Here is a 57671-nt window from a genome sequence, read left to right as displayed (position 1 = left end):
GGAAATCAGATGATTGAAGCTTTAACTGGCGTTCCGGTAATTGGTGTGATACCAATGACGACTGTTGATTTAGATGAAGAAGACAGTGTTGTTCTTTCTCAGAAGTCACAAGTGAAAAAGGGGACTTGTCCAATTGACATTGCAGTGATTTCTCTGCCAAAGATTTCCAATTTTACTGACTTTCATGCTTTGGAAATCCAACCGGATGTTTCTGTTCGATATATTCTCAACCCTGAAGAAATTGGATTACCGGATATTCTAATTATTCCTGGTAGTAAAAATACTAATGAGGATATGGCATATTTACGGCGTTACCATTTTGTTCAGCCAATTAAAGCTGTTTACAGTAAAGGTTCAATGGTTGTTGGGATTTGTGGTGGTTATCAAATGTTAGGAACCAAGTTAGTTGACGAAGATCATGTTGAGTCAGATATAAACGATCAAGAAGGTTTAGGCTTGCTTAATATTGAAACAAGCTTCACAAAAGAAAAGAAGACCACTCAAGTGACTGCAAAGCATGGTGTATATTATTTAAACGGCTATGAAATTCATATGGGTGAAACCTCTTTAGGCAAAGGAGTGACACCATTTTCGGTTATTGTGAAGAGTAATGGCAAGTCAACTCGGCGAAGTGATGGGGCGACTAATGCTGATGGCCGAATTTGGGGAACTTATCTCCATGGCATCTTTGATAATGAACGTTGGACACGTCATTTGTTAAATCAGCTTCGAGTTCAGAAAGGCTTACCAGCGCTCCACCATGTTCAAGCGTCAATGTCGGCATACCGCGAAGCACAGTATGAAAAACTCGCCAAAGTATTTGAAGAAAATGTTGATATGAAAAAAATAGATGAAATATTATCTTCTTCCGACGTGAAGAAATGAGGTGGAGTCCATGCAAAATCCATATCCGGTGAATTTGAACTTAGTTAATAAGTCGGTTGTAGTAGTTGGTGGTGGAAAAGTAGCGGCTCGAAAAATTAACTCCTTGTTAGCGTCTAACGCTCGAGTGACGGTGGTCAGTCCACAACTAGATCCAAAAATTGATTGCTTATCAGTTTATTGGATTCGAAGAAAATATAGAGTTGGTGATCTTAAAAATGCAACCTTAATCATTGCTTGCACAGATGATCGTCAAGTTAATCAGCAAGTTGTTAAAGATGCTGATCAGTTTCAGTGGGTGAATAATGTTAGTGATAAATTACAGTCGGATTTTTATAACGTTGCCAAACTTGAAAATAAAGAATTGCTAATAACGGTTTCTACCAAAGGGCGTTCACCGGCGACTTCTAAGAAAATTAAGCAATATCTTTTAGAGTGGTTAACGCAGAACCATTATTTTAGAGAGGATCGACAATAGCATGTATATTATTTATGTTAGTTTGAATTATCGACAAGTTCCAATTGCCATTCGGGAAAAGTTCGTTGTCTCAAAAGAACAGCTTTCGCGAGTTAATCAATTACTAAACAGCGAAAAAAGTATTTTGGAAAATGTGATTTTGTCAACATGTAATCGGACAGAAATCTATGCAGTGGTTGATCAAATTCATACGGGACGTTACTACATTAAACGATTCCTTGCTAATTGGTTCCACGTGACATTAAATGAATTAAATAAATGGGTGGTTGTTGGGACAAAAGAATTAGCTGTTGGCCATTTAATGAAAGTTGCAACTGGATTAGACTCTCTATTGGTTGGTGAGCCTCAAATACTTGGTCAGGTAAAAGATGCTTTTTTCAATGCGCGTTTGTGTGGCAGTACAGGCATTATTTTAAATCATTTATTTAAGGAAGCAATTACTTTTTCAAAGAAAATGCATACTAATTATCGAATGAGCGAATTATCTCAAACTTCCGGGCAGGCAGGATTACACCAAATTAAATTGACATTAAAAGATGTTAGAGGCACGGATTTGGTGATTGTTGGTATAGGAGAAGTTGGAACCCATGTATTGAAAAATGCTGTTGATATGGGCTTTGGTACTATTCACCTCTTTAACCATCACAGTGATCAGGCAAAGCTGGTTGCAGAAAGTTATCCTGCTTGGGTAAAGGCCGAAAAGTGGCAGGACCTTTTACCAACCGTATTGAATGCTGATGCTGTTGTGATGGCTGCATCTGTTAAACGTCCTCTTTTATCTGGACAATCTTTTCAAATATCCAGAGTAAAAACTCGAATTATAGTTGATCTTGGGGTTCCTAAAAACCTTGATGAACGTTATTTGCCTGAACAAATTATCTATCATGACATTGACCATATTACCGAAATCTTGACCCAAAATCAGCTGCTTAAAAAGAAAATGGTTGCCGAAATTACTAAAGTAATCCCAGATGCTGTTCATGATTTTTACGTTTGGCAAAAGCAACTTCACGTTGTTCCTATAATTAAAAAATTACGTGAATCATCTTTAGATGTTGAGAAAACAGTTTATGACAGTTTACTAAGAAAGCTTCCTGAATTGAATGCTCATGAGCGCAAGGTCATTAGTAAACATATGAAAAGTATCATTAATCAGATGATTAAGGGGCCAATTAAAGAGGTTAAAGAACTTTCAATTGAAGACAATGCTAATGTTGATCTGGCATTTTTTTGCCAAATCTTTGGCTTACCGGTTGATGACGAAATTCAGAGTATCCAACGTGGTGGACTAAAACAAACTTCTGGAATGGTTGATTTTAAGCAGGAGAAACTTTATGAAAAATAGATGGATTGTTGGCACTAGGAAAAGTGACCTTGCATTAAAACAAACTCAACAAGTAATTGAAGCATTAAAAGAATATACACCCCATATAGAAATTATTGTTCATGAAATAACAACCGAAGGGGATCAAAATTTAAAAGACAGCTTACAAGACATTGGTGGAAAAGGCGTCTTTGTGAAAGAAATTGAAAAACAGTTACTGGTCAAAAAAATTGATTTTGCCGTTCATAGTTTAAAAGATGTAATGCCGTCATTGCCGAAAAATTTGACTATTGGGTGCATTCCAAAGCGCGCGTCGCCCTTTGATTGCCTTGTTACTTCCAAACCGTTTCGCCGATTAGCTGATCTTCCAAGAGGAGCCAGGATTGGAACAAATAGTGTGCGTCGCCAAGGACAATTATTGCATCTACGACCAGATTTAAAAATAATTCCAATTCGTGGCAATATTGATACAAGAATCAAAAAGATCTCATCAGATCATTTGACAGGAATCATTCTTGCGGAGGCTGGTATTAGTCGATCGAAGATTGATTTATCCAATCTATACCAGTTAACATTAAAGGGTGATCTTTTACCGGCAGCAGGTCAGGGGGCAATTGCAATTGAATGTCGTTCAAGTGACCAGGACACACTTCAATTGATTCGTAAGATTGAAGATCCCGGAACAAGGCAAGCTGTAACAATTGAACGTCAATTTTTAAAAGCGTTAGGTGGCAGTTGTAATTATCCAATTGGTGCATATGCTGATTGCAAGGAAAATGAAATGATATTTTCCGGGATGGTTGCTTCAGAGGATGGAAAAAAATTGTTTTTAAGAAAACAGGTTGGAACTGTTGAAGACGGCTTAGGCATAGCAACGGCCGAGAAATTGATCAGTATGGGTGCGTTAAACCTGATTAATAATTAAGAAAGAAGTCAATAAAAATGTTGAATTTTGATCGTCATCGTCGATTACGCAGTAGCTCAGAAATGAGAGATTTGGTTCGTGAGACCCATTTAAATAAAGAGGATTTAATTATGCCTGTTTTTGTTGATGCAACGATTAAGGGTAAGGAAGAAATTAAATCTATGCCTGGAATCTACCGATTTGGTTTAAATGCAATTTTGGACGAAATTAAGGATATTGTGGATTTGGGGATTAAGTCAATTATCATTTTTGGCATTCCCGATCATAAAGATGATGTTGGGTCTGGCGCTTGGGAAGACAATGGAATTGTTCAGCAAGCTATCCGTAAAATAAAAGCTGCTTATCCTCAGCTAATCGTTATTGCGGACACTTGTATGTGTGAATATACCTCAACCGGGCATTGTGGAATCGTTAAGGATCACCATGTCGTAAATGATGATTCGTTGGTTTACAATACAAAGGTCGCAGTTAGTCAAGCTAAAGCTGGCGCAGACATGGTAGCACCCTCAAATGCAATGGATGGGTTTGTCGCCGCTATCCGGAAAGGATTGGACGAAGCAGGGTTTAAGATGATCCCAATTATGGCCTATTCAGTTAAATATGCATCAAGTTTTTATGGCCCATTTAGAGATGCCGCAGATGGTGCTCCTAAATTTGGTGATCGTAAGAGCTACCAAATGGATCCAGCTAACCGTTTAGAGGCTCTGAGGGAAGCTGCAAGTGATGAAGAGGAAGGCGCAGATTTTGTGATGGTTAAACCAGCAATGGCATTTCTTGATATTGTGCGGGATATTCGCAATCATACTAATTTGCCGCTAGTTACTTATAACGTTTCTGGCGAGTATGCAATGATTAAAGCTGCCGCCCAAAACGGCTGGATTAATGAGGATCAGATCGTTAAAGAAACGTTAGTTGGAATGAAGCGAGCCGGGGCAGACTTAATCATTTCGTATTTTTCTAAAGAAGTAGCAACCCGAATGAATGAACAAAGGTGGTAAAACGTTATGCTAAGTTTTGAAAAATCTAAGAAAGCTTTTAAAGAATCAAGTAAGTATCTGCCTGGAGGCGTTAACAGTCCTGTCAGAGCGTTTAAAAATGTTGGTGGGGACCCACTGTTTATTAAGAAAGGAGTTGGGTCACATATTTTTGATATCGACGATAATGAATATATCGATTATGTGCTTTCGTGGGGCCCATTAATCTTGGGGCATGCGGATCAAAAAGTTGTTGCCGATCTTCAGGCAGCTGTTGCCAAGGGGACAAGTTACGGTGCACCAACCTTATTAGAAACGGAATTGGCAAAGAAAATTCAAAAAATCGTTCCCTCTTTACAGATGATGCGAATGGTTTCTTCCGGTACCGAAGCAACAATGAGTGCCATTCGATTAGCAAGAGGATATACGCACCGTGATAAAATTGTTAAATTTATTGGGAATTATCATGGTCATAGTGACTCGCTATTGGTGGACGCTGGATCTGGTGTCGCAACCTTTAATGATATTCATGAAGCACCTGGTGTTCCTAAAAATTTGGCTTACGATACGTTAACAGTTGACTACAATGATATTAATGGAATTAAAAAGGTCTTTAAAACACATGGAAATGAGATTGCGTGTGTCATTGTAGAACCGATTGCTGGTAATATGGGAGTTATTCCAGGTACAAGGGAATTTCTACAAACACTTAGAGAATTGACCACAGAATCAGGCTCATTATTAATTTTCGATGAAGTAATGTCAGGCTTTCGGGCTGCTTTTCATGGTGCTCAAAGTCTCTACCAAATTGTTCCGGATCTGACAACATTGGGAAAAGTCGTTGGTGGTGGCCTTCCTGTTGGTGTATTTGGCGGGAGAAAAGACATTATGCAATGGATTACGCCCGAAGGTCCTGTCTATCATGCTGGAACGTTATCCGGAAATCCACTCGCAATGACTGGTGGCATCAGTACACTTGATCAGTTAAATGAGGACTTATATAAGGAAATGGTTGCCCGAACAGATTATTTGGCAGCGGGAATTAAACAGGCTGCAGTCTCACATCATGTTGCATTAACAGTACATCATGTCGGAACAATGTGGAGTTACTTTTTTAACGCGGGTCCTGTTAATAATTTTGAGGATGTTCAAAAAAGCAACGTTGATTATTTTGCAAAGTTCTTTAATTTACTGTTGCAACACGGTATTTACACGGCACCTTCACAATTTGAAACTAATTTTATGTCCAGTAAACATACTAAAGAAGACATTGAACGGACTATTTTGGCGTTCAATACGGCATTTGATGAAATGGGTGAGCGTTAAAGATAATGAAAAGCAAACAATATCGAGACCTATCGTTGATTGATTTACCTGACGGTGAACAATTGGTAATTGCCTGCGATAGTAGTGCGGGGATAGGTGACAAAAAGAATGATATGATTCAGATTGATCCAGCAATTATGGCGGGTTATTCGTTAAGGGTACCGTTAATGGAATTGATTTGTTTTAATGCTGATCCAATTGTGGTCATCGATACAGTCGGAAACGAAATGACACCAACGGGTGAAAGAATAATTAAAGGAATTAAAAATGAATTAGTTAAAGCCGGGTTGGAGCATATTCCGTTAAATGGCAGTACAGAAGATAATATGATCACCAAGACAACTTCTTTGGGAGTGACTATCGTTGGAATGAGGCCACAAGGAACTATTCGGGCCATCACTAATCCGACACTTAGTGTTTTTCAATTAGGAACCCCCTATGTGGGCGAATCAGTTAAGCAACATTTATCGGATATTTTCTCGTATGATTTAGTTAGAAAGATCCGTTCAGATTCGGCCGTCTATGATATGTTACCGGTTGGTTCAAAGGGAATCGGTTTTGAAATTAAACAAATGGCCGCAACCCATCAACTACAAGTAACCCCTGTTATTAGTTGGACCCGCCCAGAAATTAAACAATCTGCTGGGCCGGCAACTGTCATTTTAATTGGCGTAGATGAGAAACTAGCAGAGAGTTTTCATGAACGTTATCCCGAGCTGAGATTGGTTGCCAAGCTCAAAAGAGGTGTTATTAAATGAAAGCGCACCTAACTTTTGTTACAGGAGGCTCTAAAAGTGGCAAATCAGCCTTCGCGGAAAGTCTTTTTAAGAGAACTGACCCGATTTGTTATATTGCTACCGGAATCGCATTGCGGGGAGATTCAGAGATTCAATTGCGGATCAAGAAGCATCAAAAAAGACGCTCTCGGAATTGGGTAACCGAAGAACGATATAAAGATTTTGCCTCATTTATTGCGACACATCAATACGCTGGATACTTATTAGATGATGCGACAATGAGTGTTACTAACCTTTTTTATGATCTGATAACTAATCATAAGAAAGAAAACTCATTGTCTTTCGATTCAATCGTTGAACAACTTTCAACGGAGTCGCTTCAATCATTCGAAAATGTGATTCTTGGTGAATGGAATCGACTATTTGAAATGGCTGAGAACAATCACCAACGATTAGTGATTGTTTCCGATGAAGTTGGCTTAGGAATTGTTCCAGCAACAAAGCAATCTCGCGTTTTAAGAGATTTATACGGAGAAGTTAACCAATTGATTGCTCGAAAAGCGGACGATGTTTATTTTGTTATTAGCGGGTTGCCGCAAAAAATAAAGTAAGGAAACGATTATGTCATGTTAAAGGCAATGATTTTATTTACACAATTTTTTACGAGAATTTCCATCCCTATTGAAATTCCAGATGTTACAAATAAATTTAAAACTAATATCCAATACTTTACTTTCTTTGGATTGTTACTTGGAACACTTGAGGCATTATTATTTTGGGGAGCAACGTTTATTTTTCCGGTTTGGTTTTCTTGGATAGTTTATTTAATATTTGATGGCCTTATTACTGGTGGCTTTCACTTAGATGCTTTGGCTGACACGGCTGATGGGCTCTTTTCTTCCAGGACAACTGATCGTATAAGAGAAATTATGAAAGATAGTCGACTTGGTACAATGGGAAGTTTGGCACTTCTTTATTTTTATATGGTGATGGTTGGATTAGGGAGTATTTTAGGTCAAAGTTTACCCATCTGGCAAATGGTAGGGTTAGCCGCTATTACGACAATGATGACAAAAACAGGAATCAGTCTTTTATTTTATAAGATGGTTTATGCCGGAAACGGATTAGCCAGCATATGGACAGGTGTGGCAACTTGGCGAATTATTGTTGCTCAACTTTTTTCAATTTTAATTATTGGCAGTATTTTGAAAATTAGTGGTTTAATCAGTTATATCGTTGTTTTGATCACTGTTTACTGGTATCGACATCACATTATTCACCTATTGGGTGGGTTAAGTGGTGATACAATTGGTGCTTCAGGAGTGATATCTCAAGTTGCCTTTTTGTTTATCTATACAATTTTAATTAGGGTGGTAGGATGAAACTTTTTGTACTGCGTCATGGAGAGACTTTATTAAACAGACAAAGGAAATTTTATGGTTCCTTAAATGTGTCTCTAGATAAAAAAGGGTTTCAGCAGGCAGATGAGGTGGCTAAGAAGTTAACCCCCTATACATTTAGCAGAATCATTATCAGTGATATGTTAAGAACAAAACAAACGGCCGTTCCGATTTTAAATCAAAATCCTACAATCCACCCAATTATTGATGCCAGATTCAATGAAATGGGTTTTGGAGATTGGGAGGGACTTAATGCTAACGAAATTCAAGCATTAGATCCGATTGGCTGGCAAAAATGGTTAAATGAACCATTTAAAGTGGCCCCTGGGAACGGCGAAGGTTATATTTGTTTTAAGCATAGGGTGCTGGAGGCATTTCAAGATTATTATCAAGATGATCGTACAGGGTGTCAGACGCTGTTGATTGCTCATTTGGGTGTCTTGAGAGCATTACATCATGTTTGGTTTCCAAATTTAAACTACTGGAATACCAATTTTTTAGCTGGTGACTATTCAGTCTATACAATTAACAATGAAGGCGTGCAACTAACTAGTTACAATGTGTGAGGCAGTGAAAGAAAATGACATTTTTAATAACGTATCCAGAGGGAAAAATCAGTAATGAACTAAGGAAAAAATTATTGATAGCTGATAAAGTACTATATTGTCCCCTCAGACAGTTACTTCCGTGTAGCTTAAAAAGTGAGGATAAACAGCTGATTAAGACTAGCTCAGCCATTGGTATAACCAGTCAATTTGGGCTTAGTGTTTATACAAATCAATTACTCTCATTAAATACCCAAGCGATGTTCTTGCTTTTAAGTGATAAAATGCGCAAAAAGTTAATAAAAAAAGCCTCTAATCATTTAAAAATCGTAGTTGCAAGATCTGAAAATCAGCAGGGCTTTATGGAATTAATCGCGAATCTACACTTAAAATCATTGACTTTGTTGACGGGGAATATTGGTGCTGGGAATCAACTTCCGAAGTTTGTTAGGAAAGTTCAAATTTATGAAAATAAGTGGTCTAAAGCATCCGAAAGGGTGGTGATCGAAAAATTACGTTCAGAAAAAATTCACCGAATTCTGGTAACAAGTCCTTCGGCTTACCAGAGATTGAAAAAGATAGAAGTGCAAATCCCAGATAGTTTTGATTCGCCTATTTATTACACGCTAGGACCAACTACAGCTAAATTAATAAACGGTGATCATCAAACAGCTGTAACGCCAATCCAAACGGATCAGGTTTTAAAACGGAGCTTGTTGAAAATGATTCAAGACCAAATGGGGTAAGCAGTTATTTAAAGTTAAAGAATTGTCTATTCAGTTTATTTTGCAATTGGCTGTACTGTTGGCTATCAGAATTTTAATTAGTGACGGAAAGCTTTAAAAAATCTCTTAATTGGTCGACATCTTTGCCCGTTAAAGCTGAAAGTTCAAAAATCCTAGAAACGCCAGCGTCTATCAAACGATCTTTAGCATATTTAAGCTGTGATTCATTAGCAGCATCTATCTTTGTGATCACACCGATAGTTTTAGATGGAAACATCGTTGTAAAACCGGCTGGGAAAATTGCCCGGCTATCAGTGGCACTTTGAAGGATCACTACTAAATCTGCTTCTACGGAAGTCGTCATTAAAGAAGGATATAAATAACGATGCTCAACAAACTCACCAGGAGTGTCGATAATATCATCTGAAAATTCAACAGCCTGAGTTTTATCATAATTTATTTTTTGATTATGGAGTCGTTGGATAAGGGTTGTCTTACCGCAACCGACGGCGCCAACAAACATTGCTTTTCTCACTAGAAAACCTCCTCGCAATCAATAAATGGTGATTACAGTTATAAGTGAAATTATTTTTAAATGACACTTTTGGATGGCTTTTATAACATGGCTAATTTTAATATTAAGTGAACAATAATTGACTAAAACTATGGACTATACTTTACATAGTGGTCAATTTATCATTTAGTAAATGAATTTAGCATGCTTTGAAAGCCCTTACATATAATTATAACACCTCTCATTAATGGAGGAAGTGAAGAACTATGGTAACTTTGTTCATTATAATTGGATTAGCAAGCTTGGACTCCCTAAACCCATCGGCAATTTTAATGACTTATGCAATTTTGGGATTTTCAAAAAACTATAAAAAGTTAAGAAATTTATTTTCTTATGCGTTTGGAATGATGTTAACAGAATTTTTGATTGGAAGCATTGCTGTTTTTGGAATGTTATCAATTATTAACCATTTTTTAGCTAATGACGTTCAAACGATCGACAAAAAACTAGGTCAGTTATGGCATTCATCAATATCTTGGTGGTTACTCTTAGGTTTATCTACTATAATTTTTATTATTTTGCTAAAACATTCTGATAATAGAAACAAAGTCGCTTTAATTGATAAATTTTCAAAGAATATTACTGATAAGGGATATTACTTTGTTTTACTTGGAATAATGATAACGTTTGTCGAATTTTCGACTGCAATGCCATATTTAGGCGCAATCTCATTATTGATTGCGTTAAAACAAAACTTTTTGTTAAAAACAGGATATTTGGGATTATATGCTTTTATTTATGTTCTACCAGAAATTCTTATAATAGGACTTTATTTTTTTAAAAGGGAAATGATCAATAACTTATCGCAAAAGTATTTCATGCAGTTTCTTAACACCGTTACAACGAATGCTGGCACAATTTTCAAAATTCTTTTAAGTGTGCTTGCAGCTTTGGGCTTTATCATCGCTACTTGGCATCTTGTTTAACAAAAATTGAGTGCAAATGTTAACTAAAAATTTAAAATAAGGGATGACGTTATTATGTCAAATTGGTCAAAGACTTTGCCGACAGTTTCAAAGGTGGACCGTCATAAAATGCAAGTCCGATTAAATCATTTATGTAAACCAATTGGTGGTTTGGGGAAACTGGAAGAACTAGCAATAAAATTGGCTGGAATTGAGCACACTCAACAGTTAAAGACCAGTAAGCGGTGTTGCTTAGTTTTCGCAGCTGATCATGGGATCGTTTCTTTGGGCGTTTCAGCAACCCCAAGAAAAGTAACTGCGATTCAAGCTGTTAACACGGTTAATGGACATACAACAATTGCATCCCTTGCAAAACAATTTAATTGTGATGTTAAGGTGATCGATGTTGGAGTAGCTGAAGATCTGGAAAATTCAAAAATTATTCATCGAAAAATTAGGTACGGAACGGCTAACATGATGACCCAACCAGCAATGTCGTATCAAGAAGCACTTCGCTCGATTAACATAGGCAGGGAACAAGCAGATTTGGCTATTCGAAACGGTAACGATCTTTTACTGATAGGCGAGCTGGGAATGGCAAATACAACGGCTTCCTCTGCAATTCTCGCGGCTGCATATGGTCTTTCGGTTCAAGAAATTGTCGGCTTTGGTTCCGCCATCTCTGAGAAGCGGTATCAACATAAAAAAAGGGTCATTCAAGAAGTCCTTAATAGACGTCAACCCGATTCTAATGATCCAATTGATATTTTAAGCAAAGTTGGTGGATTTGAGATTGGTGCAAATGCGGGCGTGATTTTAGAAAGCGCGCGTCAAGGCATTCCTGTGGTATTAGATGGATTTATTTCGATTGCAGCATTATCAATCGCTCAAAAAATTTATCCCAATATTACAGATTATGTTATTCCATCACATTTATCACACGAAAAGGGTATGAAAATTGTATTAGAAAAAGTTGGTCTACATCCTATTCTTGATCTTCATTTAGCTGTTGGTGAGGGAAGTGGTGCAGCGCTTTTATTGCCAATGATTGACGCCATTCAAGCACTATTAGCTAACATGAACACACTTGAAGATCTTCACGTTGGGTTTGTAAAATAAAAGAATCTGCGCTACGACATTTTAAAAATTATATGTTATCATCAATTGGTATGATTAGTCTAATTTAGGTATGGAAGTGATGACCGTTTGAAAAAAACACTAACAGTAACGTCAGCTGATCAAACAATTGAACTTGGTGAAAAACTGGCGAACTTCCTGCAGCCAAGGGATTTAATTTTGTTAGATGGTGACCTTGGTGCAGGTAAAACCACCTTTACTAAAGGTTTAGGAAAGGGATTGGGTATTAAACGACCAATCAAGAGTCCTACCTTTACAATTATTCGCGAATATCAAAGTGGGCGAATCCCGCTTTATCATATGGATGTTTATCGCCTTGAGCAGGGTGGCGGTGACGAACTGGGATTAGATGAATATTTCAATGGCGATGGTGTCAACGTCGTGGAATGGTCGAAATTTGTCACTGACGAGTTGCCTGATGATTATCTGAGAATTGTTTTTCGACGAGACGATTCTAAAGGAGACAATGTCAGACAGATCACGTTTGAGCCGAAAGGAAAGCGTTTTGAAACGTTAACAGCTGACGTATTGGCGGCAAAAAATGGCTAAGGAGATCATCTTCCGGTTAGCTGAACCAACGGATGCCGCAAATATTTTACAATTGCTGAGACAATTACAAACAGAATCTGATACTTTCCTCGTTGATTCAGATTTGACAAGTTTGACACCAGCCGTTGAAGCCCAGCAGATTAAGCTGATTAATCAGTCGCTAACTAATTTAATGGCGCTGGCCGTTTTGAATGATCAGCTCATTGGCATTGTGACGGTCGATGGCTTAACCAGAGAGGTCGGCGAAGTTGGGATAGCGGTGTTGAAGGCCTATCAAGGTTTCACGATTGGAACCAATCTAATGGCTTTGGCAATTGATTGGGCAACCGATTACAGCCAGCTCTCAACGTTAACGCTTGAAGTGTTTAAAGATAATCAAGTTGCGATTCATCTTTATCAAAAGATGGGCTTCAAATTGGTGAAAACTAAAGTCGATCATGATCGAACGGTTCTTGAAATGTCATTGACGGTTACAGATAAATCAACAAAAAAAGATTGACTAGGTAAAATAATCGGGTCAATCTTTTTTGCTGGTTAAATTGCTTTAACAAAATTTCTAAGGGCACTGCTGCCAAATTGTTGTTGCTGAGTTAATAAAATGTTTGCACAAGCAACACTGTCGTCTAATGCGTTGTGATGATGTTCCAGACTGATATGCAATTCATCACAAACCGTATTTAGTTTGTGGTTAATCATTTGCGGATAGAATTGCTTAGACGTTTTCAACGTATCGAGTGTGAGGTAGTGTGGCGGCATTAATTGATATCGTTCAAGCGTCCGCTTTAAAACGCTGTTATCAAATGACGCGTTATGGGCAACTACCAGTTTATTAGCAGTAAACAAGGGCGAAATATGAGCCCATACTTCGGGAAAAGTCGGTGCATCGACCACATCCCGTTGGTGGATTCCATGAACGTTGATATTACGCCAACTAAAATCTGTTTCCGGATTAATTAAAGAATAAAATTCATGGGCAACCTGATTGTTTCTAACGATGGCCAAAGCAATGGAGCAGGCACTAGCCCGTTTACCGTTCGCAGTTTCAAAATCCATTGCGACGAAATTCATTTTTTTCACCTCATTCTATTGTTCTTATTCTACAAACATTTGTGTGTGGATGCAACAGAAGTGGACAGAGAAGGGGGAATTGAAAGTCAAGTGTCCTTCTTTGACAACACTGGGATGTGGAATCGTGGTAAAATAAAATTATACGTTTTAAAAGTATCATCGTATTTTGGAATACTTTGAAGGCAAGGAATTTAACTATGAATGATTACAAATCAATCGCTAATATTGATCCAAACATTGAAATCTTATTTAATGAACCACTTTCAAAATATACGCATACCTTAACTGGTGGGCCAGCCGATATCTTGGCGTTTCCCCAGTCGGTCAAGCAGACTCAGGCACTACTGGATTATGCTAATCAGCAGGAGATTCCGGTGACGGTTATTGGTAATGCCAGTAATCTGATTGTCAGGGATGGTGGTATTCATGGATTAACAATGATTTTGACTAAAATGAACAAAATTACGGTCCATGATAACCACACAATCACTGCAGATGCCGGTGCAGCCTTAATTGACGTGACCAAGGCGGCTCAGGCTCATTCGCTGACCGGCATCGAGTTTGCGGCCGGTATCCCAGGAAGCGTTGGCGGAGCAATTTTTATGAACGCTGGTGCTTATGGTGGCGACATCGACGACGTTGTGACCGGTGCTGAAGTATTAAGTCCTAATGATCAGGTTGATCATCTTAACTTTAAACAACTCGACTTTGGTTACCGTCACTGCAGCGTCCAAGAAAATCATCAAATTGTGTTATCGGCTACTTTTTCGTTAAATTCGGGAATCGCTGAAAAAATTCAAAAACGAATGACCCATTTAAATAACTTAAGAGCTAGTAAACAGCCTTTAGAACTACCGTCCTGTGGCAGTGTTTTTAAACGGCCAAAAGGGCATTTTGCCGGTAAATTGATCCACGATGCCGGCCTACAAGGATTTCAAATTGGTGGTGCCCAAGTTTCGTTAAAACACGCCGGCTTCATTGTGAATGTGGATCACGCAACGGCAACGGACTATTTAAATGTGATTGCGCACGTTCAAAAAACCGTGTTTGCCAAGTTTGGGGTTCATTTGGAAACTGAAGTTCGAATTATCGGTGAAGAACCGGTTAAGAGTCTGTAAAAGTGATGATCTATTTGATGTGTCCTGGAGCGCGATTGACTGCTAATAATCAAACGAATCCGCTTGTCAGGGCATTTTTTAGTCTATTTATAAGGAAGGTGACTGTTTGTGCACATACTTGAAGCCGTCATATTACTGATGGCCTTGGTTGTAATCTCCAACGTCATTGATCATTTTATTCCGGCAATTCCGGTCAGCTTGATTCAAGTTGCTTTGGGACTTGGACTTGCACTAATCTTACGAATCTCAATTCCGTTAGAGACGGACTGGTTTTTGCTTCTTTTTGTCGCACCATTACTTTTTAATGATGGTCGTCGGTTCCCGAAACGTGAATTATGGAAACTTCGAGGGCCAATTTTGGCAAATGCCATTGTGCTGGTCTTTTTAACAACGTTGCTTGGTGGCTTATTATTTCACGTCCTAATTCCGGCAATGCCGTTTTCGGTGAGCTTTGCATTGGCCGCAATTCTATCACCGACTGATCCAGTGGCCGTTCAGTCAATTTCTCAGCGGGCCAACCTCCCTGAATCCGTTTTACATATTGTGAGTGGGGAGAGCTTAATTAACGATGCCAGTGGTCTGATTGCCTTTAAGTATGCGATCGCGGCGACGGTTACCGGTATTTTTTCCATTAAAGCAGCTACCATTGACTTTTTTTATATTAGTTTGATGGGCTTCGTTAGTGGGATTGTGATTATTGCCGTTATTTTAATTTTGGAAAATTGGTTATATCGGCAGGGTATTAATGATGTGATTTTTAGTACTGTTTTACGAGTAACAACGCCCTTTGTTGTCTATCTGTTAACTGAAGAATTATTTCATGCTTCAGGCGTGATTGCAGTTGTCGCAGCAGGCATTGTCTTTCATTTTTATGGGACGGCACCTGATCGTAGCCAACCGGAACTGACGTTAGTAAGCGAAAAAACCTGGGATATCATTATTTATACCCTCAATGGGATTGTTTTCCTGATTTTAGGGATTGAATTGCCGATCGCAACCACAAACGTGATTGAAAATGATCGAATTAACACCTTTGCTGCTTTTGGGATTTCGTTTGTCGCCTGGCTAATTCTATTAGCAATCCGGGTGACTTGGATCTACGGTTACCAGTTCGTCAGTGATTGGCGAGCCCGTAAGGCGAACCAATCTAAAAAGCAGACTGGGTCTTTTAAAGCAGCATTATTGGCTGGACTATCCGGTGTCAGAGGAGCTGTCACCATGGCTGGTGTGTTATCCATTCCAGCTGTGATTTCGTCAGGACGGCCTTTTCCGTCGCGTTCGCTGGCCCTATTTGTAGCTGCCAGTGTGATTATTATTAGTTTGGTTGTGGCAACTGTCATGTTGCCATTGATTTCTGAAAATAAGGCGCCCTTACTGACCCGGGCCAATTTTTCAGGTGAGGATGAACTTGATGCGACTGTCAAGGAACCAGAGGATCCCAAGTATATCTCTGCTGATGAAGCCCGCTTATACATTATGAAATTAGCCGTTCAACGAATCGAAGAAGAACGACGGCCGACCAACCAAAAAGAAGCTTATGATTTAATTTTGGATTATCAGTTCTTAATTCGAAGATTGGAACTAAAAATTCAAGACAAAAAGGAAATGGATTCAATTATTTCTGACGAATTAGCCTTGAGACGAGTAGCACTACGTGGAGAGCGGGCAGCTATTCAACGGTTATTTAACGAAAAACAAATTTCCAGGGAAACCTTTCTGGTAGCGACTGAACGACTACAGCGACTGGAACGTCAAATGATTCATTCAATTGGCCGTAAGCGTCACATGGGCCGAGGATCGATCCAGCAATTAGTTCGAGTAAAAAACAAATTTTCACTATGGCTGATTCAGCGAAAAAGTAAAACTGATATTACAGATCAATTAGCTTTGGTTCAACGTGAACAGGCTAAAGGCGCAATTAAAGAGTTATCCCGTTATTTTGCGCGAGATGACATTGATAATCAGCGTTTTGATAGCCAATCAGTTTATCATTTGATTATCCACTATCGAAACCAAATTGAATTAGCCAAGGAACACAGTAAGCAGCAAATTAAAGACCATACGATGCAATATCAGCACCTGCGGATTAAAGCTTTGGCAGCCGAGCGTGAAGGTGTGCAAATTCTTTTGGAACAAGGCCACATTGATTGGTCAATGGCGGCACATCTTCGTCAGTATATTAATTATTCGGAGACAGTGTTGATTATGGATTATCAAAATACCGACTAGTTGAGGGGGGGCACTTAACAAAAGGTTTTGAATGAAAAAACCTGTGATTAAGCAGTTAAAGCTTCCCACAGGTTTTATTTTTTCGGTGGTAATTGGCGAGTAGAATTTGAAATAGTGACTAATTTTAATGTGTAGAACAGCACTAATTGGACAATGGTCAGCAACACGATAAAGATGATGGCATCTTCACTCCACATGTGCAGTAGCGGTCGAATAAACATTTCCGGGGTAAGAATTAAATAAATCGTGTGAATCCTCAGGAAGCGACCAATAAAGATGCCAATCGATGTAATGAATGTAAGACCAACAATCAGCAGCTGCGTAAAAATGGTATGATTGAGTCGAAGGCGGGCCGATATCGCTTCAGCCACTCTTTCCAGTCCCCATAGCCCAAGTAATGTTGAGAAGGTTGTTGAGACCAGTAGCAATGAAAATTTTAGCCACATAACGGCGTTAAGTCGCAACAGTCCGTTCGCACCATAAGGTTCCAGTAATGAAAGATGGAATAAATCGGTTAAGAGGTAGGGTGTATTGGGATAAAACAATAGCCAAACAATCACAATTAACCAAAAAAGTAGGGCGTTTCGGGGCTTGGCAATTCCAATGTGAAAGCTTAACTCAATCGGAATGTAAGCCAAAAAAGTGTTTAATACTAAAAAATTAAACGGAGGCGTTTTTAAATACCAATATAGTAATGCCATCCAGACGATAAAAGTTGTCCGGACCACCCATTTATTTAACTGACTCAACTAAACAACCTCCTATCACAATCCTTATTAAACTATTTTTTGTCGGCAAAAGCTATCAGAATTTTGCTAAAAGCTGACTTTTTATAATTTATTTAAACATCTGACAGAATTTGGTATGATTAGTTGTTCAGCTAATTTGAATGATATAATATCTTTGAAAAAAACTTGAGGGGAGACCGCCATGAACTGGTCAGATTTTTTTACGCTTCATAACTTGACAAACTTGATTGATATCCTGGTCGTTTGGTTTATTATTTATAACTTAATTTTGATGGTTCGAGGTACCAAGGCGGTCCAACTACTTCGAGGCATTGTCATTATTGCATTGATTAAAATTGTCAGCGTTTATGTGGGCCTCTCGACAGTATCGTGGATTATGGATCAAGTGATTAATTGGGGAGTTATTGCCATGGTGATTATCTTCCAACCTGAAATTCGTCGGGGACTTGAGCATTTGGGCCGTGGCTCCTTATTTGTGAAGGGTAAAAAGGAAAATGAGGCGGCTAAGAAGTTGATCCATGCGCTTGATCGGGCCATTCAATACATGTCAAAGCGTCGGATTGGTGCGTTAATCACCATCCAAATGAACACAGGCTTGGAAGAATATATTGAGACTGGTATTGACGTTGATGCCGACGTTAGTGGTGAATTATTGATTAATATTTTTATCCCCAATACGCCGTTGCATGATGGGGCTGTCATTATTAAAAACAATCGGATAGCCGTTGCTGCTGCCTACTTACCACTTTCGCAAAGTAATTTGATTCCAAAAGAATTGGGAACTCGGCACCGTGCGGCTGTTGGTATTTCAGAATTGACAGATGCACTAACAATTGTCATTTCCGAAGAGACTGGTGAAGTTTCCATTACGCAAAATAATGAATTGTTGCGTGGAATGACTCAGGATGACTATCTAAAATATCTTCAAAATCAATTATTAACCGATACGGATGAGCAGGATCACCGCACATTCATTAATACCGTTGCCAACTTCATTGAAAATCATTTCCGAGGAGGCCAATCATGAAAAAGTTCTTGTTAAATAATTGGGCCTATCGGCTGCTGGCGTTGGCGTTTGCGATTTTACTTTTTCTATATGTTGGTAGTAGTCAGCCGGGAACCACTTCGTCTGTCAAAAATAACAGTAATTCGCCGACGTTAACGTCCAATCGCTCAACCACGATTTCGGCGCAGCTCTCGCTTACGGTGAATAGTAATAAATATTTTGTAACGGGTTACCCAGAAAAAGTTCAGTTGCATTTAACCGGCCCTTCGGCATTAGTGACGACCACGGCCAATACTCAAAACTTTAAAGTGTATGCAGACTTGTCAAAATTGGGGGTTGGCACGCACCGGGTCCGAATTCAGCAAGATGGACTCAACAATGATTTGAGATATCGGTTTGAACCGGCTACAATAAAAGTTGACATTCAACCACGCAAAACGGTCACTTATCCACTTCAGGTTAAGTACAATAAGGAAAACATTGCGTCCGGATATCAGCCTGGGAATGCCTCCGCAGATGTTAAAAACGTTAAAATCACGGGTGCCTCCGATCAAATTAATAGGATTAAAACGGTTGTGGCCCAACTTAACGTCCCACAAAATGCCAAATCATCCGTTGATAGTCAGGCAATTATTGAAGCCCTCGACAGTAAGCAGAATACGGTTAATGTGGTTATTACACCGGCAACCGCGGATGTCACGTTGCCGATTACGCCTGGAAACAGTAAGGAATTACCAATTAAGTTGGAACCAAAGGGCATTACTGATGATAATGAGAGCTTCACACTGACATCGGCGACTAAACGTGTCCGGGTATTTGGTACAAAGGCGCAACTTAAAAAATTGGATTCGGTTAAGGCTGAGGTTGATACCAGCGATGTTCGGACAACTAAGACCAAGGAGGTTGAATTGGATCCAAAGCTTAATAATGTCAAGGGCTTTGATCCAGATCGAATTTCTGTCAAAGTTAACAGAAACAATTAATAATTTATTTGAAATGAGGAAATTTTCATGAAGTATTTTGGTACTGATGGTGTACGTGGCGTTGCCAATAAGGAACTGACTCCGGAATTGGCCTTTCAATGTGGTCGAGCCGGTGGATATGTTTTAACGCATCATTCCGAGAGAAAACAGCCACAGGTATTGGTGGCGCGTGATACCCGAATTTCCGGGCAAATGCTCCAAGAAGCTTTGATTGCCGGTTTGTTATCTGTAGGAATTGAAGTATTAAACTTAGGAATCATTACGACGCCAGGTGTGGCGTATCTGGTTCGCAATCAAGGTGCGGATGCCGGTGTCATGATTACAGCATCACATAATCCTGTTGAATATAATGGCATCAAATTCTTTGGTGCCGACGGCTATAAGCTTTCCGATGAAATGGAAGAAGAAATTGAAGCCATTCTTGAACGGGATAAAGATATTTTACCGCGACCGGCAGCCGAAGGGCTCGGGGTTGTTGGCGACTACTTCGAAGGTAGTCAAAAATACATTCATTTTTTGGAACAAACCATTTCAGAAGATTTGTCCGGAATGAAAGTTTGTGTGGATTCAGCAAATGGGTCAACCAGCAAGCTGGTAACAACCCTATATGCTGATTTAGGAATCGATTTTGAAACACTGGCCACCACCCCTAACGGTCTTAATATCAATGACCATGTTGGGTCAACACATCCCGAAAATTTACAAAAGATGGTTGTTGAAAAGGATGTTCAGGCCGGGGTTGCTTTCGATGGTGATGGTGATCGTTGCATTGCCGTTGATGAGAATGGCCAATTGGTCGATGGTGATGCCATTATGTACATTTGTGGTAAATACATGTCTGAACGTGGTCGGTTGAAGAAAAATACAATTGTCACAACGGTAATGAGTAATCTGGGAATGTATAAAGCCATGGAACGTGCTGGCATGGTCAGTGTTAAGACTCAAGTGGGTGATCGTTATGTGGTTGAAAAGATGAACGAGGGCGGCTATAACCTTGGCGGTGAGCAGTCCGGCCACATTGTTTTTCTTGATTTTAATACCACTGGTGATGGCATGTTGACCAGTCTGCAGCTTTTATCCGTCATGAAATCTACTGGTAAGAAGCTTTCCGAATTAGCCAGTGAAATTAAGAAGTATCCGCAGCGCTTGATTAACGTTAAGGTTCATGATAAAAAAGATGCCCTTAAAAACGAAAAAATTCAAGCGGCAATTCAAGAAGTTGAAGAAGAAATGCACGGTGATGGCCGGGTATTGGTTCGACCTAGTGGGACTGAACCGTTATTACGAGTGATGACAGAAGCCCCAACGCAAGATTTGGTTGATGACTATACGCAAAAGATTGCTGATGTTGTTCGCCAAGAAGTTGGGATTGATTAATTAAACAGATAGTGAAAAAGCTATTGGAAAATTCCGATGGCTTTTTCATTTTGCTCAATAAATCGCGGCAAACTTAGGGTTTGAAATAAAACGGATGGCTCCTATACCATTTGCAACAATCAGTTGACTTTTTCTTTAGAATTGTGTAGATTATACGTGTTATAGAAATTTAATAACTGCTAATGATGTATATACCAATTTTAATTGTTGAGGAGAAGACAAAATGTGTGGAATTGTTGGAGTAACCGGAAATGATAATGCGGTTTCAATTTTATTGGAAGGCCTTGAAAAGTTGGAGTATCGGGGCTATGATTCTGCCGGGATTTATGTAAATGATTTAAATGGCAAAGATTATTTAATCAAGCGTAAAGGCCGGATTTCTGAATTGGAAGCAGCCGTTGGTTCTGAAGTTCACGGTTCTGTCGGAATCGGCCATACTCGCTGGGCAACTCACGGTGTTGTCAGCGAAGCAAATGCGCATCCTCAATTTTCTGAAGACCATCGTTTTTACTTGGTTCATAACGGGGTTATCGAAAACTATAAAGAATTAAAATCAGAATATTTGAGTAATACAACCTTTACCAGCCAAACAGATACGGAAGTCGTGGTTCAACTGGTTGACCATTTTGTTCAAACTGAAGGATTATCGACTAAACAGGCCTTTTTAAAGACGTTGAGCTTGTTAAAGGGATCGTCTTATGCTTTCTTGTTGATTGACAGTACCGACCCAGAAACACTTTATGTTGCAAAGAATAAGAGCCCACTCTTAATTGGTTTGGGCGATGGCTGCAATGTTGTCTGCTCTGATGCACCAGCCATGCTGAACGTCACACATGACTTTTTGGAACTTCACGATGGCGAGGTTGTAACGGTTAAACCTAATGCGGTTGAAATTGAAGATGCCAATCATCACCAAGTTGAACGTCAACCCTTTCATGTTGATATGGACGCCAGTGAAACCGATAAGGGACCTTATCCATATTACATGTTAAAAGAAATTGACGAGCAGCCAAACGTCATGCGCAAGTTGGCAGCACTATATACGCAAGAATCCGGTAAACCAAATATTGATACCAATCTGATCAATGCTTTGAGTGAAGCCGATCGAATTTATATTGTGGGCGCCGGAACCAGTTACCATGCCGGTTTAGTTGGAAAGAAATTATTTGAAAAATTGGCCCATGTGCCGACGGAAGTCCATATTGCGTCTGAATTTGCCTATGATGATCCATTGCTTTCAGAGAAACCGTTTTTCATCTTTCTTTCTCAAAGCGGTGAAACGGCGGACAGCCGAGAAGTTTTGGTTAACGTCAATGCCAATGACTACAAGAGTCTCACAATTACCAATGTCGAGAATTCGACCCTTTTCCGTGAAGCAACTTATACCATGTTACTTCATGCCGGCCCGGAAATTTCAGTGGCGTCAACGAAGGCTTACACGGCTCAAATTGCGGTTGAAGCAATTCTGGCCAAAGCACTTGGTGAAGCTAAAGAACAGACCATTGCCGAGGACTTTGATATTCGACAACAATTAGGATTGGTTGCAACTGGTATGCAAGCCATTATCGATGAAAAAGACATGATTGAAGGCTTGGCCAAAAAGTACTTTGTACCAGCTCCTCGTGCATTTTATATCGGTCGAGGCATTGATCAAACGGTCTCGCTTGAATCGGCTTTAAAATTAAAAGAAATTTCCTATGTCCAGGCTGAGGGGTTTGCTTCTGGCGAACTAAAACATGGGACAATTGCGTTGATTGAAGAGGGGACGCCGGTTATTGGCATTATTACACAGCGTAAAACGGCTAATTTAACTCGAAGCAACCTTCAAGAAACAATGTCTCGTGGTGCATCAACCTTTACAATTGTTCGTCGTGAATTAGCACTGGACGGGGATACAATTGTGATTCCAGACGTTGATGAAATGATTACCCCACTGCTAAGTGTTGTGCCGGCTCAATTAATTGCCTACTTCACTAGTTTGAATAAGGGATTGGATGTTGATCGCCCACGTAACTTGGCAAAGAGTGTCACTGTTGAATAAAAATTGAGATGTTTTAATTGACTAAAAAGCCAATTCAAAGCCAAAACGGTTTTGAGTTGGTTTTTTGGTTCGGATATTTCTTAAAACTTTTGTGCTAAAATAACAATTAATAGGAAGCTGAAGATTCGGATGATTGTTAGTAACTACATCAGTAACGTCGATTAAGAGTTAATTGTTTGAAATACTTCATTTTTTCCGGCTTTTCTAATATGATAGGTGTGAAGCGTCAATCGAGGGGTGGAAATGTTGAAAAAAATAGTTAAACTTGCAATGGCCACTGTTGCAGTTCTTGTAACCGCGCTATTTTTGTTATTGGTTAAAAATCAGAACACGGGCTTTTTGACGGCACGGGCTTCATCAGCTGCTAGTTTTATCAGTGACTATCAAAGTGATGTTAAAAGGGCAGCCAATAAATATAACCTTTATGGCTCTGTGATGATGTCACAAGCGGCATTGGAAAGTGGTTGGGGTCAGAGCGAATTAACTCAACAAGCAAATAACTTTTTTGGTATTAAAGGAGCTTATAATGGCCAATCGATGACAATGCCAACGGTTGAATATGATAGTAATGGCCAATTAAAAAACACAACGGCTAGTTTTAAAAAGTATCCTACCGCCTATGCCTCCTTTGCGGACAATGGGGCAACACTTCGAAACGGCACTAGTTGGGATCCCGACTATTATTCAGGAACTTGGAAGGAAAATGCGGCTACCTATGAAGATGCAGCCAATGCATTGACGGGTAAGTACGCAACGGCGCCCAATTATGGTAGTTCCCTCATTAAAATTATTCAGCAATACGGATTAGACAAAACCTTTGGGGAAACCAACAGCCAGTCTTCTTCATCAAGTTCGGCTAGTGTTTCATCAGCCAGTTCAAGTACGACTACCAGTACTCAGGCGGCAACACCGACCTTGGCAACGGTTAAATATTATAAAGGAGACGCTTCCCAAGCGGTTCAACTATCCAAGCACTATAGTAAATACTACGTTTATAACCATGTAAAAGGAACCAGTCCAAATGAAAAGCGATACCGTTGGAAATCTTTAGGGATTCGAAAAGCTGTGACGGTTTACCTTGACATGCGGGGCGTCAAAAAGGGGACGTCAGGTAATTGGTATCGATTCAGGCTTTATCCAAACAGCAAATCCAAGCGGTTTTGGGTTTATGCGCCGGCTCTTCAATTTTCGACAATCTATAGTGGTGCCACCAGTGGGCATTTAAAGGCGAATAACGCTTCAGGTGGCGAACTGTACACGCATGTATATGGATCACCGTTACTCGCCTCAAAAGTCGCTAGAGTGAGCACCTTAAAGGCCAAGACTAGTTATCCGGTAGATCAAACTGCGTTGGCTAAAACCAGCAAGGGGTTTAAAGTCTGGTACCGGATTAAAGTTGGCAAGCACAAGGGATGGCTTAGCAGTTCACATGTCACCACTTTTCCTGCCAAAGTGGCTAAAGTAGATTTTAAGACAGCTAAAGTCGTCTCATCGTCAGCCAAAGCGGATTACTTATATACTGATCTTCAAGCTTCAGGTCAATTTCAGAAACATTATAAATTAGCCCAAGTAGATTTAAATATTGGTAATAAAGTCAAGGTGGATAAACTTGGCTATCGGTTAAGCGATCAGTCACTGTGGTATCGGATTGTCTGTCCTACGACCAGCTCAAAGTATTGGGTCTCTTCAAAGTTTTTGTCATAATTGGCGATTATCCATTGATTCCATGCCGGTTTAAGGTATAATTATTTTTTGGCATGTAATGCGCAACTATGTTTTAGGGGAGGTTTTTTGAATCAAATCTCATGTAACAACGCTAATCGCCAGGGGCTTTTTTTGCTTACTTGCTGCGGTCAGTTTCTGGATAATTGGCTTTCATTCAGTGTCGGCCAGTGTTTCAAGTGACTTTATTAACCGAATGAAGGCGCCAATTGAAAAAATCAGTCGGCAAAATCACCTTTATCCGTCTGTGATGATGGCGCAGGCCATTGTTGAAAGTGACTTTGGGCGATCAACATTATCCACTGAAGCTAATAATTATTTTGGTATTAAAGGAACGTATAATGGTCAATCTGTCACGATGAGTACGGGCGAGTATACATCTAAGGGGAAGCATTATATGACTGCGGCCCAGTTTAAAAAATATCCGGATGTTGAAGCATCAATTCGGGATAATGCCAGTCTTTTACGACATGGCACGCTGACTGATCCGACTTATTACTCCGGAACTTGGACAACTAACGCATTGACAGCAAGTGACGCAGCAATGGCGCTGGCAACGACTTATGCAACCGATATGAATTATGGCAATAAGCTTAACGCGGTGATTGTCAGATATAATTTGGATCGACTGGATGCAACCGATGGTGATACCAATATTCAAACGGCTGGCAACATTAATGAACAAATTGAGCAGTCTTTAAAAAAGGAGTTGGGAACTTCTTCGGCTGCTCAGACTAAAAAAGTCACCCAGCCTACAGTACTTCGCTCAAAGATTACCCGAATTCCAGAAAAAATTATTCCTCGATCGGTTTTTGAGCCACAGCGATCACAAACTTCAACTGACAATGAGTATACGTTGCCATTGAATTTGTCATTAGAAAAGCTAATTAAAAGCAAATCACAGACAATAAGTCATTAATAGTTTGTTAAGAGTCGGGGGAAAAGATTAAGCTTTTCTCTCGGCCTCTTATTTTGTTCTGGATATCTGTTATAATATTGCAGGAAAAGTCTAACCTCTAAATTTAGGAGCGTTTAATGGTCATGGAAGAAAATTATAAAGTAAAGGTTCAAAATGTTACCAAAGAATACGACCTTTTTAAGACACAGTCAGAAAAACTGCGATCCTTTTTTTCGATTTCCAAGCGTCAGGTGCCACATTTTTGGTCACTGATGGGAATTTCGTTAACCATCAAACCAGGTGAAACACTTGGGTTAATCGGTGTTAACGGTTCCGGTAAATCGACATTGTCAAACATTATTTCCGGGATTATCCCCCAAACAACTGGATATGTTGATGTCCGTGGTGATACGTCAATTGTGGCAATTCATGCCGGTCTTCGAAATAACTTAACCGGTCGGGAAAATATTAGGTTGAAGTCGCTGATGCAGGGCCTAACCAATGAAGAAATTGATGAAATGATGCCTGATATTATTGCGTTTGCTGATATTGGCGACTTTGTCGATCAACCGGTTAAGAGTTATTCAAGCGGGATGCGGTCTCGTTTGGGATTTGCTATTGCGGTCCATATCAACCCGGATATCTTGATCATCGATGAAGCATTGTCCGTTGGAGACGACACTTTTTATCAAAAATGTGTTGATAAAATCGGCGAGTTCAAGCAAGAGGGCAAAACCATTATCTTTGTCAGTCATTCATTAAAGCAAATTGAAATGTTGTGTGATAAGGTTGCTTGGATCAACTATGGTGAATTAAAAATGGTTGGTGACACAAAAGAAGTTACCAAGAAATATCGTGAATTCACAAAATGGTTTAAAAAATTAAGCAAAAAAGAGAAGCACGCTTTTGAAACTGAACGTAAAAATGTTCAAAAAAACTTTAGCATCCAAAATTATCAAAAACAGGTTGCTAAGGAGATGCAGCAGGCGGCACCGGAAGAAAAAAATATTCGAGCAAAGGTTCATAAATTGTTTTATAGCTCTGTTATTAGCGAAAAAATGTCTGTCGGCAATCAGCTGCTAACCTGGGCAATCTTACTAATTGTGGTCTTCTTTTGCCTGGTCAATATTTCCGGCTATTCGGTGGACCATATTTTAAGTGATCCATCGTTATTACTTCATCCATCAGGTGTCTTGCACCTACCAGATGTGAAGTAGTCAGCCTTAATTATCGAGGATTCACTCACGTTTTAATGATGCGTCATTTGAAATGTGCGTGAATTTTTAAATAAATGTTGACAGCGCTTACAGAAAACGCTATATTATTCATGGGTACTAAATAAATACCTTCTAATCAATTCTCTTTCTCTCTTAAAAAAACTGGTAGCCATATTTGGAGCTATCAGTTTTTTTAGTGTATAATTGTTTGAGCAAAATAAATTCGAAACGGGAGTCCGAAAATAATGAAAAGTCATGAGGTATTGACGTTAATTGAAGAAATTACCAGAAATGATGGCAGCAAATATATTGAGATTAGTAATATGGTTCAAAATGGCCGGGCTGAATTAGCCGCTGAGAGAGGTTTTATCAAGCAGGTAAGGATATTACAGCTAAACATCCCGCACTCGCCTCACGTGCAAAAATATGAGCATTATATCAACGAAAATTACACGATGCCAACTGAAGACATGGATCATTTTGAGGAATGGAAAAAAACGCCCGAGATGCAAAAGGAAATCAACATTATTCTAAAAGAAAATCATATTGGCTAACAAAAAAACTAATTTTTGTTTGCATCATATGAGAATCTATGTTATAAATATATATGTTGTTTTTTAGAAAAGCATTTTTGCTCCGTAGTTCAGTGGTAGAATAATTGACTGTTAATCAAGAGGTCGCTGGTTCGAACCCAGCCGGAGCAGTCAGAGAAGGTGGCGTCATTGCTTTCTCAGTAAAATCTTTTTTTATTCAATTTTTATTGCATTTTGCTCTTAGGTACGATATAATTTAATTACCGCGTTTGAGAGAGAACAAATTATTGCTCCGTAGTTCAGTGGTAGAATAATTGACTGTTAATCAAGAGGTCGCTGGTTCGAACCCAGCCGGAGCAGTCAGAGAAGGTGGCGTCATTGCTTTCTCAGTAAAATCTTTTTTTATTCAATTTTTATTGCATTTTGCTCTTAGGTACGATATAATTTAATTACCGCGTTTGAGAGAGAACAAATTATTGCTCCGTAGTTCAGTGGTAGAATAATTGACTGTTAATCAAGAGGTCGCTGGTTCGAACCCAGCCGGAGCAGTCAGAGGTTTACTAAAAAGCAGTTGTCAATATCAACATTGACAACTGCTTTTTTGCAATCAAAAAAACGAGTAGCTTTTATCTACTCGTTAAGAATTTCAGATCACGCTAAATGTTAATTTCAGATGGGGTTGCAATGATTTGTCGATTGCCACTGTCATAGACGACCAGGGACTTTGGATAACTATTGTCATAAGGGTATGGTGAATCGAACGTGGCCACCAATTCATTGCCCTGAATGAAATCGTATGACAGATTACCGTCGCTGTTGACCAGATTAAACTTAATCAGATTTGATAATGGAAACACGTTTTGTAAATCGTTGTCAATGATAAACCAAACATTGTCAATTGCTTGGTCAGGCAGCGTTGAAACGATGCTAAAACTTGCGAACCGTGATTGGTTAGGATCAAACATGATAACACCTTCATTCCAGTAATAACTAATTGTTGACAAACTACCAAAAAATTGGTTTAAATGCAAGTAACTAACTTGTGAGGAAGCAGCTACCACCTCTCTATGATCTGCTGAAAGCCTGATTATCATAAATTAACTTAACGATATGTTTTTCTGACCGCTGATTTTCAGGCGGCAAGGTTAAGTAGTCACCATATAACTTGGTTAGAACGGTTTGGTAGTCTTTGGGAACTGCTATCAAAGTGTCTTCAAACGGCACGACCGTTAAATTTTGGACTTGGTCGATCGAAAAGATCTCTTTGTCATAAGAGTATTGGGAAGCTAGATTTTTAAACTGATCTAAATTCTCTCGATTATTATAGGCAACCATGACCTGTTGTCGATTTTGCTTAAAAGTCTTTGCTGCTAAGAGTTGTTCGGACGAAAGAGTACCATATAATCTTCTAATTGGATTATCAATAATATTATACCGCAATTTTAAGTAGATTCGGCTATCGAGACGACGAATATCAATCATCTGGCGCCGCCGCTTTTCTTTGGACTTTGGAATCTTGTCTAAAGGAAAAATATCCAAAAAGACACCTTTGCGAGCATTATTGACGTTGTTACGTTCTTCAATGTAAGTATTTCGATCCAAAATTTTAGCATAACTCAATGCGTAATTTTGATCACTCCAAGGAGTTTGCAAAAAGTAGTGATCATTTTTGAATTCAGCGGGTGCAATTTGTAAGAAATGTTCGTAGTCGTTTCTTGGAAGTGCGATATCCATGTCATCATCCCAAGGAATAAACCCTTGGTGACGAATTGCACCAAGTAAGGTACCGCCAATGGCGACGTAATGAAGATGATACGCTGCCGCGATTGCACTAAACCGTTTGAAAATCGCTAATTCAAGTTGATGAGTGATTTGAGTTAACTGATCAGTCATGTAGGCCTCCAAACTTATTTTCCATTAATTCATTATAAAACAAAATCAGAAAAAGTTCCTAAATCTAGCGGTATATTGTTGAACCAATAGTGCAGACAATATATAATTAGTGCAGTATTGATATTAATAATTATTGGGGAATGGTGAGGGAAATGACAAAAACGCATGAAGAATTATTGCAAGAGGCAATCAATGTGTATCTGTCATCGCTAAAATATTTGGATAATTTTGTTTCAGAGCCGGCGACGAAGTATGGATTGTCTTTTGAACAGTATTTAATCTTGCATACCATTGCAGATCGCGAGCACGTTTCATTAATGGACATTGCCAGTGAACGAAAAGTGACGCGAAGTGCAATTTCAAGGCAAATCAAAGTGCTATTACAGCACAATTATATTTATCAAAAACCGGCTGAAAGCGATCGCCGACGATTATACTTACATTTGACCAAAAGTGGGCAACAGGTTGAAAATAAGGTTTACGAATTAACCAGCGCCCGATTTGATGAATGGATTAATCATTATGGTGAAGAAAAGGTTCGCCAGGTTCTTGATTTCATTAAAGATTTTGCCCAAACCGAAATGAAGAATTTCAATTCTTCCAAGCAAACAAACCAAAGTTAACGGCAGTTAGTGGCTGCTTCATGGGGGACGACAGTTGGCGATAGATCGAGTTGACTGTTTTCGCGAAGCATCATTAACATCTTGTCGTTAATTCAAATTGTCAATTGAACTAAATTATCAATACTAACAGTGAAGATTGGGGAATTGCTGATCAAAACAATTTTTTGACCAGTATGAAACTGATCATGATAAGGGGCCGGACAAGTTGTTTTTATCTTGGCCTCTTTATTATCCTGTGAGAAATTATGAGGAGAAAATTTATGAATCCGGTTTATAGAATTACAGTCACTATTTCAGTGATTCAAATCATCCTAATTGGTTTATTAATTACATACTTGATTAAGCGGCGAAATTCATCGGTCGTGGGGTGGTTGGTGAATTTAAATCTAATCTGCGCTTTCTTGCTGCTATTTGATATTCTTTCCGTGACCCGAATTCCAGCGCTCTATTTAACTGCCGGCGTCCTATTTGCTGTTGTGGCGGCGCTAATTACATTTGGAATTATTTTTAGTTTTGTGTTTCTATTTATCAATGCTTGGTTTGTAAGAAAACGGGAAGGTCGCGGCTTGAGCAGTTTGTTGGTACTAATTGCGGGAATCGCGATTGTTCTTGCCGATGCCTTTTTCTATTTTGGCGGTGGCAAGGCATCTCGGCCAATTCAAGCGATCAATTTTTTTGTCTTAGTCATGCTGATGTATCTTTTAATGACGGTTTGGAATACGTTAATGTCAATTGTTGTTTATAACTGGTATTTTCCTAGAAAAAATAAAGATTATATCATTGTGTTGGGAAGCGGCTTGGTTGATGGTAAACGAGTTGGCCGATTACTGGGAAATCGAATTGATAAAGGGATTGCTTTTTATCGTCAGCAATTAGCAACTACCCACAAGCATGCCAAGTTGATTTTTTCAGGTGGCAAAGGCGGCGATGAAAGATTGCCGGAAGGTGTCGCCATGCAACAATACGCAATTGACAAGGGAGTCCCGGCAGCTGATACCTTAGTTGAGGACCGGTCGACCAACACTCGGGAAAATTTAATTTTTTCGAGAGAATTAATTCACAAGGATAGTGGCCGGACTGATAATCGAATTGTCTTTGTCAGCAGTAATTTTCATATTTTAAGAGCTGGCATTTTAGCTGGCAAGTTAAAATTTAAAGCAAATGGGATTGGTGCCAAAACGCCATTTTACTATTTACCCACGGGGACAATTCGCGAATATTTGGCACTGTTTGTCATGCATAAACGGTTTCATATTATGGTGACGTTAATGATTTTAGCCATTTCCATTATCTTGAATTTACCTGGCCTAAATCATTGAAATAAGTGCCGATAAATCAGATTATGAAAATGAAAGGTGGCTGGTGACCTGTTTTTAATGTGTTCAGGTTTTGGCCAATTAGCATAAATTGAATTTTGACAACGAGCAGACCATTTCTTCAAAGAAAGTTCTTTGAAGAGATGGCCTGCTTTTTTGGTCTTAAAAGTTTCCACTTTTCTTCACAACTTATTCACACAATAAGTTTCAAATTATTATAGACTTAAAACATAGCAAATTTGCTATAACATTTTTAATCCTAAACGAAAGGAATGATGAAAATGCTTAGCTTGATTTGGACATTAATTATTGGTGGTGTTATCGGCGTCGTTGCCGGTGCTATTACCAGTCGGGACCTACCATTTGGCTGGATTGGCAACATTGCAGCCGGGTTAATTGGTGCCTGGCTGGGAGAGGCGTTGCTTGGATCTTGGGGGCCACAGCTGGCTGAAATTGCGATTGTACCAGCAATTGTTGGCGCTGTGATCTTAGTCTTCCTGGCATCATTGATTACTCGTGGCTTAGCCGATTGATCAATCACTGTGAAAGGAGGAGATTCGATGCGCAAAAGCACTAAGACAGCAATCATCATTTGGGGGTTGCTTGGTTTGAGCCAGAGTATTTGGTTGATTGGATTGGTCGCACCGATTGATTATCTCTCCAAAATGGTATTGTCAACGGTTCAAACTTCTGAGACCTGGATTGAAATACTGGCCGTTAGCTTAAGTTTAATCGTTGGCATCGCCGGCATACTCGGAATCGTGATTGCGTTGTTAGCACCGGCAAAGGTTAAAAGTCTTGACTTTCGATCACCAAACGGAAAATTAAGCGTTTCTCAACAAGCAGTCGAAAAGATGGTCCAAGAGGCAATTTTAGCTGAAAAATCGGTGACTGATGTCAAAACAAATTTGAAAATGACCGGACGTAAACCGAAAGTTCGAGTGAAAGTCTCTGCAGTTGATCGAAAGGATCGGGATTTGGTGAAATTAGGAGAAGAAATTCAAACCACCGTCATTAATGAAATTGGTCGAATAATGGCTGTGCCGGTCAAAAAAGTAAAAGTTAGAATCAAACCGGCCAGTTCCGTGAAAAGCAGTCGAACTAATCAGCCACGCGTTGTATAGGAGGGAAAAACATGAATTTAATCATTTATGGTGGCATTATCGGAATGGTTTGCGGCATCGTTTGGACTTTCAGTGGCTTTAGTGCCGTTTTACTTGTCCTGACACTTGGCGTTGTCGGTGCCATGATTGGTGCCATCGTTAATAAGTTTGGCGGGATTAAAAATCTCATTAACCAGTTGGTAAGTGATGAATAATCAATTTAAAGGAGCTGATTTCTAATGGAAACTAAAAAAATAACAAACAACCCAAGCATGACACGCAAATTAACGTTTAATAATGCGGTCATTGAAAAAATTGCCGGACTGGTTTGTCGCAACATCGATGGTGTCTTATCGTTAGATGGCGGGATGATTAGTGAATTGGCAGGAAGATTTTCAAAGAAAACCGATCCAACCAAGGGCATTGATGCAGAGGTCGGTGAAAAACAGGTTGCTCTGGATATGGACGCTACCATCGAGTATGGTGCAAACGCCCGTCAAATTTTTGATGATGTCTGTACCAGAACCCAAAGTGCAATCAAAAACTACACAGGGTTAGACGTTGTTGAGATCAATTTAAATATTAATGATGTTTTAACCAAAAAAGAATGGGAGCAGCAGAGTAGTCGCCAAAAAGATGAACTGGCCAACACAGTTCACGACGACCGGGTAAAATAATGCAGAAAATTGGTGTTCCCGCTATGACGATTAATTTTTAGGAGGAAATGACATGACACAAGAAAACCCAACTTTAGAAACGGTGCTCACTTATAATGACGATGTTTTAGCAAAGATTGCTGGTAATACGGTTAGAGATGTGGATGGTGTTCTCTCACTCGAGGGGAATTTGATTGATTCGATGACTGACCGTTTTTCGGATAATACGGATCCCACCACCGGTGTTAAAGTTGATCTGGATAACGATGAAAAACAGGTTAAATTATCAATGGATGCTGTTGTAGAATATGGTAAAAGTATTCCAACCGTCTTTAATAAAGTGACTACTAAGCTATGCAACGCTCTAGGAGAGATGACAGATTTAAAGCCGGTTGAAATTAAAATCAATATTAAAGATTTACAAACCAGAGAAGAATTTCTTCAAAATAATCGTAAATCCGACAAATCGGATAAAAAGAAAGATAAAGGCTAATTGTGCATAATTAAAACGAGACTTAACGATAAAAATGAAAAATTTTATCGTTAGTCTCGTTTTTGATTGTTTCAAGAAAAGACGCTGTAGCAGGCCAATTTCATCTAAGCCATTGCTTCATCTTCCTCGAGTTCAAGCCAAAGTGCCAATGGCGTTGGATTAAAATCGGGCCAGTTCGAAATGTGGGTGTAGCCACGTTCCAACAATGAACTGACCTTTCGCTTCTTTAAGTCGTTAAAAATACTTAGAGCGAATACATTATCCTCAAGGTCGGTGATGACCGTGTCCAGTTTGTGCTGCCATTCGGCAACCAAATCTTGGTAAATAAGCAATTTTCGGGCATTCTTGATGGTGTAATCAACCCCCTGTTGTCGTAGTGATTGCTTATAGTCTTCATATTCCGCTAAAACCGCGTCTTTGGCCCGTTGCCATTGATCGTGATTGTAGGTGGGTAATTTATCGCTCATGTACTGTTCCTCCTTATTCGCACAGTTTAGACCGCTTAAAAAGCCGATTACGCTGTGGAGAAGAAAATTGTCTTTCGTATTTTATTCGTCGAGACCAAAAAATCTCTTCGCAAACCATTAAACAATAAAAAACGTCAGATTGCAAAGTATGTCGAAAAATTACGTCAAATAATCCTAAAAAGCTTTTAAGTTGTTTAAAATATAATTGCAAAAAATTAGAGCATATCATTTCTGTTCAAATTTTGATAATGATATACTTTACTCAATGATTCTCAGGGGTGAGTGACGATTGAATCAAAATAACTTAATGGGGGAAATATTATGAGACGTGGATCCACATTTCTAAGCTTAGCGACGGCACTTCTAATCACTTTGGGCATTGCTGACACTAGAGCTAATGCAAGGGAAACGAAAAATACTGTCAAAACGGTCACCATTGTCTTTAAGCCAAATCATAATCAGGCATTTACTGATGAAGCTTATGCCACGGTTGATCCAAATTCGGCTCAATTTCATCAGTACTTGTCAACTAGTCAGGTCGCTGACCGTTATGGGCGATCGGCTGCTCAATTGAAACAGTTTCAGGCATTTTTTAATCGATATCAGTTGAAAACGTCGGTTTATGCAGGCAACTTATCAATGCGGGTTATGGGGAACTATTCGCATTTAAAAAAAGCTTTCCAAGCAAAAGCGGCTTCCAACGCTTATCAGAAGAAACATATTCAGGGCACAATTTATCGACTACCCAAAGCTTTAGCTGAACAAACAATTGCTGTGATTGGGATGAATGTTAATCGTCCCAAGTCAAAGACTGATGGTAAGGCAAAAAGTAGAAGCCATCAAATTCAAGCAAAGGTCACTCAGCCGCTGGATAATTCAACCGTTCGGCCAAACACCAGCTTGGCGCAACAGGATTTTTCAAAAAAATACGGAAGTCTCAAATATGCTAATCAGTACGGCCTAAACCAGCTTTACCAACAGGGACTCAGTGGTAAAGGACAACGTGTCGGCTTGATTATGACAAAAGATTTCCGGATTCGAGATGTTAAATTATACCTTCAAAAAGATGGCAGTAACGCTGATACTAGTCGAATCCATCGTTATTATACGGTTGACGGTCGAAAACGCGTCCAAAAATATAATCAGTACACGAATGCTGTCAAAGAGGCTTATCAAGAAGAGTCAAGTTTGGATGTCGAACAAGCAGCTTCTGTCGCGCCAGATGCCCAAATCGACACTTACATTGGTGAGTCAATCGATTCGGCAACCGATCGGCCAACGATTTATTTTAATACTTTTGCGGCAGCGATTGCAGCTAATCGCGATCGGCAAATTTCCACCAGTTTTATGACGGGGACTGAAAAAGCAGGCTTTAATGATAATACTGTCAGCGTAACACCCAAACAATACGAAACCGCATCAGATGTGATCTATCGGCAGGCAGCAGTTCAGGGAATTACCATTTTTGACGCTTCCGGTGATCGGGGACCGTATGAGACTCAAAAGTCAACGCAAGAAGCAGCCCTCGGGAAATCCGGTTTTGTCACTCAAATCGGTGGGACGACGATCCCTTACCAAAAGGTGACGCATGATAAATTAGTTAACGTCACCAAGGAACGTGCTTGGGGAGATACCTACTCACTGGCCAAACAGTTTTTAATTCATGGCGTCTTTCTTGGCGGTGGTGGCGGTTTTTCAAAGCTTCATGCAACCCCAAGATTTCAGCAAGGATACCCAGGTGTTAACACCTATCACGCGTTTACGATGCTTAAGTGGAACGATAAGAAACATCAATGGGGTGTTAATCCACATCCTAAACTAATTAGTGGTCGGGCAACGGGACGAAATTATCCTGATTTTTCATCGGATTCCGATATGCAAACCGGCTTTGCAACTTATTTATCAACCACATCGAAAAAAACCAAGCGGACGACGGGTAAGTGGTTTCTTTCCGGTGGCACTAGTTATGCAGCACCTCAAGCGGCGGCAGCTTTGGCGGTGGTTAACAGTGGTTTAAATCAGCCGATTGGTTTTATGAATCCTCAAATCTATCAATTCGCTGAGGGACCATCATCGCCGTTTACAACTCTAAATGACGCATCAATCAATAATACGAACCTTTATTATACCGGTCAGCCCGGAAAACCTTATAATCAGGCGACTGGCCTCGGGATCGTTAATTATCCAAAATTGCTTGATAGTTTTAAAGCACAGGATAAGTAAAGACCACTTAGGTTGATTTGCTTAGGAGGGAATAACGAGATGCATCAGACCAAAAGAATTTTATTGGTTGTCGTTGGTAGTCTGTTGTTTGTAACTGGACTCAGTCAACCGGCAGTAGCTAAAAAAGCTAAAAATCCGGTTTCAACGGTCATGTTGATTTTAAATCCTAAAGATTCCGCGGCATTTACTCGTTATGCCTACGATACTGTGACGCCAAATACTGCGAATTTTCATCAATATCTAACGCCAAATCAGATTGCTAATAAGTTTGGTCGTTCAGAGGGAGAAATAGAACGGCTAAGAAGCTATTTTAAAAAATACCATTTGGCAACAACAACCTTTTCAGGACGCTTAACCATCAAAGTGGCTGGCCATTATCAAAATTTGAAAAGGGCGTTTCACGCTCAGGCATTGACTCGTTCGGCCGCTAAAGGGGCACTTAAAGGAACTGATACTAAATTACCGAAATCATTAGCCAAGTTAGTAACAGCAGTAATTGGGATGGATGTTAAAGCGACTTATCAAGCCAAACAAGCTTCTAAAAGTAAACAGGGTGCCTTTAAAACAGCTTTTACTCGTTCAATGACCAGACCTGATTTAGATGAGTCAACTTCGAAATTCTCGAAAGCCTATGGGTCCGCAAAATATGCGGATCGCTATGGTTTGACAAAATTGTATGCTCAGGGAAATAAGGGTCAGGGACAGCGGGTCGGCCTGATTGTATTTGCCAACTACCGACTAGGTGATATCAAAAAATACTTGGCAGCTGATGGTCAAAATACTGATCTTAGCCGGATTCACAAGTATTTTACCGTGGATCATCGAAAAAAGGTGATGGCTTACAGCCAACGGGTAGACGGCTATACATTTGCCCTCCAAGAGGAAACCACTCTGGATGTCCAACAAGCAGCAAGCGTTGCGCCAGAAGCTCAAATTGATACCTATATTCCTGTCGCAGTCAATGGGGCAACCGATGAATTATCACTAATGGTAAACAATTACGCAGCAGCCATTGCGGCTAATCGGGATCGGCAGTTATCAACCAGTTTTGCGATTGGTTCGGAACACGACGGCTTTGATGATATTCCAGCGACCAGTGTGTCTCCGGCGGCGTTTAATCGAGCGATGAATGTGATTTATCGGCAAGCAACGGTTCAAGGAATTTCATTATTTGCAGCCAGCGGGGATAACGGACCTTATAATGACGTCGCCAAACCAATTTGTGATTTTCCGGTCTCAACCTCACCATTTTTAACTGAAATTGGCGGGACAACGTTGCCTTACACCAAAATTGTTAATGATAAGTTAGTGCGGGTGCCAACGGAGCGATCCTGGGGAGATACTTACTCACTCTCTAAATCGGAACGCAACAATGGCCAATTTGGTGGTAGTGGCGGTGGTTTTTCGATTTTGAATTCAACGCCACCCTTCCAGCAAGGCGTTTCTGGGGTCAATACCTTCAATGCTGTGACCGAGTTGTCTTACAACCCAAAGAAAAAACATTATGTCTTAAATTCTCACCCCAAACGGCTTTCTGGTGAGTCTAATGGTCGAAATCTCCCGGATTTTTCTACTAATGCGGATAGAAATACAGGATATGCCGTATATTTGACTGGGACGATGTTAAATAATGCCAAACAAAAATTATGGCAGATTGGTGGTGGTACCAGTTTTGCGGCGCCTCAGGCCGCGGCGGCCAGTGCGGTTTTGAATAGCGGTTTAACGACGCCAATTGGGTTTTGGAATCCACAAATTTATCAATTTGCGCAACAAACAACGACACCATTCAAAGTCTTGGATTCACCTACTGATAACAACAATTTGTATTATACCGGGCAGCCCGGTAAACGATATAATCAGGCAAGTGGCTTGGGAACAGTTAATTATCAGAAATTATTAACGGCATTTCAGCGGGTTGATCAACCTATTCGTTGACTCTCCGCTGATTAGATGAAATAACGGCAGCGACTCGATTTTAAAGAAGAGTCGTTGCCGTTATTTGGTTTAAAGTATCGTTAAATTTTGCGACGTAGGAAGGTAACTTTTAATCGACGACGGTCGCACCCAAGACATGTTTAAAATGATCCAATGCCCAAGTTTGACCTTCAGGGCTTAATGCAGCAACGCCTTTTTCATGAATAACTAAATTATAATTCAGATTGTAGGCGTCAACTGCCGTATGCAGGACGCAAATGTCCGTGCAGACTCCCACTAGATGGAGGGTATCAACGTGTCGCTCACGCATCCGCAAATCAAGATCCGTACCGGCAAAGGCACTGTAACGGGTTTTATCATACATGTAAACTTTATCGCGGTTTTTATTTTGATCATACCATTTGGCAACATCCCCGTAGAACTCTCGGCCCCAAGTGCCACGAACGTTGTGAGGTGGGAAGAGTTTGGTTTCGGGATGATAGGGATCATTTGGGGTGTGCACGTCAGTGGGCAAAATGACCCAGTCGTCGTTTTTAACAAATTGATTTGCCAATTCAACAATGTGCGGTGCGAGCTTTTGGCCGGTTAAGCCGCATGATAATGCACCTTTATCGGCCACAAAGTCGTTTGTATAATCAATAATTAAAAGAGCAGTATGAGATGCCATTAGTCATTAACCTCCGTTCATTTTTAAAAGTCTTTTTAACTTTTATTGAGTCTAACGTACACTTATTTTTACGAAAATTCAATGAAAAGGCATTGAAGTTAAAATTTTGTTTGAGCCACTACTTTAGGGATGAGAATACGAGGAAGACATCAAAAATAATTGTGTTTGATGTGGCTTTGTTCATTTTAGCTTGACATTTGTATACGAATCATTATACTTGATAATTAATGAAAAGAGAGCTGACAATTGCTGAAAGTCGGCAAAACGATCATGGCGAATCAAAACAGGCGGCATCCTTTATCTGCAAACAGAGACAATTCAAGAATGAGTTGTAGAAACTTGGGTGGAACCGCGTTGATAAGACGCCCCTGGTACTTGCGAATGGACAAGTATCAGGGACGTTTTTTTGTTTAAAAATTTAACTGGAGGAAATTATGACTGAGCATAAAAATAAAACAAGCTTATCACGATCACTAAAAAGTCGACATATCCAAATGATTGCGATTGGTGGGGCAATCGGGACGGGGCTGTTTTTAGGATCCGGTAGCGCCATTCAGACATCAGGTCCATCGATTATTATTTCTTATCTAGTTGTTGGCATTTTCTGCTTTTTATTGATGCGGGCAATTGGCGAGCTGCTATTATCTGATACGTCAAAGCATTCTTTTTTGGACTTCGTTAAAGAATATTTAGGTGACCGATGGGAATTTGTGACGGGCTGGACCTATTGGTTTTGCTGGATTAGTTTAGCAATGGCTGATTTAACGGCTACCGGTATTTATATTAAATATTGGTTTCCAAATGTCCCACAGTGGCTGCCACCGTTAGTCATTTTAGTTTGCTTGTTTGCCGCTAACATGGTTAACGTTGGGTTATTTGGTGAATTGGAATCCTGGTTCTCAATGATTAAGGTAGTGGCCATTATCCTGCTTGTTGTGGTGGGGTTTGGGTTGGCAATTTTTTCAGTCAAGGTTGGTCACTCAACTGCCTCATTTGGTAATTTATTGACCCATGGCGGGCTTTTTCCAAAGGGCGCCCACGGCTTTTTGTTATCGTTTCAAATGGTCGTTTTTGCCTTTGTCGGCATTGAAATGGTTGGACTAACGGCGGGTGAAACGGATCATCCGGAAAAGAACCTGCCAAAAGCCATTAATAGTTTGCCCATTCGAATTGGTTTATTTTATATTGGTTCCATGATCGCCGTAATGAGCGTTTATCCATGGAATGAGATCACTACAACGGCCAGTCCATTTGTCCAAGTGTTTTCCGGTGTTGGCATTATTGGGGCAGCTGGAATCCTGAATTTTGTTGTTCTGACTGCCGCAATTTCGGCAACCAATAGTTGTTTGTTTAGTACCAGTCGAACGATGTACGCACTAAGTATGGGTGGAAATGCTTCCAGTTTCTTAACTAAACTTGGCCGCAATGGTGTTCCTAATATTGCGCTTAATTTTTCAACTGCCTTTTTACTGATCATTGTGATTTTAAATTACTTTATTCCAGCTGGGGTCTTTAATCTGGTTTCGAGTGTTTCAACGATCAATTTTGTGATTGTATGGGTGGTGCTTTTAGTTGTTCACCTCAAGTATCGGCGACAACATGCGACTGGTGTCGCTCGGTTTAAAATGCCCGGCTATCCGGTGACGGATTACCTAAGCTTGGCATTCTTTATCTTTATACTGGGTTTCTTACTGGTGAGCGGGTCGACCAGAGTGGCAATGTTGATTTCAATTTCCTCGATTTTTGTGATGTTGGCAGCTTATCAATTAATTGGTCACAAACAATCAGTTTCTCAACGAAAAGCCGATGATTGAATTTAGCAGTTGCTTAACCTACAATTTAATAGGGACTTCATGATAACATGTGAGGAATTGTCCAATGATAAAAATTCATAAATTGAAAAATTATATTTGGATCGAAGTCGTTAAACCACAGGCCGATGAACTGGACAAAGTGATTGCGACCTACCAGTTGCCACTAAAGTTTAAGAATTATATGCTCGATCGTCATGAACAACCGCGAGCCACTTATGATCCCATCACAGATACAAGCGTTGTTGTGATCAGAGCATTGGCAAGCGGACTTGATAGTCCCATGACAACGGTGCCAATATTTTTAGGCTTCAATGATGACGTGATGATGACGGCCTGCCATGGGGAAGCTCAGGCTAAGCTGGTCAACCAACAGGCAAATCAGAACTTGATGCAAATTAGTGATCATATTTTCGCAATTTTACGGGCGTTACTTTCACCCTATTTTGACATGCTTGATGAAGTAAGTAAACGAGCGGATAAGTTTGCCAGCCACCGATTAGGTGTGATTACCAACCGCCAATTAGCAACATTAACTACTTTAAAAACCAGATTGGTATACCTCCGTTCAGCAACCGCCGGTAATTTGGTGGCTTTGGAAGAATTGGCAGGGGTTTTGAAGCAAAAACTCCGGTTAACGACCGATATTGAACAACAAGTGACCCAACAAATTTCTGATTTAGTGATTGAGTACAAACAATGCCAAGCGATGTTTGATGTTCAAAGTAACGTTGTTAACGAAACTGAGGCGGCCTATGGAAATATTTTAAATAATCGCTTAAATCAAACGATGAAATTTCTAACTGTTTGGTCGCTGGTGTTGGCGATTCCGCCGATTGTTTCCGGTTTTTATGGGATGAATGTTAAATTACCATTCGCCGGAAGAAATGAAGCCTGGATTGATACATTAATTTTAACCATTGCGTTGATGGTTTTGATGCTACTGATTTATCGTCATCGCAATAAACGTCAGAGGTAACTCAAAGCGCCTCCCTGAATTAAGCAATCGTTTTAAATCGATCACTTGATTCAAGGAGGCGCTTTACATAAAGTCTACATCTAGGAATCCTGATTGAGGTGTTTTAAACTGTCTAAAACCTTAACAACATTACCGCGTACCAAGTCATTATGATCAACATCGATGATTCGATATTTAGTCCGAATATCATTGGGGAGAAGATTTGAAATTCGACGATCCATTAAAATGAGATCATCCGTTTGAATGGTCGGATTAAAAAAATGTTCAGCAATAATGTTGATTGAGCGGTCAGTTTGGGTGACCTGATGCCGAAGTTCATTACAAAAATTCTGGATTAACGCGTCGTCTACAATGGCATTTCCGGTTAACGAAGGCTGAATTTTACCGGTGCGAATGTCGCCAATTACTCTAATGTTCAATGAATGTGTCCCCCGTCATTTATTAATCATTAGGTATCGTAACATGTTAATCAGCAACTGGATTAAAAGTCAGACGGATTTTGCACAAAATTAAAGTAAGTAAAGAAAAGCTTAACATTTGATTAGAGGTAAGCGGTTAATGAGAAACAAAGCAGGCAAAAAATGGCGATATTGGACTGTTGAGCGCTTTTGTTAAGCTTAATGTGCCAATCCAAAAATAAGTAGAGACCGAGAATTGCCCCAATGATTAAAATTTTAAGCGGTGCTAATGCAAGACTTAAGCAAATTGCTAAGATTAGTCCCATGATAATTAAGCGTGACAGCCGATTGCCTGATTTCATGAAAATTGGGGCGGAAAAGAAAATGTTGACAAAAATTAATAACGTTAGACTCATAAGCGATTCAAGGGAAAAGTAATGATGAGCGGTGATATTAAACAAAAAAACAATGCCACTGCCATTAATTAACCCATAAATGATCCATCGACAGTGGGGTTCCTTAACGATGTTGGTCAAAATAAGCAGATTGGCCAAGCCAAAATCCAGTAGTAGGAGCCAACTGTTAAATGAATCAGAACTAAAAACGCCTTTTAGACATAACAATAAAAAGGCGGTGTCAGCCGCAATAAAAATGATCGGCTTTCTTTTACCAGAAATCAATTGGCTCAGTAAAGCCGAAAAACTCAACGCGAGTAAAAGCAGGTAACTCAACTGGTGATTGGTAAAAAAGGCTCCCAGCCGAACTTGTGAAAAAAGCATCCAAGTTAAAACTGGGACCAGTATCTGAATCAATAATTGACTGACTTCAGATCTCTTGATTGTCAAAGTATCACCTTCAATCTAATAATTTCTAAAATCAATCCTACTGGTTTTTGATGGGGTGGTCAATGGATCAACTGCCATGACTAATTGACTTAACTGGCGACACTTGTAGAATTAAGCTTCCAAAAGCTGTCAAATTATGATAATATAGTGAAGTTATGAGTTCCCGATAGGATTCACGGTTAGCGTGAAGAAGCCTTGTAACCTAAAAAAATATAGGGGGAAAATAAAATGCGCGAAAAACATTTATTTACTTCGGAATCTGTATCAGAGGGTCATCCGGATAAGATTGCTGATCAAATCAGTGATGCCATTCTGGATGCCTTATTAGCAAAGGACCCGGATGCCCGGGTTGCCTGCGAAACTTCGGTTACGACCGGGTTGGTGCTGGTATTTGGTGAAATCTCCACCAAGGCATACGTTGATATTCAAAAAGTCGTTCGTGATACAATTAAACGAATCGGTTACTGTGATGGTAAGTACGGCTTTGACGGTGATTCATGTGCTGTCATCGTTGCCCTTGATGAACAATCCCCAGATATTGCTCAAGGGGTTGACGAAGCTTTGGAAGAGCGAAACGGCCAAACCGATCCGTTTGATAAGATTGGGGCCGGTGATCAGGGGTTGATGTTTGGCTATGCCATTAACGAAACACCTGAATTAATGCCCTTACCAATTGCACTATCCCATAAGCTGATGCGCAAGCAGGCTGAACTGCGTAAAAGCGGTGAGATCAGCTATCTTGGTCCTGATGCCAAAGCAGAAGTCACGGTTGAGTATGACGATGACAATCGACCATTTCGAGTTGATACCGTTGTTTTAAGTACCCAACATGCGGATGGTGTTGAGTTGGATCAGGTCCGTGAGGATGTCATCAACAAAATTATTAAGCAAGTTATTCCTGCTAAATATTTGGATGATCAAACCAGGTATCTGGTCAATCCAACCGGTCGATTTGTCATTGGTGGTCCGGAAGGCGATGCCGGGTTAACCGGTCGAAAGATCATCGTTGATACTTACGGCGGTTATGCTCATCATGGCGGCGGCGCCTTCTCCGGCAAAGATGCCACCAAGGTTGACCGATCAGCCAGCTATGCAGCTAGGTATATTGCAAAGAATATTGTGGCGGCTCATTTAGCTGATCAAGTTGAAATTCAATTAGCTTATGCCATTGGGGTTGCTAAACCAGTTTCAATTGATGTCAATACGTTTGGCACCGGCAAAGTTTCTGAAGAAAAATTGATTGATGCGACGCGAGCCCTCTTTGATTTGCGGCCGGCCGGCATTATTAAAATGCTGGACTTAAAGCGGCCAATTTATGAGCAAACAGCGGCTTATGGCCATTTTGGTCGGACTGATATTGAACTGCCTTGGGAACAGACTGATAAAGTTGAGGCACTTAAAAAGTACTTTAATCAATAATTTAATATTTTAATTACGTATTCAATTACGTGGGTTGGGGCTGGTACAAATGCTTTTTTGTACCAGCCTTTTTTCTGTCTAAAAATTAATCAGAACTAAATTATGAAAGGGGTCATTTAATGACTGCCATTGCTTCAAGAAGAAATTTAATTTTTGTGACGATCGCATTGTTTATCGCGACATTTATGTGTGCAATTGAGGGAACAATCGTCTCGACTGCAATGCCGACCATCGTTGGCGATCTGCACGGTGTATCACTTATGAACTGGGTTTTCTCGATTTTTCTGCTGACCAATGCCATTGCTACACCCATTTATGGTAAATTAGCGGATAGTATTGGCAGAAAACCAATCTTTATGGTTGGCACAACGATTTTTATTATTGGGTCCGTGATGTCCGGTTTGTCAAATTCAATGGTTGTGCTAATTCTTTGGCGGGCGATTCAGGGAATTGGTGGTGGCGCCATCTTGCCAGTTGCCAATACGATTATTGCTGACATTTACCCTTTGGAAAAGCGAGCCCAGGTGTTAGGGTTGAATAGTTCGGCTTGGGGAATCGCCTCAGTTATTGCGCCGCTATTAGGTGGTTTCATTGTTGATAACCTAAGCTGGCATTGGATCTTTTTCATTAATTTGCCAATTGGGATTATTGTGTTATTAATGATTCAGTTTTTTCTACATGAACAACGACGAAAAATTGACAGCAAAATGGATATTGGTGGCACCGTTTGGCTAACCGTTATGTTATTAGCGGTGATGTATGCTTTTCAAATAATTGGTCAAACACCGATTGATTGGCGAATTGTGGCCATTTGTGCCGGTTTAACCATTGTTTCCGCTATCATGTTTATTAGAAAGGAACAGCTGGCAACTGATCCGCTCATTCCAATGGGGCTCTTTGCAAATCGAACGTTTGTGGTCCAAAATTTGATTATTGCATTGATGAGTGGCTTTTTAATTGCCTACGAAGTCTACTTACCTGACTGGACCCAGGGAATCTTAGGATTACAAGCTTCAATGGCGGGGTTTGCTGTCACACCCAGTTCATTGATGTGGATTGTGGGGTCCTTTATTGCCGGTAAATTACTGGTTAAATATTCACCAAATCAGATCATCAATATTAGTTTGGCATTTATTTTAGTTGGTGCCGTCACGATGGTTCTGATCCCCGCGTATACTCCCTTTACGGCCTTCTTACTAATTTCAACGATTTGTGGCACGGGTTTTGGGATGACAACAACGACGTCAATTATCAGCGTCCAAAACGTGGTTAAGTCGACAGAAATCGGTGTGGCCACATCGTTCAATACACTATGTCGAACGTTGGGTCAGACACTGATGATTTCGGTATTTGGCATTGTGATGAATATGACGATGCTGAGAGGAGTTCGCCAAACTGATGGCGCAACTTTGAAAATGATGGATAAATTAATTAACCCACAAACGGCGAACCAATTATCCGGGGCAATTTTGCCCAAACTGAGAATGATTTTATTTGAATCGTTGCACCATGTGTTCATTGTTGGCTTAATTTTAATTCTAATTGCGTACGTGACAAATTGGTTTGATCGACAGCACCGCACCCATTAATTACCTTGCTCATAAGTAAGATCCCACATCCGCTTAATTAATTTTTTGGATTGCAAGGACGAAGGGTGGTTCATGAACTTGGTTAATAAACCCGTAGTTCAAAACGCTATACCTTTTTTGAGGTAATTTTTGACAAAAGTCTAAGATCGCTTGCTTCTCTGCCAGCCCACCTGGGTGACCGTAATAAACGACGACAATTACCAAACCGAATTTTTTTAAATGCTTTAGGCAAGCTTTAATAGCAACTAAGGTTGAGGCAGGCTTGGTAATAATGGCTTTACTGCCACCGGGTAGGTACCCTAAATTAAAAATTGCTGCCGAAATTGGCGTATCCGTTGGCAAAACTGTGTCAATTTCAGCATGACTTTTCTGATAGAGCTTGACAATCGTGGGGTCAATCTTGTGCTGAGTTAGTAAACGCTTAGTTGCTTGAATGGCGGGTTCTTGAATATCGAAGCCATAAACTTGGCCGGCTGCCCCAACTAATGTTGCTAAAAGCAGGGTATCGTGACCGTTGCCGACGGTGCCGTCAATGACGTTGTCGCCTGATGCAACGGCTTCTCTTAAAAGTTGATGACTAAATGTAAGCCCATTTGGTAAACGGTTCATAAAAGCCCTCCTAAAAATCGATTGAAAATAAATTGACTGAGCAATAGTAAAAAGAGCCCCAAAGACCAGCCACCAACAACATCACTGGCAAAATGAACGCCTACGTAAATCCGACTGAGACCAACCAGGCCAATTAGGAGGCCGACAAGCAAACCAAAAATAAATCGACTGCTTTTCTTCTTAAGTAAGCGATTAGCAATTAGGATCAGGCTGCCGCCGATCATCATGGCACTCATTGAATGACCACTTGGAAAACTGGTAGAATGAACCATGACCAAATGATGTAGCAAGGGGCGTGGGCGATTAACGAGATGCTTAACTAATGTGTTAATCGGTCCGGCCAAGCCAAGACTGTTAATCATTAAAAAGGCAGCGGCACGAAGTTTTCCAACCAGAGCCAAAATTAACGTGACGCCAATCGTAAAAGAAATCACCGGCACAACGTTTACCAGCTTTGTAAAGTGGATTGCTAAAACGGTTAGTTGTGGCGTTGCTTCATTTCTGACGAGTTGGCCGATTTGATGATCGAAAGTGCTGATCCAGTCAGCATGTAGTAAAACACCGGTTAAAAAAATCAGAAAAGTTATGAGGGAAATACTTCCCAAGAAAAACTTTGGTTGTCGTAATCTTATCATTAATTAACTCGCTACTTTCATTTGAATTGGGATACAATTTATTATAGCACTGCGATGTATTGTTTTTTGAAGAATGATTTGTTATGATAATAGGCAATAATCTCAATATTAGTGAAAATGAAGAGACGAATTAGTAATCTAAAATTAATTTTAGAAACCGAGTGGCTGCTGGAAACCCGGATTGATTTTTGATGAACTCATCGTCGAATGTCTGGTTGAATTAAGTAGACCAGGTCGGTTAATCGCCGTTATCGGTTATCGAGTGCTTAATATCCGTAGTCGATATTAAGAATATAGGTGGTACCGCGATTAATCGTCCTATAGGAAGCTTGCTATGGCTTCTTATAGGGCTTTTTTCATTAATTTTTGAAAATTTGAAAGGTGGACGTTGCAAAAATGGCATACAATCATGAAGTAATTGAACGAAAATGGCAACATTACTGGAAAGAACACAAAACATTTAAAACGTTAGATGATACCAGCAAGGATAAGTACTATGTATTGGATATGTTCCCGTACCCTTCAGGTCAGGGACTCCACGTTGGTCATCCGGAAGGCTATACGGCAACCGATATTATGGCGCGCATGGCCCGAATGCAGGGGAAAAATGTCCTTCACCCAATGGGATGGGATGCCTTTGGATTACCAGCCGAACAGTATGCCTTAAAAACCGGCCATAACCCGCGGAGTTTTACAGCCCAAAATATCAAGACCTTTAAGCGTCAGATCCGTTCTTTAGGTTTTTCATATGATTGGGATCGGGAAATCAATACAACGGATCCAGCTTATTATAAATGGACACAGTGGATTTTTGAACAGCTATATAAGCGTGGATTGGCTTATGAAGATAATATTGAGGTCAATTGGGCGCCTGACTTTATGGGAGGAACCGTGGTAGCCAACGAAGAGGTGGTTGATGGTAAGACTGAACGTGGTGGTTATCCGGTTTATCGAGTTCCAATGCGTCAATGGGTGCTTAAAATTACGGCTTATGCAGATCGGCTGATTGACGATTTGGATACGGTTGACTGGCCTGAAAGTATTAAGGAACAGCAACGTAATTGGATTGGTCGTTCACGTGGGGCCAGTGTTTTCTTTAAAGTAAAGGGTCATGAAGATGAACAAATTGAAGTTTTTACTACTCGACCAGATACTTTATTTGGCGCTACATACATGGTTTTAGCTCCGGAACACGAGTTGGTAGATCAGATTACAACACCGGAACATCAAGCAGAGGTAGCTGCATACAAAGAACAGGTTTCTCGAAAGTCTGATCTGGAACGAACAGATTTAAACAAGGATAAGAGTGGTGTCTTCACCGGTGCTTACGGAATTAATCCGATCAATGGCAAAGAGGTGCCAATCTGGATCGGTGATTATGTGTTAGTATCGTACGGAACCGGAGCCATTATGGCAGTGCCGGCTCACGATGATCGAGATTTTGAATTTGCCAAAAAATTTGGCCTGCCAATTGTTCCCGTCATTGAAGGCGGTGATGTACAAGATGCTGCTTATACTGGTGATGGGCCGCACTTTAATTCCGGCTTTATGGATGGCATGAATAAGGAAGACGCCATCAAAGCGGCAATTGACTGGTTGAAAGCACACCATGCCGGCAAGGAGAAAGTCAATTACCGACTCCGCGATTGGATCTTCAGTCGTCAACGTTACTGGGGCGAACCGATTCCAGTCATTCATTGGGAAGATGGCGAAACCACTTTGGTACCCGAAGATGAGTTGCCACTTCGACTGCCAAAAGCCAAAGACATCCAGACCTCTGGTGGGAAAGAAAGTCCACTGGCTAATCTGACCGACTGGGTGAATGTCGTTGATAAAAATGGTCGTAAAGGTAAACGTGAAACCAACACGATGCCACAGTGGGCTGGTAGTTCCTGGTATTGGTTGCGTTACATTGATCCACATAATGATCATGCGATTGCCGATCCTGAAAAATTAAAGTATTGGTCACCGGTTGATTTATACGTTGGTGGTGCGGAACACGCTGTCTTGCATTTGCTCTATGCTCGCTTCTGGCATAAATTCCTTTATGATTTGGGAGTTGTGCCAACACCAGAACCCTTCCAAAAATTAGTTAATCAAGGGATGATTCTGGGAACCAACCATGAAAAAATGTCAAAATCCAAGGGAAACGTGATTAACCCCGATGACATTGTTAATGAATATGGTGCCGATACGCTGCGGGTTTATGAGATGTTCATGGGACCAATCGACGCGGCCAAGCCTTGGAGTACGGAGGGCATTAACGGTGCCCACCATTGGTTGGACCGAGTATGGCGGTTGATGATTGATGACAATAATCATTTACGTGATCGAGTGACGACGATTAATGATGGTCACCTTGACAAAGTTTATAATCAGACTGTTAAAGTCGTGACGGATGACTTTTCCCATATGCGGTTTAACGTGGGGATTTCTCAAATGATGGTTTTTGTTAATGATGCCTATAAAGAGGACGCACTGCCAATTCAGTATATGGAAGGGTTCGTTAAGTTACTGTCACCAGTTGCTCCCCATATCGCCGAAGAATTATGGCAGTTGCTTGGCCATGATGGGACGATCACTTATGAAAAGTGGCCAACGTATGATCCAAGCAAGTTGGTGGAGAACACTGTTCAGATGGTCGTTCAGGTGAATGGTAAAGTGCGGTCACATTTGACGATTGCGCGTGATGAAGCCAAAGATAAGGTTGAAGCAGCTGCCAAGGCTGACGAAAACGTTAAACGTCATTTAGAAGGTAAAACGGTTAGAAAAGTGATCGTTGTGCCAAATAAGATTGTCAATATTGTTGTTGGATAATCTCCTAGTCATTTAAAATTTAGAATATGAAAAAAGCGATGTTCATTCCCAACTATGCAGGATTGAACATCGCTTTTTTGCGTTAAAATTGTTAACTGACCGGTTTTGGCTTAGGCTGTTTAATTTTTCGTTTGACGTAGCTATAAAGCAGTGATAGTGCAAATGAAATGATGACTGCCAAGATGGTTTCCATAATGGCGCTCTGATAACCCATTTCGTCTACGATATCAATCACGGCTTTATGCAGGTACATAATTCCCAGCGTTTGTTGCCCCAGTAATTGAATTGGCTTGATGACAACCTGTGGGAAAAATTGACAGAAGTAGTAACTGAAACTGAAGACCACCAAACAAATAAGGATTGGAATAAATAGGATATAGGAAACCCGTGAAATCGGAATATGGTGGAAGGTTGCGTGGATAATTTTCGATTTTAAATAAAAAGCAAAATTAAATCGATCCATATGCTGCATCCAGAAAATCCAACCAGTGATTAAGGCACAAGGAATCATGATCCATAAATCTTTAACGAATTGCTGAATCTTGTGGAAATATAAGTATCCAAATAGCATAAAGAATAGGGCGATGAACGCCACATCGAAGTCCCAAGGAATATATTTCCAATGAAAGAACCAGACGTGTTTATAACTGGTTGAAACAATTAACGAAATAAAGGCAATGATAATTTGATATTCACGACTTTTTACGTATGTAATCACAATTGACGTGAGTACTAAGGCCAATAAATAAACGTTAATGTACCAGAAAACACTGAGGTAGTGATTAAGTGTTCGGCCACCCCAAAGTAATCTGACGAAGTAAAAGGCGGTATACGACCAGCTCTCCTTTCTGATGAAGTGTGACAGGATAATTAAACCGCCACCACAAATCAGATAGGAAATCAGCAATGGAATGATTCTTTTTTTGATAAACCCCCACCAATTATTATTAACAATTGGTTTTAAGAAAAAGCCTCCCATAATGAAAAAGATCGGCATGTGCCACCAATAAAGAAAATGAAACATGGTTCCATGACGAGTCATGGCGTGACCAAAGACAACCGCGACAATTCCGATTGCCTTGGCCACGTCAATCCACTCAATTCTCTTTTTACTCACAAACTTTTCACCTCTACGATTTTTAACACATATAATCATATTTTAGTGCATAATCCACCCTCGTGACAATAATTTTTGATTACAGTCTATCGACACTTAACCAAAAATGATTGTTTAAGCGGGTGGATTGAAGTTGAATTTCTCTGATTTAATCAGTTTTCTGCCTGATTCTTAAGCATAAACTTTGGTAAGGCTTCACTAATTTGGTGTGGTAAAACGACGTACTGTTTTTTAGCTAATTTATCAGCAATGGCACTATGCGTATAAACGGCTGCCAAAGTTGCTTTTGCTTTGTCTGAAAATTGGGCCGTAAAACCGCCAATCATTCCGGCAAGTGTATCACCCATTCCGCCGGTTGCCTGAGCAGGAGTGCCACCCGTATTTTGATAAACGGTGTCGTTCACATAAACTTCAGTTCGATGGGATTTGATGACAACAATTGCGTGAAGGGCCGTTGCTGCTTTTTGATTGGCCGTTGGCGTCTGGTCAGCAATTTTAATTCCGGAAACCCGCTGCCATTCCATTTGGTGAGGTGTGAGGATATTTAACGACGGTTTTGGCAATGATAGATGATTGTGTGCCAGTAAGGTTAATGCTGATCCGTCGACAATCAGTGTTTGATTTTCGTGGACCAATTCGAATGTTCGAGTTAAAAGCGATAGGGCCAGGTTATCTGTTCCCAAGCCAGGACCGATGACGATCACATTGGCTCCCTTGATAATCGGGGCAGCTGTTTTAAAATCGTGATTATCAACAAACATCGCTTCCGGTAACCAGTCGTGTAAACTGGTCTGATTAGTGGGATCGGTAATGGTCGTTACCAAGCCGGCACCGGCGTACACGGCTGCCAATGAAGCCATAATAATTGCGCCGCCAAAGTTTTGACTGCCACCGATGAGGGCGATTCGCCCGTAAGTTCCCTTATAGCTGTCCGCTGGTCGTTGACGAATTACTTTTTTTAAGATTTGATTTGTAATTTTTTTCATTAAAAAGCCCTCCCATATCAAAAATAATCTCAATTTCAGTATACCATTGCAATTTATCAACGGGTGCTTTGAGCAAATGAATTTTAAGAGACCGTTTAAGCGGGGCCACTGCCCGGTACCAATCCTACATGCCTGGTGAGATGTGCTAAAATATAATCATAAGATGACAGGAGTGAGAAAATTAATGACAATCAATTGGCAAGAACAGGCAAAGAAGTATCGTGACCAGTATTTGCAAGATTTGAAAGAATTAATCAGTATCCAAAGTGTTCGGGATGACGCTAATAAAAGTGATGATTATCCGTTAGGTGAGGGCCCGGCCAAAGCCTTGCTTAAGTTTTTATCATTTGGTGAACGAGACGGATTTACCACTAAAAATTTGGATAATTTAGTTGGTTATATTGAATATGGTTCGGGTGACGATACCTTTGCGATTCAATCACATGCCGATGTGATGCCGGCTGGAGATGGTTGGGAGACTGATCCGTTTGTGATGACGGAAAAAGATGGCAAGCTTTATGGCCGAGGAACGTCGGATGATAAAGGCCCCGGCTTGGCAGCTTATTATGGTCTGCGAATGTTAAAAGATAATGGGATTGTTCCCAAAATGAAGATTCGGTTAATCATTGGAACGGATGAAGAGAGTGATTGGACCGGAATGAAACACTACTTTGAAGTAGAGCCACAACCGACACTTGGTTTTTCGCCGGATGCTGAATTTCCACTGATCAATGGTGAAAAGGGAAATGCGACTTACGAAGTGACCTTTGGCAATTCTAACGGAACTGAGTATACCCTTAAGTCGTTTAATTCAGGGTTGCGGACTAATATGGTTCCGGGAAATGCAACTGCACTGGTTGAAACGGATGATAACGAGGGCTTTGTTGATGCCTTCACGGACTTTTTGGATAAGAATCCATTATCTGGTGACATTAAAGCAACTAGTGACGGAATTGCCGTTCATTTGATTGGTAAACAAGCGCATGCAATGGCACCGGAAAACGGGATTAATGCCGGGACGTATCTGGCGGCTTTCTTAAATCAGTTTAACTTTAAGGGGGATGCTAAACGCTTTCTCTCACTGATCGCGGATTATCTGCACGATGATACCCGGGCTCATAAAATTGGGGCAGCCTACGTTGACGATGTTATGGGAGAGCTAACCATGAACGTTGGCATTATGAAATTTGATTTCCGAAAGGGTGGTTTGGTCAATACCAACTTCCGCTACCCTAAGGGAACTGACGACACTGAGATTTTGCAAAGATTGTTAAAGGTAACGGATAATCTATCTGGGAAAATCAAAGAACTTAGTCACATGGTACCGCACTATGTTGACCCCACAGATCCCATCGTCAAGACCTTATTGGCTGTTTATGCGGCGCAAACTGGTCAAAAAAATGTTAAACCGGAAGTTGTTGGTGGCGGTACCTATGCACGAATGATGAAACGCGGGGTTGCCTTTGGTGCCTTATTCCCAGGAACTGAAGACACCATGCATCAAGCTAACGAGTTTCAGCCGATTGACGATTTGTTAAAGGCAATGGCGATTTATGGCCAATCAATTTATGAACTAACTGCGAAGTAATCGTCGATGGGGGTGGTATAAATGTTGGCATTTAACTATCATCATCTGCTGGTTGGCGTTGATGGGTCCAAAACTGCTGCCAAAGCCGTTAAAAAAGCGATTGCGGTGGCAAAACGTAATGCTGCCAAATTAACCATCGTAGCGGTGATTAATAATCGGGACTTTATTGGCGTTTCAAAATCAGCTTCAATCGGTTTTGGCAATATCGATCCGATAACTATCGAAAATTTGAAAAGGCGGTTTGAAAAATTAGTTGCCGGATACGCTGAACAGGCAAGAGCGGCTGGGGTCACTGACGTTGATGCATTAGTAACTTACGGCGATCCTAAGTCCTTGTTGGCAACTGAATTGGTGACGGAGCATCATGTGGATGCGATTGTCATTGGCGCAACAGGTGTTAACTTTTTCAGCCGATTAACGTTAGGGTCAACAGCAGCTTTTGTGATAGCTCATGCACCTTGTGATGTCTTTGTGGTTCATCGCGATAGAAAAAAGTTAACGCGTGATTTGTGATTTTATTACGAATTAGTCAGGATAATCTAAAAGCCGAGTGGTTAAAACAATTGAAAGAATTGTTTCAGCTCACACGGCTTTTTAGTTGAAATTGATCATTGATGGTTGCAATTACTCGGGCAAAACAGTTATACTTTTCAAAGTCGTCTTTTCGAATCGTTCGGCAATTTTTTGAAAGAATGAGGGATCAACGTGGCTGATGTTGTATTTAGTGATTACTTTGCCAATAACTTGAAACAATATTACAGGACCTATCACATCAATCGACAAGTCATCAGGTTACCTTTATTACTCGGGTTGGGGGACATTGCTCAAGCTGATTTATTTGAAACTCGGAGGACCTTATTGAAAATTCGAAGTGCTCATGAAGCTGGGTCAACAATCGACAGATGGGACCAGGCAATTCATGACGGCGTTAGCGAGTTGGATGAGGCAATTGGTAAGCGGGAGACGCTGCGAATTTGGTGGACTGATTTGCCCGATGAGAGTTGTGGATTTGCCTGGTTATGTGATTATTTAAAAGATCAGTTGGTTTCAGCCACTTTCGTTCATGTTCCGCTGATTTTTAAAAATTATCCGTTTGAATTTCAATTGAGTCACTTTGAAGACGCTTCCTTATTTGATTTTGTCTATCATGATTGCTTAAAAACAGAGCAGCTGCTATCTAGAAATATCTGTCTTACTTACAGCTATTTGTGGCGTGACCTTCGCCGGGACAATACACCATTGCGTATTATGATAAACGGTTATTTAATGAGTCAGCCAATTAATTTTTATGACCGGTTCTTGTTGCCACACGTGACATCAACTCATTTTAACCGGATTGCATCAGTAATTGAAAAAACCATTGAAGAAGGCCCTCTGGGTGTCCCCGGATGGTGGTATCGGCATCGGATTGATTATTTAATTTCCAACCGAGTCCTTTGGTTTGAAGCCTCATCGGGCCGAATCAAGTTACGACAGACTTAATCGTAATTATCATGCCATGAAAAAAAGACCTGACTGACAGGTCTTTTAAAATTGACCCTATTAGAAACGCGAAAAAGCTTAGATGGCCTTGTTTTGAGGTTGCCGGATTTCGGCTAGCTTTTGGTCGATCCTGTTAAGAACCAAGTCAACATTTTTTGGATGAGCGAGATCGTATTTTTGTAAATCGATCTTAATCTTAGGACTGACATGATATGCCTCAAACCATTTCTGATAAGCCTGCCACATCCGATAATAGTAATTTTCCAACTCGGGATTGTGGTCAAACTGTTCGTAATCACGTCCCCGCTTTTTAATCCGATACTTAATGGTTTCAAAGTCGCTATCCGCGTATACGAGCAAGTCTGGCGCCTTTTTTGGTAATTGGTGTAACTCTGTCATCATATTATCTAACAGGTTGAGATACACCGACAGCTCTGTATCGCTGATATTACCATCCGCGTTATTTTCTCGGGTAAAAAGCGCGTCTTCGTAGATCGAACGGTCTAAGACATTGTTATCATCACCGAGGGCTTTTTTAATCATCGAAAATCGTTTATTTAAAAAATAAATCTGTAGTAAAAAACCGTACTGCTTTGGATCAGAATAGTAAAGTGGCAGGACAGGGTTATCACCAACCGGTTCAAAAAAAGCTTTAGTTCCTAAATGTGCTGCAATCTTGCCTGTTAAAGTTGTTTTGCCGACACCGATCATTCCTGCTGTTATTATCACCATGGTAGCCCCTCTTTTTATAAAATAGACAATATATAGTGTATCACAAAATAAACTGATACAACATCTGTAAGTTAAAGGGCCTTCAAGTTCACGAGTCGTCAAAGAGATGCCGGTCAATTTAGTGCTTTATCAAAATCCGAAGAAATTTGCAGGTTGCTTTTCACGAGGAGATTTTAAATAAGTAGTACAATAAAGATAGCGAATCGAATGGAGGGAACTTAATGTATAAAGCGGTTGTATTTGTTGATTTGGATGGGACATTTTTTGATAATGAAAAAAATGTCTCGAAAGAAAATATTGCAGCAGTTAACGAATTACGTGAAAATAATATTTTGCCAATTATTTCGACTGGCAGAAATATTTTTGAAATTCAGTACGTTATTGATGAAACCGGAATTGATTCTTTAGTAAGTGCCAATGGAAGCTACGTTCAATACGAAGGGAAAAAACTAAAGGCTGAAAAAATTAGTGACGAGGTTATTGAAGAAATCCTTGATTTTGCTAAAAAGCAGGGGGATGTCATTTCATTTTATAATAATAAAACCTTTGCATTAACGGCTGAAAATGATTTAACCAAAGTAAATTATCGGTTATTACGGTTAACACCCCACGTTGATCCGACATTTTACAAAACCCACGAGGTTAATTTCTTGAACGTCTTTAACTATGATAAAGATAAGCTTTACCAGGATCATTTTAAGGGAAAATTATCACTAGTTCGAAATAATCCACGTTGTTTGGATACAATGAACTGGGGAGTTTCCAAGCAAACCGGTATTCAAACGATGTTGTCCAAAGCCCACCTGGATAACATTCCATCTTACGCGTTTGGTGATCAACTAAACGACTTGCAAATGTTTGAAGAGGTTGATTACCCGGTTGCAATGGGCAATGGTCATCCGGATGTTAAAGCCAAGGCGTCGTTTGTGACAACCTCAAATATTAATCACGGGATTGTGAATGGGTTACGACACTATGGGCTGATTAAATAAAAAAACAAACGCAAGATCGAAATTTTCATCGATCCTGCGTTTATTTTTTGTTTAAGCCATTTGTTTCTGAATATTAGCTAATGTCATTTCACTTGTGTTTTCAAAATTGATATCGGCATCTTTTAAAGTTTGTTTATCGCCAATGCCGATTGATGTTTCACCGGCTGCATTAATTGAAGCAACGCCAGCAGCCGCGTCTTCAACGCCGATGCACTGTTCTGGCTTTAGTTTAATTAATTCGGCACCCTTCAAATAGATTTCCGGATCCGGTTTACCTTTCGAAAGTGTTTTAGGATCAACAATCTTTGGAAAATAGTCAGTTAGTTGCAGCTTTTCCAATACCTTTGGCGCATTCTTGGAAGCGGAGGCCAAAGATAACAAGTAGCCGTGATCTTTGATTTCATCTAAAAAGGCTTTGATGCCGGGAAGAATATTATCAGGTGTCATTTGATCAACCAATTTTAGATAATTTGTGTTTTTTTCGGTTGCCAATGCGACTTTTTGATCGTCCGTGTATTTGTCTGAAAGGTTGCCGGCCTTGAGAATCATTTCCAATGAATCCATCCGGCTAATCCCTTTTAGACCATCCTCTAATTTCTTTGACCAAGGGGCACCAACTTTATCAGCAACCTGATGCCAAGCTTGGCTATGGAAAACGGAGGTATCAGTAATTACACCATCGAGATCAAAAACGAACCCCTTAATATCGGAAAATTTTGCCATTGCAAATCACTCCTTCAAATTATTCGTAATGTCCAAAGTTTCTTAGTTCCATCCTTGGTAATCCTTGTCAAATCAACGTTAATCAAAAAACACTTGCCTTCCCCCAAAAGTTCCGACATAGTGTAAGTACCAACTCAACACAAGGAACAGG

The 57671-nt window shown here is 40.2% G+C and carries 58 protein-coding genes, 3 tRNA genes, 1 riboswitch and 1 other annotated feature (1 of these 63 running past the window's edge); of the genes, 46 read left to right on the top strand and 15 right to left on the bottom strand.

Annotation, left to right across the window (positions count from 1 at the left end):
• The 11 genes in view from ED605_RS12140 to ED605_RS12090 are tightly spaced (at most 17 nt apart) and all read left to right on the top strand, a layout consistent with a single transcriptional unit that may run on beyond the window.
• Positions 1 to 885, top strand: the 3' portion of a protein-coding gene (locus tag ED605_RS12140; protein ID WP_121979155.1) for a cobyric acid synthase. The gene continues 624 nt to the left of window position 1, outside the view; 885 of the gene's 1509 nt are visible here — the last part of the coding sequence; its start codon lies off the left edge, out of view; its stop codon occupies positions 883 to 885.
• 10 nt (positions 886 to 895) lie between these two features.
• The gene (locus ED605_RS12135) at positions 896 to 1360 is read left to right on the top strand and encodes a precorrin-2 dehydrogenase/sirohydrochlorin ferrochelatase family protein (protein ID WP_121979154.1); all 465 of its coding nucleotides are present in this window, start codon (positions 896 to 898) and stop codon (positions 1358 to 1360) included.
• Between the two features lies 1 nt (position 1361).
• Positions 1362 to 2705 carry a glutamyl-tRNA reductase gene (gene hemA / locus ED605_RS12130; protein WP_121979153.1) on the top strand — a complete coding sequence of 448 codons (1344 nt, stop codon included), beginning with the start codon at positions 1362 to 1364 and terminating at the stop codon, positions 2703 to 2705.
• Entirely contained in the window at positions 2695 to 3609 is a 915-nt protein-coding gene (gene hemC / locus ED605_RS12125) for a hydroxymethylbilane synthase (protein WP_121979152.1), read from the top strand. Before hemA ends, hemC begins: the two co-directional genes overlap by 11 nt.
• Positions 3610 to 3626: 17 nt before the next feature.
• The gene (gene hemB / locus ED605_RS12120) at positions 3627 to 4607 is read left to right on the top strand and encodes a porphobilinogen synthase (protein ID WP_121979151.1); all 981 of its coding nucleotides are present in this window, start codon (positions 3627 to 3629) and stop codon (positions 4605 to 4607) included.
• Positions 4608 to 4613: 6 nt separating this feature from the next.
• Positions 4614 to 5909 carry a glutamate-1-semialdehyde 2,1-aminomutase gene (gene hemL / locus ED605_RS12115; RefSeq protein ID WP_121979150.1) on the top strand — a complete coding sequence of 432 codons (1296 nt, stop codon included), beginning with the start codon at positions 4614 to 4616 and terminating at the stop codon, positions 5907 to 5909.
• A 5-nt stretch (positions 5910 to 5914) separates the two neighbouring features.
• Positions 5915 to 6667, top strand: a complete 753-nt coding sequence (locus ED605_RS12110; protein ID WP_121979149.1) for a hypothetical protein — start codon at positions 5915 to 5917, stop codon at positions 6665 to 6667.
• Entirely contained in the window at positions 6664 to 7257 is a 594-nt protein-coding gene (locus ED605_RS12105) for a bifunctional adenosylcobinamide kinase/adenosylcobinamide-phosphate guanylyltransferase (protein WP_121979148.1), read from the top strand. Before ED605_RS12110 ends, ED605_RS12105 begins: the two co-directional genes overlap by 4 nt.
• A gap of 15 nt (positions 7258 to 7272) precedes the next feature.
• Positions 7273 to 8028 (top strand): adenosylcobinamide-GDP ribazoletransferase, encoded by a 756-nt coding sequence (locus tag ED605_RS12100; RefSeq protein ID WP_121979147.1) that lies wholly within the window; start codon positions 7273 to 7275, stop codon positions 8026 to 8028.
• On the top strand, positions 8025 to 8612 hold the full coding sequence (locus ED605_RS12095) for a histidine phosphatase family protein (protein WP_121979146.1): 588 nt from the start codon (positions 8025 to 8027) through the stop codon (positions 8610 to 8612). Before ED605_RS12100 ends, ED605_RS12095 begins: the two co-directional genes overlap by 4 nt.
• A gap of 14 nt (positions 8613 to 8626) precedes the next feature.
• Positions 8627 to 9337 (top strand): uroporphyrinogen-III synthase, encoded by a 711-nt coding sequence (locus ED605_RS12090; protein WP_121979145.1) that lies wholly within the window; start codon positions 8627 to 8629, stop codon positions 9335 to 9337.
• A gap of 73 nt (positions 9338 to 9410) precedes the next feature.
• Here ED605_RS12090 and ED605_RS12085 read toward each other — a convergent pair whose 3' ends face one another.
• Positions 9411 to 9851 (bottom strand): EutP/PduV family microcompartment system protein, encoded by a 441-nt coding sequence (locus ED605_RS12085; protein ID WP_121979144.1) that lies wholly within the window; start codon positions 9849 to 9851, stop codon positions 9411 to 9413.
• 245 nt (positions 9852 to 10096) lie between these two features.
• Between ED605_RS12085 and ED605_RS12080 the strand changes: the two genes are divergently transcribed.
• The 4 genes from ED605_RS12080 (at position 10097) to ED605_RS12065 (ending at position 12980) form a co-directional block, all read left to right on the top strand.
• Complete coding sequence (locus ED605_RS12080) at positions 10097 to 10816, top strand: hypothetical protein (protein WP_121979143.1); 720 nt, start codon at positions 10097 to 10099, stop codon at positions 10814 to 10816.
• A 54-nt stretch (positions 10817 to 10870) separates the two neighbouring features.
• A complete protein-coding gene (gene cobT, locus ED605_RS12075) occupies positions 10871 to 11914 on the top strand; it encodes a nicotinate-nucleotide--dimethylbenzimidazole phosphoribosyltransferase (RefSeq protein ID WP_121979142.1) in 1044 nt (347 codons plus the stop codon).
• 87 nt (positions 11915 to 12001) lie between these two features.
• The gene (gene tsaE / locus ED605_RS12070; RefSeq protein ID WP_121979141.1) at positions 12002 to 12481 is read left to right on the top strand and encodes a tRNA (adenosine(37)-N6)-threonylcarbamoyltransferase complex ATPase subunit type 1 TsaE; all 480 of its coding nucleotides are present in this window, start codon (positions 12002 to 12004) and stop codon (positions 12479 to 12481) included.
• On the top strand, positions 12474 to 12980 hold the full coding sequence (locus ED605_RS12065) for a GNAT family N-acetyltransferase (protein WP_121979140.1): 507 nt from the start codon (positions 12474 to 12476) through the stop codon (positions 12978 to 12980). The genes tsaE and ED605_RS12065 overlap by 8 nt, the downstream gene beginning before the upstream one ends.
• A gap of 35 nt (positions 12981 to 13015) precedes the next feature.
• On the opposite strand, the gene ED605_RS12060 is transcribed toward ED605_RS12065, so the two are convergent.
• On the bottom strand, positions 13016 to 13549 hold the full coding sequence (locus ED605_RS12060) for a 3'-5' exonuclease (protein ID WP_121979139.1): 534 nt from the start codon (positions 13547 to 13549) through the stop codon (positions 13016 to 13018).
• Between the two features lie 197 nt (positions 13550 to 13746).
• Between ED605_RS12060 and murB the strand changes: the two genes are divergently transcribed.
• Both murB and ED605_RS12050 read left to right on the top strand, forming a co-directional pair.
• Positions 13747 to 14667, top strand: coding sequence for a UDP-N-acetylmuramate dehydrogenase (gene murB, locus ED605_RS12055; RefSeq protein ID WP_121979138.1), 921 nt, complete (start codon positions 13747 to 13749; stop codon positions 14665 to 14667).
• 108 nt (positions 14668 to 14775) lie between these two features.
• Entirely contained in the window at positions 14776 to 16896 is a 2121-nt protein-coding gene (locus tag ED605_RS12050; protein WP_121979137.1) for a cation:proton antiporter, read from the top strand.
• 74 nt (positions 16897 to 16970) lie between these two features.
• On the opposite strand, the gene ED605_RS12045 is transcribed toward ED605_RS12050, so the two are convergent.
• Entirely contained in the window at positions 16971 to 17645 is a 675-nt protein-coding gene (locus ED605_RS12045; protein WP_121979136.1) for a DUF1361 domain-containing protein, read from the bottom strand.
• 181 nt (positions 17646 to 17826) lie between these two features.
• On the opposite strand from ED605_RS12045, the gene cdaA reads away from it, so the two are divergent.
• The 11 genes from cdaA to ED605_RS11990 all read left to right on the top strand — a co-directional run bounded on the left by cdaA (position 17827) and on the right by ED605_RS11990 (position 27971).
• Positions 17827 to 18672, top strand: coding sequence for a diadenylate cyclase CdaA (cdaA, locus tag ED605_RS12040; protein ID WP_121979135.1), 846 nt, complete (start codon positions 17827 to 17829; stop codon positions 18670 to 18672).
• Positions 18669 to 19634: a CdaR family protein gene (locus ED605_RS12035; RefSeq protein WP_121979134.1), complete on the top strand. Its 966-nt coding sequence runs from the start codon at positions 18669 to 18671 to the stop codon at positions 19632 to 19634. Before cdaA ends, ED605_RS12035 begins: the two co-directional genes overlap by 4 nt.
• Before the next feature lie 27 nt (positions 19635 to 19661).
• Positions 19662 to 21011: a phosphoglucosamine mutase gene (gene glmM / locus ED605_RS12030; RefSeq protein ID WP_121979133.1), complete on the top strand. Its 1350-nt coding sequence runs from the start codon at positions 19662 to 19664 to the stop codon at positions 21009 to 21011.
• A 223-nt stretch (positions 21012 to 21234) separates the two neighbouring features.
• A complete protein-coding gene (glmS, locus tag ED605_RS12025) occupies positions 21235 to 23052 on the top strand; it encodes a glutamine--fructose-6-phosphate transaminase (isomerizing) (RefSeq protein ID WP_121979132.1) in 1818 nt (605 codons plus the stop codon).
• Between the two features lie 243 nt (positions 23053 to 23295).
• Complete coding sequence (locus tag ED605_RS12020; protein ID WP_121979131.1) at positions 23296 to 24756, top strand: glycoside hydrolase family 73 protein; 1461 nt, start codon at positions 23296 to 23298, stop codon at positions 24754 to 24756.
• 115 nt (positions 24757 to 24871) lie between these two features.
• The gene (locus ED605_RS12015) at positions 24872 to 25693 is read left to right on the top strand and encodes a glycoside hydrolase family 73 protein (protein ID WP_370825196.1); all 822 of its coding nucleotides are present in this window, start codon (positions 24872 to 24874) and stop codon (positions 25691 to 25693) included.
• Positions 25694 to 25815: 122 nt separating this feature from the next.
• A complete protein-coding gene (locus ED605_RS12010; protein WP_121979291.1) occupies positions 25816 to 26889 on the top strand; it encodes an ABC transporter ATP-binding protein in 1074 nt (357 codons plus the stop codon).
• A gap of 245 nt (positions 26890 to 27134) precedes the next feature.
• Positions 27135 to 27443: a hypothetical protein gene (locus ED605_RS12005; RefSeq protein ID WP_121979130.1), complete on the top strand. Its 309-nt coding sequence runs from the start codon at positions 27135 to 27137 to the stop codon at positions 27441 to 27443.
• 78 nt (positions 27444 to 27521) lie between these two features.
• Positions 27522 to 27593, top strand: a tRNA-Asn gene (locus tag ED605_RS12000).
• Positions 27594 to 27710: 117 nt separating this feature from the next.
• Positions 27711 to 27782, top strand: a tRNA-Asn gene (locus ED605_RS11995).
• A gap of 117 nt (positions 27783 to 27899) precedes the next feature.
• A tRNA-Asn gene (locus ED605_RS11990) sits at positions 27900 to 27971 on the top strand.
• Positions 27972 to 28078: 107 nt separating this feature from the next.
• Here the strand turns inward: ED605_RS11990 and ED605_RS11985 are convergent.
• Both ED605_RS11985 and ED605_RS11980 read right to left on the bottom strand, forming a co-directional pair.
• Positions 28079 to 28387, bottom strand: coding sequence for a DUF960 domain-containing protein (locus ED605_RS11985; RefSeq protein ID WP_121979129.1), 309 nt, complete (start codon positions 28385 to 28387; stop codon positions 28079 to 28081).
• Positions 28388 to 28487: 100 nt separating this feature from the next.
• Positions 28488 to 29315, bottom strand: a complete 828-nt coding sequence (locus ED605_RS11980) for a LicD family protein (RefSeq protein ID WP_121979128.1) — start codon at positions 29313 to 29315, stop codon at positions 28488 to 28490.
• Between the two features lie 140 nt (positions 29316 to 29455).
• Here ED605_RS11980 and ED605_RS11975 point away from each other — a divergent pair, with 140 nt between their 5' ends.
• The 7 genes from ED605_RS11975 to ED605_RS11940 all read left to right on the top strand — a co-directional run bounded on the left by ED605_RS11975 (position 29456) and on the right by ED605_RS11940 (position 33506).
• A complete protein-coding gene (locus ED605_RS11975; protein ID WP_121979127.1) occupies positions 29456 to 29938 on the top strand; it encodes a MarR family winged helix-turn-helix transcriptional regulator in 483 nt (160 codons plus the stop codon).
• Between the two features lie 260 nt (positions 29939 to 30198).
• A complete protein-coding gene (locus ED605_RS11970) occupies positions 30199 to 31257 on the top strand; it encodes a YdcF family protein (RefSeq protein ID WP_121979126.1) in 1059 nt (352 codons plus the stop codon).
• Positions 31258 to 31535: 278 nt separating this feature from the next.
• Positions 31536 to 31787 carry a GlsB/YeaQ/YmgE family stress response membrane protein gene (locus ED605_RS11960; protein WP_121979124.1) on the top strand — a complete coding sequence of 84 codons (252 nt, stop codon included), beginning with the start codon at positions 31536 to 31538 and terminating at the stop codon, positions 31785 to 31787.
• Between the two features lie 27 nt (positions 31788 to 31814).
• Entirely contained in the window at positions 31815 to 32378 is a 564-nt protein-coding gene (amaP, locus tag ED605_RS11955; protein ID WP_121979123.1) for an alkaline shock response membrane anchor protein AmaP, read from the top strand.
• Positions 32379 to 32389: 11 nt separating this feature from the next.
• Positions 32390 to 32572 carry a hypothetical protein gene (locus ED605_RS11950; RefSeq protein WP_121979122.1) on the top strand — a complete coding sequence of 61 codons (183 nt, stop codon included), beginning with the start codon at positions 32390 to 32392 and terminating at the stop codon, positions 32570 to 32572.
• Between the two features lie 24 nt (positions 32573 to 32596).
• Positions 32597 to 33034 carry an Asp23/Gls24 family envelope stress response protein gene (locus ED605_RS11945; protein WP_121979121.1) on the top strand — a complete coding sequence of 146 codons (438 nt, stop codon included), beginning with the start codon at positions 32597 to 32599 and terminating at the stop codon, positions 33032 to 33034.
• A 52-nt stretch (positions 33035 to 33086) separates the two neighbouring features.
• Positions 33087 to 33506: an Asp23/Gls24 family envelope stress response protein gene (locus ED605_RS11940; protein WP_121979120.1), complete on the top strand. Its 420-nt coding sequence runs from the start codon at positions 33087 to 33089 to the stop codon at positions 33504 to 33506.
• A 104-nt stretch (positions 33507 to 33610) separates the two neighbouring features.
• Here the strand turns inward: ED605_RS11940 and ED605_RS11935 are convergent, their stop codons facing one another.
• Positions 33611 to 33973 carry a hypothetical protein gene (locus tag ED605_RS11935; protein ID WP_121979119.1) on the bottom strand — a complete coding sequence of 121 codons (363 nt, stop codon included), beginning with the start codon at positions 33971 to 33973 and terminating at the stop codon, positions 33611 to 33613.
• Positions 33974 to 34294: 321 nt separating this feature from the next.
• Here ED605_RS11935 and ED605_RS11930 point away from each other — a divergent pair, with 321 nt between their 5' ends.
• Positions 34295 to 36196, top strand: coding sequence for a protease pro-enzyme activation domain-containing protein (locus ED605_RS11930; RefSeq protein WP_121979118.1), 1902 nt, complete (start codon positions 34295 to 34297; stop codon positions 36194 to 36196).
• Between the two features lie 39 nt (positions 36197 to 36235).
• Positions 36236 to 38131: a S53 family peptidase gene (locus ED605_RS11925; RefSeq protein WP_121979117.1), complete on the top strand. Its 1896-nt coding sequence runs from the start codon at positions 36236 to 36238 to the stop codon at positions 38129 to 38131.
• Between the two features lie 109 nt (positions 38132 to 38240).
• On the opposite strand, the gene ED605_RS11920 is transcribed toward ED605_RS11925, so the two are convergent.
• Positions 38241 to 38798 (bottom strand): cysteine hydrolase family protein, encoded by a 558-nt coding sequence (locus tag ED605_RS11920; protein WP_121979116.1) that lies wholly within the window; start codon positions 38796 to 38798, stop codon positions 38241 to 38243.
• A gap of 434 nt (positions 38799 to 39232) precedes the next feature.
• Here ED605_RS11920 and ED605_RS11915 point away from each other — a divergent pair, with 434 nt between their 5' ends.
• Both ED605_RS11915 and ED605_RS11910 read left to right on the top strand, forming a co-directional pair.
• The gene (locus ED605_RS11915; RefSeq protein ID WP_121979115.1) at positions 39233 to 40612 is read left to right on the top strand and encodes an amino acid permease; all 1380 of its coding nucleotides are present in this window, start codon (positions 39233 to 39235) and stop codon (positions 40610 to 40612) included.
• A 64-nt stretch (positions 40613 to 40676) separates the two neighbouring features.
• The gene (locus ED605_RS11910; RefSeq protein WP_121979114.1) at positions 40677 to 41588 is read left to right on the top strand and encodes a magnesium transporter CorA family protein; all 912 of its coding nucleotides are present in this window, start codon (positions 40677 to 40679) and stop codon (positions 41586 to 41588) included.
• Positions 41589 to 41668: 80 nt separating this feature from the next.
• Here the strand turns inward: ED605_RS11910 and ED605_RS11905 are convergent, their stop codons facing one another.
• Complete coding sequence (locus ED605_RS11905) at positions 41669 to 42007, bottom strand: hypothetical protein (protein ID WP_121979113.1); 339 nt, start codon at positions 42005 to 42007, stop codon at positions 41669 to 41671.
• Positions 42008 to 42129: 122 nt separating this feature from the next.
• Positions 42130 to 42831 carry a hypothetical protein gene (locus ED605_RS11900; protein ID WP_225419132.1) on the bottom strand — a complete coding sequence of 234 codons (702 nt, stop codon included), beginning with the start codon at positions 42829 to 42831 and terminating at the stop codon, positions 42130 to 42132.
• Positions 42832 to 42979: 148 nt separating this feature from the next.
• A riboswitch (SMK box riboswitch) is annotated at positions 42980 to 43062 on the top strand.
• Between ED605_RS11900 and metK the strand changes: the two genes are divergently transcribed.
• Together metK and ED605_RS11890 are read left to right on the top strand one after the other, a co-directional pair.
• Positions 43060 to 44250, top strand: a complete 1191-nt coding sequence (gene metK, locus ED605_RS11895; RefSeq protein ID WP_121979112.1) for a methionine adenosyltransferase — start codon at positions 43060 to 43062, stop codon at positions 44248 to 44250. It overlaps the preceding riboswitch by 3 nt.
• A 119-nt stretch (positions 44251 to 44369) precedes the next feature.
• Complete coding sequence (locus ED605_RS11890; protein WP_121979111.1) at positions 44370 to 45839, top strand: MDR family MFS transporter; 1470 nt, start codon at positions 44370 to 44372, stop codon at positions 45837 to 45839.
• Positions 45840 to 45872: 33 nt separating this feature from the next.
• Here the strand turns inward: ED605_RS11890 and mnmM are convergent, their stop codons facing one another.
• The gene (gene mnmM, locus ED605_RS11885; protein WP_121979110.1) at positions 45873 to 46448 is read right to left on the bottom strand and encodes a tRNA 5-(aminomethyl)-2-thiouridylate-methyltransferase MnmM; all 576 of its coding nucleotides are present in this window, start codon (positions 46446 to 46448) and stop codon (positions 45873 to 45875) included.
• Entirely contained in the window at positions 46445 to 47083 is a 639-nt protein-coding gene (locus ED605_RS11880; protein WP_121979109.1) for a phosphatase PAP2 family protein, read from the bottom strand. The genes mnmM and ED605_RS11880 overlap by 4 nt, the downstream gene beginning before the upstream one ends.
• Positions 47084 to 47194: 111 nt before the next feature.
• Positions 47195 to 47407 (top strand) — a binding site (T-box leader).
• A gap of 72 nt (positions 47408 to 47479) precedes the next feature.
• Here ED605_RS11880 and leuS point away from each other — a divergent pair.
• On the top strand, positions 47480 to 49900 hold the full coding sequence (gene leuS / locus ED605_RS11875; protein ID WP_121979108.1) for a leucine--tRNA ligase: 2421 nt from the start codon (positions 47480 to 47482) through the stop codon (positions 49898 to 49900).
• Positions 49901 to 49991: 91 nt separating this feature from the next.
• On the opposite strand, the gene ED605_RS11870 is transcribed toward leuS, so the two are convergent.
• Positions 49992 to 51017 carry an acyltransferase family protein gene (locus ED605_RS11870; protein WP_225419131.1) on the bottom strand — a complete coding sequence of 342 codons (1026 nt, stop codon included), beginning with the start codon at positions 51015 to 51017 and terminating at the stop codon, positions 49992 to 49994.
• 152 nt (positions 51018 to 51169) lie between these two features.
• Positions 51170 to 52003, bottom strand: coding sequence for an NAD(P)H-hydrate dehydratase (locus tag ED605_RS11865; RefSeq protein WP_121979106.1), 834 nt, complete (start codon positions 52001 to 52003; stop codon positions 51170 to 51172).
• Positions 52004 to 52187: 184 nt separating this feature from the next.
• Here ED605_RS11865 and pepV point away from each other — a divergent pair, with 184 nt between their 5' ends.
• From pepV to ED605_RS11850, 3 genes are all read left to right on the top strand, one after another.
• Positions 52188 to 53591, top strand: a complete 1404-nt coding sequence (gene pepV / locus ED605_RS11860; RefSeq protein ID WP_121979105.1) for a dipeptidase PepV — start codon at positions 52188 to 52190, stop codon at positions 53589 to 53591.
• 21 nt (positions 53592 to 53612) lie between these two features.
• The gene (locus ED605_RS11855) at positions 53613 to 54104 is read left to right on the top strand and encodes a universal stress protein (RefSeq protein WP_121979104.1); all 492 of its coding nucleotides are present in this window, start codon (positions 53613 to 53615) and stop codon (positions 54102 to 54104) included.
• A 192-nt stretch (positions 54105 to 54296) separates the two neighbouring features.
• Positions 54297 to 55073 carry a DUF1835 domain-containing protein gene (locus ED605_RS11850; protein WP_121979103.1) on the top strand — a complete coding sequence of 259 codons (777 nt, stop codon included), beginning with the start codon at positions 54297 to 54299 and terminating at the stop codon, positions 55071 to 55073.
• Between the two features lie 78 nt (positions 55074 to 55151).
• Here ED605_RS11850 and ED605_RS11845 read toward each other — a convergent pair whose 3' ends face one another.
• On the bottom strand, positions 55152 to 55805 hold the full coding sequence (locus ED605_RS11845) for a deoxynucleoside kinase (RefSeq protein WP_121979102.1): 654 nt from the start codon (positions 55803 to 55805) through the stop codon (positions 55152 to 55154).
• A gap of 221 nt (positions 55806 to 56026) precedes the next feature.
• Between ED605_RS11845 and ED605_RS11840 the strand changes: the two genes are divergently transcribed.
• Positions 56027 to 56797, top strand: coding sequence for a Cof-type HAD-IIB family hydrolase (locus ED605_RS11840; RefSeq protein WP_121979101.1), 771 nt, complete (start codon positions 56027 to 56029; stop codon positions 56795 to 56797).
• A gap of 51 nt (positions 56798 to 56848) precedes the next feature.
• On the opposite strand, the gene pgmB is transcribed toward ED605_RS11840, so the two are convergent.
• Positions 56849 to 57520, bottom strand: coding sequence for a beta-phosphoglucomutase (gene pgmB, locus ED605_RS11835; protein WP_121979100.1), 672 nt, complete (start codon positions 57518 to 57520; stop codon positions 56849 to 56851).
• Between the last annotated feature and the right edge of the window lie 151 nt (positions 57521 to 57671).

This window comes from Lentilactobacillus raoultii (assembly GCF_900411375.1).
In the GTDB taxonomy this organism is placed as follows: domain Bacteria; phylum Bacillota; class Bacilli; order Lactobacillales; family Lactobacillaceae; genus Lentilactobacillus; species Lentilactobacillus raoultii.
Note: the sequence above shows the minus strand (reverse complement) of the source record. Positions and strands in the feature narration are given on the sequence as shown.

Excerpts from the sequence above, each read along its gene's own strand:
- ED605_RS11975 (WP_121979127.1), top strand. The coding sequence starts at position 29,456 with ATGGTGAGGGAAATGACAAAAACGCATGAAGAATTATTGCAAGAGGCA.
- hemA (WP_121979153.1), top strand. The coding sequence starts at position 1,362 with ATGTATATTATTTATGTTAGTTTGAATTATCGACAAGTTCCAATTGCC.
- ED605_RS11960 (WP_121979124.1), top strand. The coding sequence starts at position 31,536 with ATGCTTAGCTTGATTTGGACATTAATTATTGGTGGTGTTATCGGCGTC.
- ED605_RS11855 (WP_121979104.1), top strand. The coding sequence starts at position 53,613 with ATGTTGGCATTTAACTATCATCATCTGCTGGTTGGCGTTGATGGGTCC.
- ED605_RS11925 (WP_121979117.1), top strand. The coding sequence starts at position 36,236 with ATGCATCAGACCAAAAGAATTTTATTGGTTGTCGTTGGTAGTCTGTTG.
- ED605_RS11915 (WP_121979115.1), top strand. The coding sequence starts at position 39,233 with ATGACTGAGCATAAAAATAAAACAAGCTTATCACGATCACTAAAAAGT.
- murB (WP_121979138.1), top strand. The coding sequence starts at position 13,747 with ATGAATGATTACAAATCAATCGCTAATATTGATCCAAACATTGAAATC.
- ED605_RS12035 (WP_121979134.1), top strand. The coding sequence starts at position 18,669 with ATGAAAAAGTTCTTGTTAAATAATTGGGCCTATCGGCTGCTGGCGTTG.
- hemL (WP_121979150.1), top strand. The coding sequence starts at position 4,614 with ATGCTAAGTTTTGAAAAATCTAAGAAAGCTTTTAAAGAATCAAGTAAG.
- ED605_RS12110 (WP_121979149.1), top strand. The coding sequence starts at position 5,915 with ATGAAAAGCAAACAATATCGAGACCTATCGTTGATTGATTTACCTGAC.
- amaP (WP_121979123.1), top strand. The coding sequence starts at position 31,815 with ATGCGCAAAAGCACTAAGACAGCAATCATCATTTGGGGGTTGCTTGGT.
- ED605_RS11950 (WP_121979122.1), top strand. The coding sequence starts at position 32,390 with ATGAATTTAATCATTTATGGTGGCATTATCGGAATGGTTTGCGGCATC.
- ED605_RS12095 (WP_121979146.1), top strand. The coding sequence starts at position 8,025 with ATGAAACTTTTTGTACTGCGTCATGGAGAGACTTTATTAAACAGACAA.
- glmS (WP_121979132.1), top strand. The coding sequence starts at position 21,235 with ATGTGTGGAATTGTTGGAGTAACCGGAAATGATAATGCGGTTTCAATT.
- glmM (WP_121979133.1), top strand. The coding sequence starts at position 19,662 with ATGAAGTATTTTGGTACTGATGGTGTACGTGGCGTTGCCAATAAGGAA.
- ED605_RS12135 (WP_121979154.1), top strand. The coding sequence starts at position 896 with ATGCAAAATCCATATCCGGTGAATTTGAACTTAGTTAATAAGTCGGTT.
- pepV (WP_121979105.1), top strand. The coding sequence starts at position 52,188 with ATGACAATCAATTGGCAAGAACAGGCAAAGAAGTATCGTGACCAGTAT.
- metK (WP_121979112.1), top strand. The coding sequence starts at position 43,060 with ATGCGCGAAAAACATTTATTTACTTCGGAATCTGTATCAGAGGGTCAT.
- ED605_RS11845 (WP_121979102.1), bottom strand. The coding sequence starts at position 55,805 with ATGGTGATAATAACAGCAGGAATGATCGGTGTCGGCAAAACAACTTTA.
- ED605_RS12065 (WP_121979140.1), top strand. The coding sequence starts at position 12,474 with ATGGCTAAGGAGATCATCTTCCGGTTAGCTGAACCAACGGATGCCGCA.
- ED605_RS11890 (WP_121979111.1), top strand. The coding sequence starts at position 44,370 with ATGACTGCCATTGCTTCAAGAAGAAATTTAATTTTTGTGACGATCGCA.
- ED605_RS11865 (WP_121979106.1), bottom strand. The coding sequence starts at position 52,003 with ATGAAAAAAATTACAAATCAAATCTTAAAAAAAGTAATTCGTCAACGA.
- ED605_RS12105 (WP_121979148.1), top strand. The coding sequence starts at position 6,664 with ATGAAAGCGCACCTAACTTTTGTTACAGGAGGCTCTAAAAGTGGCAAA.
- ED605_RS11980 (WP_121979128.1), bottom strand. The coding sequence starts at position 29,315 with ATGACTGATCAGTTAACTCAAATCACTCATCAACTTGAATTAGCGATT.
- ED605_RS11930 (WP_121979118.1), top strand. The coding sequence starts at position 34,295 with ATGAGACGTGGATCCACATTTCTAAGCTTAGCGACGGCACTTCTAATC.
- ED605_RS12010 (WP_121979291.1), top strand. The coding sequence starts at position 25,816 with ATGGAAGAAAATTATAAAGTAAAGGTTCAAAATGTTACCAAAGAATAC.
- pgmB (WP_121979100.1), bottom strand. The coding sequence starts at position 57,520 with ATGGCAAAATTTTCCGATATTAAGGGGTTCGTTTTTGATCTCGATGGT.
- ED605_RS11940 (WP_121979120.1), top strand. The coding sequence starts at position 33,087 with ATGACACAAGAAAACCCAACTTTAGAAACGGTGCTCACTTATAATGAC.
- ED605_RS11880 (WP_121979109.1), bottom strand. The coding sequence starts at position 47,083 with ATGATAAGATTACGACAACCAAAGTTTTTCTTGGGAAGTATTTCCCTC.
- ED605_RS11985 (WP_121979129.1), bottom strand. The coding sequence starts at position 28,387 with ATGTTTGATCCTAACCAATCACGGTTCGCAAGTTTTAGCATCGTTTCA.
- ED605_RS11945 (WP_121979121.1), top strand. The coding sequence starts at position 32,597 with ATGGAAACTAAAAAAATAACAAACAACCCAAGCATGACACGCAAATTA.
- mnmM (WP_121979110.1), bottom strand. The coding sequence starts at position 46,448 with ATGAACCGTTTACCAAATGGGCTTACATTTAGTCATCAACTTTTAAGA.
- ED605_RS12060 (WP_121979139.1), bottom strand. The coding sequence starts at position 13,549 with ATGAATTTCGTCGCAATGGATTTTGAAACTGCGAACGGTAAACGGGCT.
- cdaA (WP_121979135.1), top strand. The coding sequence starts at position 17,827 with ATGAACTGGTCAGATTTTTTTACGCTTCATAACTTGACAAACTTGATT.
- ED605_RS12100 (WP_121979147.1), top strand. The coding sequence starts at position 7,273 with ATGTTAAAGGCAATGATTTTATTTACACAATTTTTTACGAGAATTTCC.
- ED605_RS11970 (WP_121979126.1), top strand. The coding sequence starts at position 30,199 with ATGAATCCGGTTTATAGAATTACAGTCACTATTTCAGTGATTCAAATC.
- ED605_RS12020 (WP_121979131.1), top strand. The coding sequence starts at position 23,296 with ATGTTGAAAAAAATAGTTAAACTTGCAATGGCCACTGTTGCAGTTCTT.
- ED605_RS12080 (WP_121979143.1), top strand. The coding sequence starts at position 10,097 with ATGGTAACTTTGTTCATTATAATTGGATTAGCAAGCTTGGACTCCCTA.
- ED605_RS12090 (WP_121979145.1), top strand. The coding sequence starts at position 8,627 with ATGACATTTTTAATAACGTATCCAGAGGGAAAAATCAGTAATGAACTA.
- ED605_RS12005 (WP_121979130.1), top strand. The coding sequence starts at position 27,135 with ATGAAAAGTCATGAGGTATTGACGTTAATTGAAGAAATTACCAGAAAT.
- cobT (WP_121979142.1), top strand. The coding sequence starts at position 10,871 with ATGTCAAATTGGTCAAAGACTTTGCCGACAGTTTCAAAGGTGGACCGT.
- ED605_RS11910 (WP_121979114.1), top strand. The coding sequence starts at position 40,677 with ATGATAAAAATTCATAAATTGAAAAATTATATTTGGATCGAAGTCGTT.
- leuS (WP_121979108.1), top strand. The coding sequence starts at position 47,480 with ATGGCATACAATCATGAAGTAATTGAACGAAAATGGCAACATTACTGG.
- hemC (WP_121979152.1), top strand. The coding sequence starts at position 2,695 with ATGAAAAATAGATGGATTGTTGGCACTAGGAAAAGTGACCTTGCATTA.
- ED605_RS11840 (WP_121979101.1), top strand. The coding sequence starts at position 56,027 with ATGTATAAAGCGGTTGTATTTGTTGATTTGGATGGGACATTTTTTGAT.
- ED605_RS11920 (WP_121979116.1), bottom strand. The coding sequence starts at position 38,798 with ATGGCATCTCATACTGCTCTTTTAATTATTGATTATACAAACGACTTT.
- ED605_RS11935 (WP_121979119.1), bottom strand. The coding sequence starts at position 33,973 with ATGAGCGATAAATTACCCACCTACAATCACGATCAATGGCAACGGGCC.
- hemB (WP_121979151.1), top strand. The coding sequence starts at position 3,627 with ATGTTGAATTTTGATCGTCATCGTCGATTACGCAGTAGCTCAGAAATG.